The organism is Cytobacillus pseudoceanisediminis (genome assembly GCF_023516215.1).
GTDB lineage: Bacteria > Bacillota > Bacilli > Bacillales > Cytobacillaceae > Cytobacillus > Cytobacillus pseudoceanisediminis.
Window position 1 is genome coordinate 1,210,334 of the sequence record NZ_CP097349.1, and the last position, 57,671, is coordinate 1,268,004.

Annotated in this window: 57 protein-coding genes and 10 pseudogenes (2 of these 67 running past the window's edge); 50 read left to right on the forward strand and 17 right to left on the reverse strand. The window is 41.2% G+C overall.

What is annotated here, in order from left to right:
- Positions 1–243 carry the end of a class D beta-lactamase gene (blaOXA, locus tag M5V91_RS06430; RefSeq protein ID WP_439649974.1) on the forward strand. It extends 555 nt beyond the left edge of the window, so 243 of the gene's 798 nt are visible here — the last part of the coding sequence; its start codon lies off the left edge, out of view; it ends in the stop codon at positions 241–243.
- Between the two features lie 41 nt (positions 244–284).
- Here the strand turns inward: blaOXA and M5V91_RS06435 are convergent, their stop codons facing one another.
- Positions 285–749, reverse strand: coding sequence for a hypothetical protein (locus M5V91_RS06435; protein WP_009334184.1), 465 nt, complete (start codon positions 747–749; stop codon positions 285–287).
- 111 nt (positions 750–860) lie between these two features.
- On the opposite strand from M5V91_RS06435, the gene M5V91_RS06440 reads away from it, so the two are divergent.
- On the forward strand, positions 861–1,268 hold the full coding sequence (locus tag M5V91_RS06440) for a RidA family protein (RefSeq protein WP_009334185.1): 408 nt from the start codon (positions 861–863) through the stop codon (positions 1,266–1,268).
- Between the two features lie 39 nt (positions 1,269–1,307).
- Here M5V91_RS06440 and M5V91_RS06445 read toward each other — a convergent pair whose 3' ends face one another.
- The 4 genes from M5V91_RS06445 to M5V91_RS30335 all read right to left on the reverse strand — a co-directional run bounded on the left by M5V91_RS06445 (position 1,308) and on the right by M5V91_RS30335 (position 5,158).
- Positions 1,308–2,309 carry a DUF3231 family protein gene (locus M5V91_RS06445; protein WP_019383419.1) on the reverse strand — a complete coding sequence of 334 codons (1,002 nt, stop codon included), beginning with the start codon at positions 2,307–2,309 and terminating at the stop codon, positions 1,308–1,310.
- Positions 2,310–2,442: 133 nt separating this feature from the next.
- A complete protein-coding gene (locus M5V91_RS06450) occupies positions 2,443–3,912 on the reverse strand; it encodes an Msr family ABC-F type ribosomal protection protein (RefSeq protein WP_019383420.1) in 1,470 nt (489 codons plus the stop codon).
- 16 nt (positions 3,913–3,928) lie between these two features.
- Positions 3,929–4,798, reverse strand: a complete 870-nt coding sequence (locus tag M5V91_RS06455) for a putative RNA methyltransferase (protein WP_251267305.1) — start codon at positions 4,796–4,798, stop codon at positions 3,929–3,931.
- Positions 4,799–5,113: 315 nt separating this feature from the next.
- Entirely contained in the window at positions 5,114–5,158 is a 45-nt protein-coding gene (locus M5V91_RS30335; RefSeq protein ID WP_108721263.1) for an erythromycin resistance leader peptide, read from the reverse strand.
- Positions 5,159–5,286: 128 nt separating this feature from the next.
- Here M5V91_RS30335 and M5V91_RS06460 point away from each other — a divergent pair, with 128 nt between their 5' ends.
- Together M5V91_RS06460 and M5V91_RS06465 are read left to right on the forward strand one after the other, a co-directional pair.
- Positions 5,287–5,778 (forward strand): YoqH family protein, encoded by a 492-nt coding sequence (locus M5V91_RS06460; RefSeq protein ID WP_009334189.1) that lies wholly within the window; start codon positions 5,287–5,289, stop codon positions 5,776–5,778.
- 71 nt (positions 5,779–5,849) lie between these two features.
- On the forward strand, positions 5,850–6,701 hold the full coding sequence (locus M5V91_RS06465; protein WP_251264935.1) for a GNAT family N-acetyltransferase: 852 nt from the start codon (positions 5,850–5,852) through the stop codon (positions 6,699–6,701).
- 252 nt (positions 6,702–6,953) lie between these two features.
- Here the strand turns inward: M5V91_RS06465 and M5V91_RS06470 are convergent, their stop codons facing one another.
- Both M5V91_RS06470 and M5V91_RS06475 read right to left on the reverse strand, forming a co-directional pair.
- Positions 6,954–7,346 carry an EamA family transporter gene (locus M5V91_RS06470; protein WP_284521917.1) on the reverse strand — a complete coding sequence of 131 codons (393 nt, stop codon included), beginning with the start codon at positions 7,344–7,346 and terminating at the stop codon, positions 6,954–6,956.
- 71 nt (positions 7,347–7,417) lie between these two features.
- Entirely contained in the window at positions 7,418–7,822 is a 405-nt protein-coding gene (locus M5V91_RS06475) for an EamA family transporter (RefSeq protein ID WP_284521918.1), read from the reverse strand.
- 158 nt (positions 7,823–7,980) lie between these two features.
- On the opposite strand from M5V91_RS06475, the pseudogene M5V91_RS06480 reads away from it, so the two are divergent.
- Positions 7,981–8,210 (forward strand): annotated as a pseudogene (locus M5V91_RS06480) (hypothetical protein).
- Positions 8,211–8,275: 65 nt separating this feature from the next.
- Here M5V91_RS06480 and M5V91_RS06485 read toward each other — a convergent pair.
- Together M5V91_RS06485 and M5V91_RS06490 are read right to left on the reverse strand one after the other, a co-directional pair.
- Positions 8,276–8,647, reverse strand: a complete 372-nt coding sequence (locus tag M5V91_RS06485; protein WP_217026706.1) for a VOC family protein — start codon at positions 8,645–8,647, stop codon at positions 8,276–8,278.
- Positions 8,648–8,760: 113 nt separating this feature from the next.
- A complete protein-coding gene (locus tag M5V91_RS06490) occupies positions 8,761–9,054 on the reverse strand; it encodes a phospholipase A2 family protein (protein WP_034296979.1) in 294 nt (97 codons plus the stop codon).
- A gap of 230 nt (positions 9,055–9,284) precedes the next feature.
- On the opposite strand from M5V91_RS06490, the pseudogene ymaG reads away from it, so the two are divergent.
- The 4 genes and pseudogenes from ymaG to M5V91_RS06510 all read left to right on the forward strand — a co-directional run bounded on the left by ymaG (position 9,285) and on the right by M5V91_RS06510 (position 12,090).
- Positions 9,285–9,508, forward strand: a pseudogene (ymaG, locus tag M5V91_RS06495) (inner spore coat protein YmaG).
- 94 nt (positions 9,509–9,602) lie between these two features.
- Positions 9,603–9,983, forward strand: a complete 381-nt coding sequence (locus M5V91_RS06500; protein ID WP_009334195.1) for a VOC family protein — start codon at positions 9,603–9,605, stop codon at positions 9,981–9,983.
- A gap of 42 nt (positions 9,984–10,025) precedes the next feature.
- Positions 10,026–10,720: pseudogene (locus M5V91_RS06505) on the forward strand (Type 1 glutamine amidotransferase-like domain-containing protein).
- A gap of 254 nt (positions 10,721–10,974) precedes the next feature.
- Complete coding sequence (locus M5V91_RS06510) at positions 10,975–12,090, forward strand: cysteine desulfurase family protein (protein WP_284521919.1); 1,116 nt, start codon at positions 10,975–10,977, stop codon at positions 12,088–12,090.
- Between the two features lies 1 nt (position 12,091).
- On the opposite strand, the gene M5V91_RS06515 is transcribed toward M5V91_RS06510, so the two are convergent.
- A complete protein-coding gene (locus tag M5V91_RS06515; protein WP_284521920.1) occupies positions 12,092–12,310 on the reverse strand; it encodes a hypothetical protein in 219 nt (72 codons plus the stop codon).
- Positions 12,267–12,692: a hypothetical protein gene (locus M5V91_RS06520; protein WP_284521921.1), complete on the reverse strand. Its 426-nt coding sequence runs from the start codon at positions 12,690–12,692 to the stop codon at positions 12,267–12,269. Before M5V91_RS06520 ends, M5V91_RS06515 begins: the two co-directional genes overlap by 44 nt.
- 80 nt (positions 12,693–12,772) lie before the next feature.
- On the opposite strand from M5V91_RS06520, the gene M5V91_RS06525 reads away from it, so the two are divergent.
- The 24 genes and pseudogenes from M5V91_RS06525 to M5V91_RS30905 all read left to right on the forward strand — a co-directional run bounded on the left by M5V91_RS06525 (position 12,773) and on the right by M5V91_RS30905 (position 37,532).
- On the forward strand, positions 12,773–13,207 hold the full coding sequence (locus tag M5V91_RS06525; RefSeq protein WP_284521922.1) for a DUF3231 family protein: 435 nt from the start codon (positions 12,773–12,775) through the stop codon (positions 13,205–13,207).
- 14 nt (positions 13,208–13,221) lie between these two features.
- Positions 13,222–13,779, forward strand: a complete 558-nt coding sequence (locus M5V91_RS06530; RefSeq protein WP_284521923.1) for a DUF3231 family protein — start codon at positions 13,222–13,224, stop codon at positions 13,777–13,779.
- 744 nt (positions 13,780–14,523) lie between these two features.
- Positions 14,524–15,132 carry a DsbA family oxidoreductase gene (locus M5V91_RS06535; RefSeq protein ID WP_236888068.1) on the forward strand — a complete coding sequence of 203 codons (609 nt, stop codon included), beginning with the start codon at positions 14,524–14,526 and terminating at the stop codon, positions 15,130–15,132.
- Between the two features lie 126 nt (positions 15,133–15,258).
- Positions 15,259–16,592 (forward strand): IS3 family transposase gene (locus tag M5V91_RS06540; RefSeq protein WP_284521924.1). Its coding sequence is split into 2 segments (ribosomal slippage): positions 15,259–15,631 and positions 15,631–16,592, totalling 1,335 coding nucleotides; the frame shifts between segments, so codons are not numbered across the junction.
- A 637-nt stretch (positions 16,593–17,229) separates the two neighbouring features.
- A pseudogene (locus M5V91_RS30340) lies at positions 17,230–17,651 on the forward strand (cupin domain-containing protein); the annotation flags it as partial.
- A gap of 137 nt (positions 17,652–17,788) precedes the next feature.
- Complete coding sequence (locus M5V91_RS06550; protein WP_009334204.1) at positions 17,789–18,922, forward strand: endospore germination permease; 1,134 nt, start codon at positions 17,789–17,791, stop codon at positions 18,920–18,922.
- Positions 18,882–20,456: a spore germination protein gene (locus M5V91_RS06555; protein WP_284521925.1), complete on the forward strand. Its 1,575-nt coding sequence runs from the start codon at positions 18,882–18,884 to the stop codon at positions 20,454–20,456. Before M5V91_RS06550 ends, M5V91_RS06555 begins: the two co-directional genes overlap by 41 nt.
- Positions 20,341–21,483 (forward strand): Ger(x)C family spore germination protein, encoded by a 1,143-nt coding sequence (locus M5V91_RS06560; RefSeq protein ID WP_019383434.1) that lies wholly within the window; start codon positions 20,341–20,343, stop codon positions 21,481–21,483. The genes M5V91_RS06555 and M5V91_RS06560 overlap by 116 nt, the downstream gene beginning before the upstream one ends.
- Before the next feature lie 309 nt (positions 21,484–21,792).
- On the forward strand, positions 21,793–23,706 hold the full coding sequence (locus tag M5V91_RS06565) for a PTS mannitol transporter subunit IICBA (RefSeq protein WP_251174456.1): 1,914 nt from the start codon (positions 21,793–21,795) through the stop codon (positions 23,704–23,706).
- Between the two features lie 88 nt (positions 23,707–23,794).
- Positions 23,795–25,883: pseudogene (locus M5V91_RS06570) on the forward strand (BglG family transcription antiterminator).
- A 12-nt stretch (positions 25,884–25,895) separates the two neighbouring features.
- Positions 25,896–27,029: a mannitol-1-phosphate 5-dehydrogenase gene (locus M5V91_RS06575; protein WP_251174458.1), complete on the forward strand. Its 1,134-nt coding sequence runs from the start codon at positions 25,896–25,898 to the stop codon at positions 27,027–27,029.
- A 1,072-nt stretch (positions 27,030–28,101) separates the two neighbouring features.
- A complete protein-coding gene (locus M5V91_RS06580) occupies positions 28,102–28,818 on the forward strand; it encodes a GntR family transcriptional regulator (protein ID WP_009334210.1) in 717 nt (238 codons plus the stop codon).
- Positions 28,819–29,019: 201 nt separating this feature from the next.
- A complete protein-coding gene (locus M5V91_RS06585; RefSeq protein ID WP_009334211.1) occupies positions 29,020–30,105 on the forward strand; it encodes an ABC transporter substrate-binding protein in 1,086 nt (361 codons plus the stop codon).
- 16 nt (positions 30,106–30,121) lie between these two features.
- A complete protein-coding gene (locus M5V91_RS06590) occupies positions 30,122–31,198 on the forward strand; it encodes an ABC transporter ATP-binding protein (protein WP_019383438.1) in 1,077 nt (358 codons plus the stop codon).
- 5 nt (positions 31,199–31,203) lie between these two features.
- Positions 31,204–32,121 (forward strand): ABC transporter permease, encoded by a 918-nt coding sequence (locus M5V91_RS06595; RefSeq protein ID WP_009334213.1) that lies wholly within the window; start codon positions 31,204–31,206, stop codon positions 32,119–32,121.
- Positions 32,118–32,918, forward strand: a complete 801-nt coding sequence (locus tag M5V91_RS06600) for an ABC transporter permease (RefSeq protein ID WP_192908697.1) — start codon at positions 32,118–32,120, stop codon at positions 32,916–32,918. Before M5V91_RS06595 ends, M5V91_RS06600 begins: the two co-directional genes overlap by 4 nt.
- 15 nt (positions 32,919–32,933) lie before the next feature.
- A complete protein-coding gene (locus M5V91_RS06605) occupies positions 32,934–33,143 on the forward strand; it encodes a 2Fe-2S iron-sulfur cluster-binding protein (RefSeq protein WP_284521926.1) in 210 nt (69 codons plus the stop codon).
- A complete protein-coding gene (locus M5V91_RS06610; protein WP_284521927.1) occupies positions 33,140–33,256 on the forward strand; it encodes a 2Fe-2S iron-sulfur cluster-binding protein in 117 nt (38 codons plus the stop codon). Before M5V91_RS06605 ends, M5V91_RS06610 begins: the two co-directional genes overlap by 4 nt.
- Positions 33,246–34,325, forward strand: coding sequence for an NAD(P)/FAD-dependent oxidoreductase (locus M5V91_RS06615; RefSeq protein WP_251174459.1), 1,080 nt, complete (start codon positions 33,246–33,248; stop codon positions 34,323–34,325). Before M5V91_RS06610 ends, M5V91_RS06615 begins: the two co-directional genes overlap by 11 nt.
- Before the next feature lie 29 nt (positions 34,326–34,354).
- The gene (locus M5V91_RS06620) at positions 34,355–34,684 is read left to right on the forward strand and encodes a (2Fe-2S)-binding protein (RefSeq protein WP_019383443.1); all 330 of its coding nucleotides are present in this window, start codon (positions 34,355–34,357) and stop codon (positions 34,682–34,684) included.
- Entirely contained in the window at positions 34,685–35,758 is a 1,074-nt protein-coding gene (locus M5V91_RS06625; protein WP_192908696.1) for an NAD(P)/FAD-dependent oxidoreductase, read from the forward strand.
- A gap of 87 nt (positions 35,759–35,845) precedes the next feature.
- Complete coding sequence (locus M5V91_RS06630) at positions 35,846–36,178, forward strand: DUF1904 family protein (protein ID WP_217026683.1); 333 nt, start codon at positions 35,846–35,848, stop codon at positions 36,176–36,178.
- A 16-nt stretch (positions 36,179–36,194) separates the two neighbouring features.
- Positions 36,195–37,320, forward strand: a pseudogene (locus M5V91_RS06635) (NAD(P)/FAD-dependent oxidoreductase).
- Positions 37,317–37,532, forward strand: a complete 216-nt coding sequence (locus M5V91_RS30905; protein ID WP_439649961.1) for a hypothetical protein — start codon at positions 37,317–37,319, stop codon at positions 37,530–37,532. Before M5V91_RS06635 ends, M5V91_RS30905 begins: the two are co-directional and overlap by 4 nt.
- A gap of 56 nt (positions 37,533–37,588) precedes the next feature.
- On the opposite strand, the gene M5V91_RS06645 is transcribed toward M5V91_RS30905, so the two are convergent.
- From M5V91_RS06645 to M5V91_RS06660, 4 genes are all read right to left on the reverse strand, one after another.
- A complete protein-coding gene (locus M5V91_RS06645) occupies positions 37,589–37,807 on the reverse strand; it encodes a DUF2922 domain-containing protein (protein WP_009334227.1) in 219 nt (72 codons plus the stop codon).
- Positions 37,808–37,850: 43 nt separating this feature from the next.
- Positions 37,851–38,069: a DUF1659 domain-containing protein gene (locus M5V91_RS06650; protein WP_009334228.1), complete on the reverse strand. Its 219-nt coding sequence runs from the start codon at positions 38,067–38,069 to the stop codon at positions 37,851–37,853.
- A gap of 65 nt (positions 38,070–38,134) precedes the next feature.
- Entirely contained in the window at positions 38,135–38,638 is a 504-nt protein-coding gene (locus M5V91_RS06655; RefSeq protein ID WP_019383448.1) for a sigma-70 family RNA polymerase sigma factor, read from the reverse strand.
- 165 nt (positions 38,639–38,803) lie between these two features.
- Positions 38,804–39,643: a hypothetical protein gene (locus M5V91_RS06660; RefSeq protein ID WP_284521928.1), complete on the reverse strand. Its 840-nt coding sequence runs from the start codon at positions 39,641–39,643 to the stop codon at positions 38,804–38,806.
- A gap of 655 nt (positions 39,644–40,298) precedes the next feature.
- Between M5V91_RS06660 and M5V91_RS06665 the strand changes: the two genes are divergently transcribed.
- On the forward strand, positions 40,299–40,694 hold the full coding sequence (locus M5V91_RS06665) for a hypothetical protein (RefSeq protein ID WP_217026677.1): 396 nt from the start codon (positions 40,299–40,301) through the stop codon (positions 40,692–40,694).
- Between the two features lie 799 nt (positions 40,695–41,493).
- Here M5V91_RS06665 and M5V91_RS06675 read toward each other — a convergent pair.
- Positions 41,494–42,138, reverse strand: coding sequence for a YwaF family protein (locus M5V91_RS06675; protein ID WP_284521929.1), 645 nt, complete (start codon positions 42,136–42,138; stop codon positions 41,494–41,496).
- Positions 42,139–42,494: 356 nt separating this feature from the next.
- Between M5V91_RS06675 and M5V91_RS06680 the strand changes: the two are divergent.
- The 9 genes and pseudogenes from M5V91_RS06680 to M5V91_RS06720 all read left to right on the forward strand — a co-directional run bounded on the left by M5V91_RS06680 (position 42,495) and on the right by M5V91_RS06720 (position 50,013).
- Positions 42,495–42,961, forward strand: a pseudogene (locus M5V91_RS06680) (flavodoxin).
- Complete coding sequence (locus M5V91_RS06685) at positions 42,954–43,841, forward strand: hypothetical protein (protein ID WP_251174461.1); 888 nt, start codon at positions 42,954–42,956, stop codon at positions 43,839–43,841. Before M5V91_RS06680 ends, M5V91_RS06685 begins: the two are co-directional and overlap by 8 nt.
- Before the next feature lie 15 nt (positions 43,842–43,856).
- Positions 43,857–44,306, forward strand: a complete 450-nt coding sequence (locus M5V91_RS06690; protein ID WP_019381255.1) for a flavodoxin — start codon at positions 43,857–43,859, stop codon at positions 44,304–44,306.
- 32 nt (positions 44,307–44,338) lie between these two features.
- Positions 44,339–44,479, forward strand: coding sequence for an FbpB family small basic protein (locus tag M5V91_RS06695; protein ID WP_157380234.1), 141 nt, complete (start codon positions 44,339–44,341; stop codon positions 44,477–44,479).
- Positions 44,480–45,009: 530 nt separating this feature from the next.
- The gene (locus M5V91_RS06700; protein WP_009334237.1) at positions 45,010–45,486 is read left to right on the forward strand and encodes a small multi-drug export protein; all 477 of its coding nucleotides are present in this window, start codon (positions 45,010–45,012) and stop codon (positions 45,484–45,486) included.
- 127 nt (positions 45,487–45,613) lie between these two features.
- Positions 45,614–46,411 (forward strand): GNAT family N-acetyltransferase, encoded by a 798-nt coding sequence (locus M5V91_RS06705; RefSeq protein WP_251174462.1) that lies wholly within the window; start codon positions 45,614–45,616, stop codon positions 46,409–46,411.
- A 169-nt stretch (positions 46,412–46,580) separates the two neighbouring features.
- Positions 46,581–48,819 (forward strand): annotated as a pseudogene (locus M5V91_RS06710) (ATP-binding cassette domain-containing protein).
- Positions 48,820–48,900: 81 nt separating this feature from the next.
- Entirely contained in the window at positions 48,901–49,623 is a 723-nt protein-coding gene (locus M5V91_RS06715) for a GNAT family N-acetyltransferase (protein ID WP_251174464.1), read from the forward strand.
- 6 nt (positions 49,624–49,629) lie between these two features.
- Positions 49,630–50,013: a DUF3221 domain-containing protein gene (locus tag M5V91_RS06720; RefSeq protein ID WP_236887885.1), complete on the forward strand. Its 384-nt coding sequence runs from the start codon at positions 49,630–49,632 to the stop codon at positions 50,011–50,013.
- A gap of 444 nt (positions 50,014–50,457) precedes the next feature.
- Here M5V91_RS06720 and M5V91_RS06725 read toward each other — a convergent pair whose 3' ends face one another.
- On the reverse strand, positions 50,458–50,661 hold the full coding sequence (locus M5V91_RS06725) for a hypothetical protein (protein ID WP_157888542.1): 204 nt from the start codon (positions 50,659–50,661) through the stop codon (positions 50,458–50,460).
- Positions 50,662–50,894: 233 nt separating this feature from the next.
- Here M5V91_RS06725 and M5V91_RS06730 point away from each other — a divergent pair, with 233 nt between their 5' ends.
- The 7 genes and pseudogenes from M5V91_RS06730 to M5V91_RS06760 form a co-directional block, all read left to right on the forward strand.
- Positions 50,895–52,070 (forward strand): LL-diaminopimelate aminotransferase, encoded by a 1,176-nt coding sequence (locus M5V91_RS06730; protein ID WP_251174465.1) that lies wholly within the window; start codon positions 50,895–50,897, stop codon positions 52,068–52,070.
- 25 nt (positions 52,071–52,095) lie between these two features.
- Positions 52,096–53,577, forward strand: coding sequence for an aldehyde dehydrogenase family protein (locus tag M5V91_RS06735; RefSeq protein WP_251174466.1), 1,482 nt, complete (start codon positions 52,096–52,098; stop codon positions 53,575–53,577).
- A 114-nt stretch (positions 53,578–53,691) separates the two neighbouring features.
- Positions 53,692–54,540, forward strand: a complete 849-nt coding sequence (locus tag M5V91_RS06740) for a 3-hydroxyacyl-CoA dehydrogenase (RefSeq protein WP_019381265.1) — start codon at positions 53,692–53,694, stop codon at positions 54,538–54,540.
- A 27-nt stretch (positions 54,541–54,567) separates the two neighbouring features.
- Entirely contained in the window at positions 54,568–55,299 is a 732-nt protein-coding gene (locus M5V91_RS06745) for a CoA transferase subunit A (RefSeq protein WP_019381266.1), read from the forward strand.
- Positions 55,265–55,941: pseudogene (locus M5V91_RS06750) on the forward strand (3-oxoacid CoA-transferase subunit B). The gene M5V91_RS06745 and the pseudogene M5V91_RS06750 overlap by 35 nt, the downstream one beginning before the upstream one ends.
- Positions 55,942–55,957: 16 nt before the next feature.
- On the forward strand, positions 55,958–56,734 hold the full coding sequence (locus tag M5V91_RS06755; RefSeq protein WP_019381268.1) for an enoyl-CoA hydratase/isomerase family protein: 777 nt from the start codon (positions 55,958–55,960) through the stop codon (positions 56,732–56,734).
- Positions 56,735–56,762: 28 nt separating this feature from the next.
- Positions 56,763–57,671 (forward strand): annotated as a pseudogene (locus M5V91_RS06760) (acyl-CoA dehydrogenase family protein) (it continues 263 nt past the right edge of the window).

Genomic DNA, 57,671 nt, shown 5'->3' on the forward strand with positions numbered 1-57,671 from the left:
CCTTTTTCACAAAAGAACCAAAAGACAGTTAAACGAATGATGATTCAGGACGAGCAGGATCAGTTCATCCTGCATGGTAAAACAGGGTCAAGGCTGTCTGACATGGGACTGGGCTGGTACGTTGGTTTTATTGAAACAGAGAAGGAGACATGGGTGTTTTCGGTGAATATTGATGGAACAGGTACGGAGGCTAAGAATATTGCTGTGGAGGTGCTGAAAGAGAAAAGAATCATGAAAGACTAAGGTCAGCAGATCAGTGAAGGAAGCCATAATAATGGTTTCCCTCACTGGACTTCTGCTGAAAATGTATAAGAGACTTTTCCATTCGGCCATTCTGCTAAGACTTCATAAATATAGCTGCCTTTACTTGAAGGTACAGTAATTTGATGATTCTCAAGCTTTATTTCTTTTTCTTTTCCTGTTTCATTCCATAAGTACACTTTAATAACTGGTTGATCTTCAATCTTAATCCTAACTTTTTGGTCTGGTTTCATCATAATAGGTGTTAGATGATCTGCCATTTGATTCGGTGATGCGTGATCTGTTGTCATAGTTTCCGTCTCTAGCCCTTTTTTTCTAACCCACTGTTCATTTCCTTTTTCCATTTGATAATCTGTCCCGTTCACTTCGGCAACTGCATTCATCGATGGAGGGAATTCAGCTTCTTCCCCAGCGTTAGTTGAGCATCCAATCATTATTATAAAAAGAGAATAGGCTAAAATCATTTTTAACAACCGTTTTAAACCCACATTGCCACCCGCCTTTTTAGAGAAACTATTAAAAACAGTTTAACTGAAAGAGGAAAAAATTGCATAAATGCGGAATTAAAATAGGTACCGTCAATAGAAAGGAATACTGAAATGACTAAAAATATCTCCTTAATCCGTTCATCGAAATTACCGTCAGTTGATTATGCATATGCATCTCATGTTCCTTCCGGAATGGACCTATTTTTTATGGCGGGAGCCTGCCCGCTTGATGCCACTGGAAAAGTGCCTGAGCAAAGCGGATATGAAGAACAGGCCAAGCTTTGTGTCGAGAACTTGAAGTCAGCATTAAAGGAATGCGGGGCAGAATTAAAGAATGTGGCTTATACAAGAGTTCTCGTCGCATCCTCAGACCAGGCAGATTTGGTGACAGCCTGGCAGGCAGTTAGAGAAGAATTCGGCTCACATGATGTTCCAAGTACATTGTCCGGTGTAACCGTTTTAGGTTATAGCGGCCAATTAGTTGAGATAGAAGCGGTTGCAGCTTTATCCAAAGAATAAAAAATTTTTTTGGTGAAAGTTTTTCGAATTGAAGATCGTTTAGGCGTTTCTATTCACGGATTGCGGCTGTTGTTCAAGCCATCTATGCTTAACCAAAATTTTATAGCAAAGGGCACCTGCCTGAGCAGCATGAAGTGATACTTTTTGATAGGTTACATTGAGATCCGATCTAAGGCTTGAACCTGCACCAGCTCCATAATACGAGAGAGCTGTATTTACTAAAAACGCCGCATGAAACATCATCAATTTGTCAGAAAATGGACTAACTGTTGATTCTGTGATTTCTGCATCCCATTTAAAAGGTACAGGCAGATAATCCTGCCGCAAAATGGTGTCAAGACTATCAGCATCTTTTCCTGCTAATTCAGCGTTTTTTGCCATGAACTTGCGTACGTCATCATACTCTGCCACTTGTGCAAAAGCTAAGCTTAGTGTCCTGACTAATCCTGTTTTCATTGAATTATAGAAAACGCTGCTGATTTCCGAAATGTTAAGTGGTCTTTTTTCACCTGCTAAATTCGAAAGCATGCCTGTTGTATCAGTAAATTCTATCTTCTTTGATGGAGGAACAGCCGGTACGGTTGTGAAGTTTGGGTAGGTCTTGGATAATCCAGTGATTCTCTGATATAACTCTTTGGCACTGACGATACATTCTAAGAAATAGTCCTGCAGGTCTTTTCGGTCAATATTTGTCAGTGCTAAGCTATAAGCTGTTAAGCCATGAGCCGTCATCAATTTAGAGTAAAATAGCAGGCATTGATCTGAAAATAGACGCGGGGCTTCAAGGTTCACATCATTTTCTGTAAAGCCAATGGGGTGTTGAAAATTTGAATTTCTTAAATAAGCTGTGATCTGGCTGGTATGGTTTTCTGATCTTAGCAGTGAGTCCTCCAAAATGGATTTGATTTTTTTATCCGTAACAACATTAATGAAATATTTGTAAACACAAATAGCCATACTATCGCCCATATACTGATGCCAAAGTGCTGAAAGTTCAGCGCTATTTAAGCTCCCGTCCAATTTTTTTCCGAAAATGCCCATTCTGGAAACCCCCGCGTCTAATCGCTTTTTCCTTAGTTTGTCTTATTTTTTGACAATTATTATATATTGGAGCCCGAAGGTTGTGAAAATGGACAATGGACCCATCCGCCATAGGCTGATAGGGTCCATTTTTTTATTCGTAATGCTTTAAAACCAGCTGCTGTTCTTCAATGGCATATACACAGTCAGCGACCCGATCCATAAATACTTTATCATGAGATACCAGGAGGACGGTACCCTCATATGCTTTTAAAAATCGTTCAAGGGCTTCAATGCAATAAACGTCCAGAAAATTCGTCGGTTCATCTAATATCAGGACATTATATCTGCCGAGGAACAGCTGGCAAAGCACGAGACGGATCGCTTCCCCGCCGCTTAAGCGGCAGACATCCTTTTTCAGATCATTACCTGTAAAGCTCATAGAATGGAGGACAGAACGAATCTTGCTTTCATCGTAATCGCTTGTTTCTTTCATAAATTCAAAAACAGGCTTACTTTTCTCAAATTGGTAATCCATTTGTTCATAAGCGCCTATAACTGCTTTCGGAGAAAGAATCGTTCCCTCGCCGCGATCGAAGATAGCTTTTAGCAGTGTTGTTTTTCCGGAGCCATTTTTCCCAGTAATTGCGATGATTTTTCCAAGCGGAAATTGGAAGTTCGCTTCCTTAATAAGTGTTCGGTCTCCTGCTTTCAGCGTAATCCTCTCACCCATAATGGGATACTTATTATGCATTTCAAGAGCGGGGTGCTGATGAAAGTGGATGGTCGGATCTTCTTTGGGCGCTTCAACAGCTTCAAGCTTCTGCACCCGCTGCTCAATAGCTTTGGCTGCCCGCTGGACGGCTTTTTGGCTTGTTTCTTTTGACTTCGTCATAAACATTTTGTTTGCTTTCGCCTTTGTTTCTTTTTTTGAGATATGTCCGCTGGCTTGCGTTATTTTGTCTGCCTTTTTCATTTTTTCTTCTGCCGCTTTTAATAGCCGAGACTTCTCTTTCAGATATTTTTCATGCTGTTCCAGCTGCTGTGTTCGCTTAAGCTCTTTTTGAGCCTTGTAGTCCGAATAATTTCCGGTATACTCTGTCACGCATCCATGTTCAATTTCCCAAATCTTTGTGACAAGCTTATCCAATATATATCGGTCATGACTGACAATGACCAGTGCTCCATAATAATAGGTCAATTCTTCAATGAAAAACTTGATCCCTTCTCTGTCGAGATGGGTAGTAGGTTCATCAATCAATAATCCTTCATAGTAGTTTGAAAAGATTCCAGCAAGCTTCAGCTTTGTTTGTTCACCGCCGCTCAGATGATTCATATCGATCTTAGGTATCGATAATTTCCCTGCGAGACCAGGGTCAATATCACTTGCCTCTGGAGCGGCGAGCTGATCGAAATAAGCAAAATCGGCCAAGCGGTTCACAATTCCCTGGTCAGGGTGTATCTGACCGGACATCAGCTTTAGGAGAGTGCTTTTTCCTGCCCCGTTTTTTCCTACAATGCCAATGCGGTCGAATTGATGAATGGCCAGCCGAGGAATATTCAATACCAATCTATCTAAATAAGAGACTTCTATATTTTCTAATTCAAAACATACTTTTTCCATCATAAAACCTCATTTCTTATTTGTTTATACCGATCAGGATATCTGCATCTAACGTTACATGACCGCTGTTCCTGCCAATAAAAGAATGAATGGCAGCCTGATTGGAATCCCAGGAAAGGGGAGACATCCTGACTAAATACGGAAGTTTGCTTTCGTCCATTTTTCTTACATCCGTCACATGAATCGTGTCAGTTAGAGTAAAATGCTTTCTAAAAAGGGAAACGACCTCATCATTTTTATATAAATTATTTTCATTGCTTCCATAAAAGGAATTCCGCATTTCCTTTAAATGCCCACTCCGCGGGACCGCCTTTATGATGATCCCTTTTGAGGTCAAAATTCTCTTGAATTCCCTGTAATTTGAAGGAGAGAAGAGATTCAGAATCATATTGAAGGACTGATCTGCTAAAGGAGGTTTAGCCAGATCCCCTACAAGCCATAGTTCATTTTTGTAATTTTTCGCAGCCTGTTCAATCCCGGCTTTCGAGATATCCACACCAACACCTGTCATCGTTCCAATCCCGGATTTCTCTAATATCTTTTTCAGGTGTGAACCTTCACCGCACCCTGCATCAAGCATTAAGGATGGAGTGCTGGAATGTGCGAAATAGTCATGAATGACGGCTGAAATTTTGTCATGAAGAGGATCAAACAGTTCACTTTCCATGATGATTTTCTCTCTTGCTTTATATAAAGTTTTGCTGTACCTGCTCTTGGCAGAATGATTCAGCATGTTCACATATCCATGCTTTGAAATATCATAGGTATGCCTGTTCGGACATAAGAGGCTTTTATATTGAACAAGATCTAATGATTCCTGACAGAGCGGGCATTTTAGAGAAGTACTGAAAGTCTTAAACTTTGCAGCGATTTTTTGATTTACCATGTTTTCTCTTCCTTTCAACAAAAAAAATCACAGGCATCTGCCTGTGATTCAGAGTAAAGGGAAGAAGACCCATCCTAATTTGGTTTGGGCTGATCAGAGCCGTCAGCAAATAAACCTTCCTGTTTTTTGGAAGAGTTTAACAGATAAAAAAAGAGAAAGGCAGTAAAATCATGCCTTTCTCAAATTGCCAATTTCGTTTGGCAGAATATGAAATAACAAATTGACGCTATTCCATATAAATTGAAGATTATTAAAAAAGGACAGACTGATCCCATTTACTCTGCATACACAAGCAGAGCCTTTGAACGTATTCAATTACTGGTTCAAAGCTGGGAATCGAAGTCTCATTGCGTGTGTCATTTTTTAATAATCCTCCTTAAAGATAAAATACAGTTGTATTATAAATGCTATTATTAGATAAGTAAAGGTTCGTGCGGAATTTTATAAAAGAGGGGAGGGAAGACTTAGTTTGAAATGGAGGGAATAATATGAAAAATAAAATTTTCCTGATTTTATTCATCGCACTTTTTGTATCTTATAGTTCGGCATATGCCCAATCCCTGACTTATCCCTGTAGCATAGTACTTGAGCCGGTAAATGAAGTCCCCAATATTAGCGGCACAGCTTTAATTGCAAAGGTAAAGAAACCATATACGGATCAGCCAGGAAGTCCTGTAAGAGAACGAACCGCTGTCGGTATATACGCTGATTGGATGCCTCAGCCTTCAGCATTTGGGGATTATGATCAATATGAAGGATTTGCTCAAATTCCTGGTGTAATAAGCTGGAGATTTAAAATGTATCCCATTAAGGAAGATCAGCCAAGCTGGTTTGGCGGTTCGCCTTGGGTGGGGAAATTTGATGAAATCTCAGCAGAATTATCTGCTGAAACGATCGTAAGCTTGAGGCTGTCCAATTCCAGGACCAATCGTCTGGGACCGGCCGTTTTACAAAGTACATTAAAGGGATGTGTACAGTAAGAAGGATTTTGTATAAAGGGTATTTAATACTAATTAGGGTGAAAAAACAAAAGACTAAGAGGGAGAAGCGAATGATAGCAGAGTTAGGAGAACTAAATCAATATGATATTCCCGGTCTAATAGATTTATCGGCATCGGTTGGATGGGATTATGATGAAAATGAAGTTAGAACACTTTTGGAATCTGGGAGAGTTTTCGGACATAAGAATTCTGCAGGGAGAATTGTTTCAAGCTCAGCAATAATCCCCTATGATACTAAACTGGCGTCGATTGGCATGGTTATTGTCCATGAAGAATTCAGGGGATTAGGGCTGGCTATGGAAGCAGTCCGGAAATGTGCTGAAAGTATTACTGCGGATAGGACGGTAATGCTGATTGCAACGAAGGAAGGACAGCCCCTTTATGAAAAAATGGGCTTTACAACAGTGGATTATATAAGCAAATTTCTTTGTGATAAATTTGTCCCTGAAAATTTACTGGATCATGATGGAGTTTTCATAGAAGACTTCAATCAGTCTGATTTAACCAAACTTGTTGATTTGGACGGGGCTGCCTTTGGGGATAAGCGAAGTGTTTTTCTCCGCAATCGAATCAGCCAGTCCAAACAATGTCTGGTTGTTAAGAATAATAATGGAGAAATCATTGGATATGGACTATCCATACAGGGGCCAGTCAATTTAATACTCGGACCTATTGCGGCTCCGGATTCAGAAACTGCTGCTCTAATCGTAGAAAAATTGGCTTTACATCATAAAGGGAAGCTGCGAATTGATGTTCCAGAGGGAAGAACTGATTTTATGTCCTATTTGGAGCGAAGCGGTTTTGTTAAATCAAATACTCCACCAGTCATGATAAAAAATTCAGCAGCTATGCCGCAGAGGAACAAATCCTTATATGCTATTGCTTCGCAGGCTTTTGGATAGGAGAATGATGAAATTGGCTATGCGCAAATAAATCGTTTTATCCATAAGTAAAATAGGGTTATGTGCAAATAAAATATTTTATCCGAAAGTAAATTTGGTCTATCCGCACGTAAATTTCACTAGGACGTCAATAATGCTTATATAGCTCTGAAAAACGGCTGCGGAAAGCCCAATCTCCATGCAAAATCATAAAAAAACGGCTTAATCTCAGGATTAAAGCCGTTTTTTTATGTATTTAACTTTAATTATCGCCTAGATAATAAGCAGTGCCGTCCCGATCGTAATCAGAATTGCGCCTGCAATTGTATTTAACGTCGGTTTTTCTTTTAAAATGATGAAACTTAATATCATTGTAAGCACAACACTGAACTTATCAATGGGGTTAACCACACTAACCTTGCCGATGGCCAGAGCGCCGAAATAGCACAGCCAGGATAATCCGGTTGCGGCTCCTGAGAGGAAAAGAAATAGATAAGACTTTTTGGAGATTTTTTTAAGATCCTTAAAGGTCCGCTGAAAAAACACAATCCCCCAGGCGAAAATAATGATGACCACTGTCCGGATGAAAGTAGCCACATTGGAGTCGACGTCTTCAATTCCTATCTTTGCTAAAATATTGGTGGCTGCAGCAAATACCGCAGACATTATCGCCAGGAAAATATACGATTTTGTATTGAATACTTTCTTTTTTGAAGTCTTTTTTCTGTCTTTTCCGATTAAAACAAAGGTTCCAATGGAGATAATGACTCCCCTGAAACAACTAATGCTGTGGCGGGTTCCCTTAGAATAATAAATGATAACAGGATGGTTAAGACGACACTCGACTTATCAATGGGAACTACTTTTGACACATCGCCGATCTGAATGGCTTTAAAGAAACAAATCCATGATAGGCCGGTTGTCAGGCCTGAAAGAATGAGAAATATGTACGATTTTACAGAAATAGTCAAGATGCTTTCCGTTTCTCCCGTAATAACAACCATAAGATAAGCCATGATGACCACTACAATCGTCCGGACTGCAGTAGCCAGGTTGGAATCTACTTTTTCAATGCCAATTTTTGCGAGGATGGCTGTGAAAGATGCAAATACTGCGGCAAGCAGAGCTAAAATGATGCTCATAGACATGATCTCCATTTCTTCAATGGGTTTATTATATACATTTTATTTTACTGAAGTGCATATAGAATATTCTCTAATCCCTTTAGTGTAAATTTATAAAATTCTGTTTTCCTGTTGAGTATTCTATATTATAGTTTGGTTAAGCAAGGAGGCAGAAAATGGATCAAATTGATAAAAGAAATCGTTTGAATGATGAACCATTTCGTTTTCGGCAAAATAAGAATAACACAGTATTTCTTGATTATAATGGAAAACAAGTGAAAATTCTAAAAGGAAAAGATGCAGAGAAGTTTCTAAAAAAATGAATGATGCTGAAGATGAAAAGAGCAGGCAGTTAATCATGGCGAAGATAACGGGGAACTTTAAACGGGGAAATGAACGGTTGTAATGGTTCTGAGCTAAAACAGCAGTGTCAATTGACACTGCTGTTTCTATCTTTATGTAAGCAGAATTCTACCTGTGCTGGTCGAAAAGAATAGCGTTGCCATCCGGATCTTCGAGTGTGAAACTTGCAGGGCCGGCGCCTGACTCATCTGCTTCGTTAATAATTTGAATCCCTTGTTCCTTCAGCTGCTTTTGTAGCTCCCGAATGTCAGTGAATCCCTCTAAATTTTCTGCGTTTTGGTTCCAGCCAGGGTTAAATGTAAGGATGTTTTTTTCGAACATGCCTTGGAATAGACCTATCACACAGTTTTCATTCTTTAAGATCAGCCAATTTTGCGCAATATCCCCGCCTAATGCCTCAAAACCAAGTTTTTCGTAAAATTCTTTTGACTTATTAATGTCTTTAACAGTTAAACTTACTGAAAATGCTCCTAGTTTCATAGTTCCTCCATGGTTTTAGTTTTTATATAATTCAGATAACACAACTTGAGTTTAATCGAAGCCATTTTATAAAGCAATAAAGTGGCCATTAAAAAAGCGGCTAACGCCGCTTTTTAATAAAGTCTTCTTCTCCGAAACCGGCTGCAGGTAAAATCGGTTTGGATTTTCATATAAATATAAATGATCGTTGCAATTGTTCCTTCTTCGCCGGGCCAGTTTGTCTTTGGCTTAAGGCACTTAAGGAATTCCTGGTCACAGCAGCATTTAGATCTCCCGCTTGCCCAGCATTTATCATGGACCCTGCAGCAGGCATCCACGCCATTAATAGGGCCGTCTGGTCCGCTGCAGCCGGGACCGCACCATCTGTAGCCGGGAAATAGACAAGGAATTTGTTTTCTTCTAGTCAATAGTATCCCTCTTTTTATATCAATTTAATTATTGATATGGCAGATCATTCATAGAGGTGTGGTTACTTAACTACTAAATGAAGATTGTTTACGCATTAAGGGCAGGGGCCCATACCCCATAGGCATCTGACGCATATCCTTTACTGTAGACAAATACAGAGGAGGAGTTCTGTTTGGATTATCAATATCAGCACATGCCTGCGACACAGGAGTATGTTCCGCAAAATAGCATGTATTTCCCTGAATACCGTATTCGGCCGGGTTTTGGATTCGGGAGACCAGGCTTTGGGTTTGGCCGGCCTGGATTCGGCTTTGGAGGACCAGGATTTGGACTGGGGCTTGGATTTTTAGGGGGCTGGCGACAGGAGCATTGCTGGCACCTGGACCAGGATTTGGATATCCTTACTATCCATACCCGCCATACCCGTATCCGCCATATCCTTACTATTACTAAAGGAGGAGAGCTTTGTCCTGGGGCAGAGCTCTTTTTTTAATTGATTTAATTTTCAGAATTGTATAATATGAAATAACGATAGGAGGATGAGAACATGATTAAACAAGTCGGACAAATAATGCTATACGTAAACAATCAGGATGATGCAGTGAATTTTTGGACTGAAAAAGCCGGGTTTCAGGTAATAGCCGAAGAAGATAATGGCCAGGGAATGAGATGGATTGAAGTGGCGCCATCAAAGGAGGCGGAAACGAGCATCATTCTCCACAATAAGGAGTGGGTAGAGAAGATGTCTCCGGGATTAAACCTGGGCACCCCTTCACTGATGTTCTTCACGGAAAATATTGAACAACTGTATAGTGACTTTTCAAACAAGAATATTACCGTTGGAGAAATGGTAGACATGCCTGCCGGCCGGGTTTTTAACTTTGCGGATGGAGAAGAAAATTACTTTGCTGTGATGGAGAAAAAGTGATAAAGGGGTTGAAAGCGCTGATAAATTAAGAGGTGTAGAAAGATGAAACAAATTATTGCTCTCGGAGGCGGAGGGTTTTCTATGGAGCCCGACAATCCATTATTAGATGCGTATATACTTAAACAATCTGGCAAACCAGTTCCCAGTATCTGTTTTGTCCCTACTGCAAGCGGTGATTCCGACCAATATACAAACAGATTCTATCATTTTTTTGAAAAAATGCCCTGTCAGCCATCCCATTTATCTTTATTTAAACCGCCAGCCAGAGATATAGAAGGATTTATAATGGAAAAAGATATTATTTATGTTGGCGGAGGCTGCACGAAAAATCTCGTTGCTTTGTGGAAGGAATGGGGATTAGATGCTTTGCTTAAAAAAGCATGGAATCAAGGGATTATTCTGGCTGGCATAAGCGCCGGCTCTTTATGCTGGTTTGAAGAAGGCGTTACAGATTCCTTTGGCGATGAAAAGCTGGATCCCTTAAAATGTTTAGGATTTTAAAAGGCAGCAATTGTCCTCATTATGATGGTGAATTAAATAGAAGGCCTTCCTATCATCGATTAATGTCTGAAAACAAAATCAAAGCTGGTATCGCAGCAGATGATGGAGCCGCCATTCACTAAATAGACCAGGATATTCTGAGGATTGTCAGTTCAAGACCTGATGCAAGGGCGTATAGAGTATATTTTGATGGAGAGGTAAAAGAAGAAGTGCTTGAAGCTGAATTTTTAGGATAACAACTTACGGGAACAGCGTACAAAAAATCGTCAGGACCACTAATCTGAACAGTTTCTCAAGCATTCCGCCAGCTCCTTTCGATTGGTAAGCATAGTTTTATTCTACGTGTCCTTTATTAATAGAATATAATTGGCCTGTAAAGTTTTTGTTAAGTGTATTTAGGGGTTCGCCGGCATCCCTTTTCCCATGTCTGAAACAGCTCTATTTCCTCTATTTTATGATTTTGATATTCTTAAGGAGAGGGGGAGAGGGAATGAACAAAGTCTATCTCGATTACAATGCAAGCACACCTTTGGCACCGGAGGTTTTAGATGTTATGAATCCGCTTCTGACGGGCTATTACGGGAATCCTTCCGCCCATCATTGGGCTGGGCATCCGGTAAAAGAGAAGCTGGTGATTGCCAGGAAACAGGTAGCTGGCTTGTTGTCATGTTTGCCGGAAGAGGTTATTTTTACAAGCGGCGGAAGTGAAGCGAATAATTTGGCATTAAAGGGTTATTATTTCAAGCATCAATATAAAGGCAAACACATCATTACGTCAAAAATCGAGCATCCTGCCATTGTAGAGCCCCTGAAATTTCTGGAGCGCCTGGGTGCTGAAATCACCATGGTGGATGTAGATGCATATGGGATGGTTTCTCCTGAGGCAATTGAAGATGCCATTCGGGAAGATACAATCCTGATCACCGTCATGCATTCAAACAATGAAGTGGGGACCCTTCAGCCGATCGATGAAATAGGGGAAATTGCCAGAAGACACAGGATCGCTTTTCATACCGATGCATCTCAATCCGCAGGCAAGGTACCTATTGATGTCAATCACCTGAATGTGGATATGCTCACTATAGCGGGCCATAAATTGTATGCCCCTAAAGGAATTGGCGCCTTATATATCAGAAAAGGCTTAGAGCTTGAGCCGCTGATTCATGGAGCCGGACACGAGTTTGGATTGCGAGCAGGAACAGAGAACACGATGCTTGCAGCCGGGCTCGGAAAAGCCTGTGAGCTGGCTCAGGAGCAGGCCTGGGACCGGAAGCTCGCTGACTTAACGAATTATTTTTGGGTTCAATTGCAGGAGGCATTTGGTGATGAGGTTGTCCTTAACGGCCACGAAGAAAAACGGCTGCCGAATACCCTGAATGTAAGTTTTGTCAATCGGGTTGGACAGGACATTTTATCCGCCATTCCACAGCTCGCTGCCTCTACAGGGTCAGCCTGCCATTCAGGCATAGTGGAATTGTCCCCTGTTTTGAGGGAAATGAAGGTTCCTGAATATGTTGGAATGGGTGCTGTCAGATTCAGCCTTGGAAGATATACGGCAAAGGAGGAACTTGATCAGGTGATTTCCTGGCTGAAAGAAACATTCTAAATTATTCCACTGAAAAGACATCGGCAATCTGCAGAAGATCATCCGAAAAAATGCAATACATATCCGTATCACCGGCTTCAATGGCCATTTTTGGTACGGCAATTCCATCGTAGCCTTGCTTCGCAAGACTTTTGCGAAATTCTGAATTGGCTTCATCTTTATTCAGTAAGATCGCCTTATCTTTCCAGGTAAGGTGTCTTTTTTGCGCTTGCATAGTCACAAAAGGGGTCCCGTTCATCCATAAAATGTTCAAAGGAATCGAAGTCCTTTAATATTGGTTCATCTATATACACTTTATAAACAAATCCCAGCACCTGTTTGTCATATTCAACCACTTTCGGCAAACCATCTTCCCAGAACTCAGTGTCCGATTTTTCGATAACCGTTTCTGTTCCAATGGCAAAGGACTTCGCAGATTCAAAGTCTGATGAAAGCCATATGCCAAGCGTATCGATCTCTTTCATTGCTTTTTGCATAGTCTGCTCTTTATGAAAGTGGTCAAATTTCCTTATGGAACCGTGATAAACGATCAAAAGATACACCTCCCATTCATAGGATGCCCCATCATTTAATCCGTTATGAATGATGAAAAGATCCAGCATGATGATCCCTATTTTATAAAAAATTCATTTTTATTTCAGCACTTTGGAAATAATAAAATAAAAAGAGGGACGTGCAGCCAATGAGTGATAAACAAAACACGGAATTAACTGCAGCTGAAATAGCGCAATTATGGTCGGCTTATTTGAACAGCAGCATGTGTAATTGTATTTTCACATACTTTTTAAATGCGATTGAAGATCAGGAACTACAGTCCATGCTTCAGGATAGTATTCAATTGACTGAAACACATTTACAGAAACTGACCGGTTTTTTTGAAAACGAAGGGTTATCCGTGCCACATGGATTTAAAGCTGAAGAGGATGTAAGAGAAGATGCTCCACAGCTGTTTTCGGAAAATTTTTCCCTGCATTTCTTCTACAATATTGCCATGTTTGCTGTTAATTTTTATGCGCTGTCCAAAACACTATCCGTCCGGTCTGATATTCAGGAATACTTTAACAATTGTTTGATGGAAATTAATGAATATGAAACAAAGCTAAAAAAATGTTGCTGAACAGAGGCTTGTATATGAGATCCCCTCTTGTCATTCCAGTGAAAGAAACCAGCTTTGTTGAAAGCAAAAAATTCATGGGTGGTATGTTTGGAGATAAAAGGCCGCCGAACGTTATTGAAATTACAAATATCTATATGAATTTGAAAAGGAATGCCATGGGAAAAACGATTATGGTGGGATTTAGCCAGGTCGCCCAATCGAAGGAAGTTGGCCAATTCATGGTAAGGGGCAGGGACATAGCTGCCAAACATACAAAAGTATTTGCCGGGATGCTCGAAGAAAGTTATTTGCCTGTTAGTATGTCTTGGGATATGGAAGTAACGGATTCCACTGTCCCGCCCTTTTCAGATAAGCTAATGATGTTTATGACGACATCCCTCATTGCTCTTAGTGCAGGGATTTATGCCACAAGTGCAGCTGCAACTGCACGAAAAGATATTTCGATTAATTACATTCGCTTGTCTGGTGAAATCGCTAATTTTGCTGAAGATGGTGCAAACATCCTGATAAAAAACGGCTGGTTCGAGGAGCCGCCGCATCCGGCAGACCATGATGAACTGGCAAATAGATAATCGCTGAAGGTTGGGGGAGGAGCGTATTCTTTTCTAGCCTTTTTTGATTTATTGTATTCCACTTGCATGAAGAATTTGAAAAGGGTGGAGAACAGCGAGAACTAGCAATTTGAATTTTTTTCGATGGAGACAAAAACAATTACGCTGGCAGAACTAGTTGCGCTTATGGTGATAAACGCGAAGTTATTGAGAACCTAAACTGACCCGAAGAGACATACGGAATTAATGAAGAAATTCTACGCAGACGTACGGATCATCCAAAATGAGAATCGCTGCTGATTACGCCTGGGGATGGGCTGGCGATCTCATGAGTGGAAGGTGAATAACGACGAAAAGGGCAGTGCTCCAAAAGAAATGGTAGTTAATCGTAATGAATAACGACGAAAAAGGCTGTGCCCCATAAGGAATGGTAGTTAATCGTAATGAATAACGACGAAAAAAGCTGTGCTCCAAAAGAAATGGTAGTTAATCGTAATGAATAACGACGAAAAGGGCGTTCTGGAAGTTATTCAGAATCAATAACGGGCAAAATGACAATGTACAACTTAATACCGGTGTCAATCCCAAATCGTCCCCTTAAGCTTTTTCCGTGTAAAATAAAATGGCACCTACTATACTAAAGAGGAATATACAGTATTGGAGGAATACAATATGCATATTGAAATGTGGACTGACTTCGCTTGACCGTTTTGCTATATTGGCAAAAGGCATCTGGAGGATGCCATTAAACAGATTAATCATCCAATTGAAGTGACTTATCGCTGCTTTGAACTGGACCCGACTGCTGAACGGGATATAAAGGATAATATGTACGAAAAGTTATCCAAGAAATATGGGATGACGATTGAACAGGCGAAAGCCAACACGCAAAACATGGTGCAGATGGCGAGAAATGCCGGGCTTGAATTCAACATTGATACCGTCGTTCTCACTAACACGTTTGATGCTCACCGTCTGACGATGTTTGCGAAAGCGAAAGGACTAATGAAAGAAATGACTGACAGGCTGCTCCGGGCTTATTTTACAGATTCCATTCATATAGGGGATCATGCTGCTTTAGCAGAATTAGCCGAAGAAGTTGGCCTGAACCGAGAGGAAGCTGAAAAAATGCTTGCTGGCAATGAGTTTGCAAAAGAAGTCCGTGCAGATGAGCAGCTGGCACAGCAATACCGCATCACCGGGGTTCCATTCTTCCTTATTAATAAAAAGTATGCACTTAACGGAGCACAGCCAACTGAGATGTTTGTTCAGGCTCTGCAGAAGATTATTGCAGAGGATGAGATTACTGTTTTAAATGATCATGACGGTATGATCTGTGATGATGACGGTTGTGAAATTCCTAAAAAACAATAAAATCAAAAAGAACCAGTCTCTCCTTATATGAACTATACCCTAGATAGTGGACACTGATAAAAAAGTGCCCCTTTCTGGGGTTTTTTGTGTTTCAATAGTTTTAATGAATAAGGCGGAGGATTTTTTATGAGTAAGAATATCTATAATGAATTCCAAATGAAAGAGCTTGAAAAGAATCCTAATGTTTTGAGGGCTTCTGAGAGGTCAATCTCCTATAGTTCTGAATTTAAGATAAAAGCAGTGGCGGAGTACAAAAGTGGGAAAACACCATCGCAAATCTTTATTGAACAAGGCTTTGATCTCGAAATGATTGGCAAGGAACAGCCAAAACGTTGTCTTAAGCGTTGGAGAGAAACATTCGAAAGGTTCGGGGAGGAAGGTTTCCTTACGGAACGTCGAGGTAAAGGGAGCACTGGACGTCCTTCTTCTAAACAACTTTCCATTGAGGAGAAACTAAGGAAGGCTGAGGCAAGGATTAAATTCCTTGAGGCAGAGAATGACTTCTTAAAAAAGCTGGAAGAACTAGAAAGGCAGGCGTTGATGAAGAAACGATTCTAACGGCAGCTGAGAAGTTTTCTTTAATTGAGAAAACCATCAGAACATATCAGTTGAAAAAATCTGTTTCCTACCTGTGTGAACTGGCAGGCGTAAGTCGAAGTGGCTACTATGATTGGCTGAAGGCAGCACAATTACGGGCACAACGTGACGAGAAGGATCAATTGGATATAGAGTTAATTCGAGAAATATTCATAAGTAAAAAAGAAAAAGTAGGTGTCCTCAAGATCAAAATGATTATGGAGAATGATTATTCATCGGTAATGAACCACAAAAAGATTAGGCGTCTGATGGCAAAATATAATCTTGTAACAAAAGTAAGGAAAGCCAATCCTTATCGTAAAATGGCTAAGGCAACCCATGAGCATCGATCTTGTCCCAACCTCCTTAACCGAGAATTTAATCAAGAAGAACCAGGAAAAGTCCTGCTTACTGACATTACTTATCTCTATTTCGGAAAGGGACAAAAAGCATACTTATCCTGCGTAAAAGATGGAGCTACCAAAGAAATTGTCGCTTATCATCTATCCACTTCGTTAGAAATGGATATTGTATATAAGACGCTTAAAAAGTTAAAACAAGCTGTTGGCGATCATTTTCATCCAGAAGCCATACTGCACTCTGACCAAGGTTTCCACTATACCCATCCCCAATTCCAAAGCAAAGTAAAAGAACTTGGCTTAATACAATCGATGTCCCGAAAGGGAAACTGTTGGGATAACGCACCAATGGAAAGTTTCTTTGGGCACTTTAAGGATTTAGCAGAGTATAAATCATTAGATAATTTAGGAGATGTTAGAAAAGAAGTGGATCGAGTGATTGAGGAATATAACCAGCATCGTTATCAATGGGGCTTAAATAAAATGACCCCGGAGCAAAACCGGGGCCATTTACTAGCCGCATAGGCGCTTTTTAAACTGTCCGTAAATCGGGGCACAGTTCAATAAGGAAAAGGCTGGTTCTTTTTAATTAGCCGCCCAACTTGAAAAATCAACGTACCTTCTTTTCTTATGGGCATATGATGTGTTGATAAATCTGTGAAGGGAATGACATGTATTGTATCATCCTAATGCGTATTCCTATCCATATTACCCTTTAGTAAATGCACCTGTATTCCATACTGACAACATGTTAAGAAGCAATCAGGATCATTTTCAGCAGCTTTGTGAAACGGTCCTTGAAGGGGTCAAAAGGGAAGCTTCGGTACTTGAGCTATACACGCAGCTTGCAGAACAAGCCCCTAATGAAGAGCATAAACAAAATATTATTCAGGCTATTGAAGGAAAGAAAGTCCATTTAACCCATTTTTGCAATCTTTATTACAATTTAACAGGAACACAGCCGGAGTATCAAATTGGCGAAGTAACCATTGATCATTATCGGGATGGCCTGCAGAGGGCTTATCAATTGGAAATGGAGGGCTTCCAGGAGAATCAGCGCGGTTCCGCACTTTCTCAGCTTCCTCAGGTTCAAAATGTGTTCATTTGGGCTATGACAGGGGAACAGGAAAATGCAGCACGCCTTGTTACACTAAATGACCGGATTACCGATTATGGCCCTCAGTCATTTGTCGTTGATATTGAGGAAGCGACAAAACAAAATAACACTTTCCGGACGGCGATTTGGACAGGACAGCATTTGCAGCTGACATTGATGAGCATAAATGCAGGAGAGGATATCGGACTGGAAATTCATCCTGAACTTGATCAATTCTTAAGAATTGAAGAGGGGAGGGAATCGTCCAGATGGGAGATAGCAAGGATCAATTAGATTTCCAGCGTAAAGTAGCAGACGATTTTGCCATCATCATCCCTGCAGGAAAATACCATAACGTCATCAATACAGGCAGCAAACCTCTTAAGCTATACTCTATCTATTCCCCGCCGCAGCATCCGTTTGGGACGGTGCATCAGACGAAAGCAGATGCCATGGCTGCTGAGGAAGAGCATCAGCAAGGAAATTAAAAGAAAAGGGATAAAACAAAAGCGGTCAGGGCACATTCGCTTTCGTTTCATCCCTCTTTAATTTGGATTAGAATCTCATTACATAAATTACTCTTGTCTGGTAAGTATATTTAATAAATATAAAGCTGGAGAATTTTATGAAGAATTTAGTAAAGGTTCTAATACCCAAACAACTATATTTATTAATCATCCTGTCAACAGGCTTGCTAAACCATGTAATATTGATTCCTAATTTATTGACAGCTGCCGGAAGAGATAGCTGGCTGAGTGTTATTGCAGCCTATCCGATTTCACTGTTTTTCATATGGCTTATTTACTACATACTAAAAAACTCATCTGATGAAGGCTTCTTTTTCATGGTGAGAAAGCGTCTCGGACGGACATTTTCCGTGCTCTTATCGGTTCCTGTGATTCTTTTTTTAATTACGGGCTCCTATATAACATTCAGGGATTTAATGATTTGGCTGAATGCGTATTTTCTGGCAGATGCTTCTGTCCTTATGATTAATATAATTTTAATACTGGTATGCATGATTATGACACTTTCCGGTGTGAAATATATGGCTATATCAAGCGGCATACTGCTTCCGCTTGTTATGCTTTACGGCGTATTCATTTCCGTTACAAATACTAGATTGAAGGACCCCGGCCTATTGTTCCCGTTGCTTGCAGACGGAGCAGAGCCGCTCATGTATGGTATTCTCTATACTCTTTCGGGATTGTTTGAGGTTTATATCATCATATTACTGCAGCCGTATTCACAACAAGCCTTTAAGTTTAAGCATCTTGTTATTCTTTTGACGCTTCTGGCAGGATTAATTTTAGGGCCGCTCACAGCCTCGATCATGGAATTTGGACCTGAAGAAGCGACTAAATTTCTTTACCCTGCCCATGAACAATGGAGGGTATTAAGCATTGGAGAGTATATCTCTCATCTGGACTTTCTCGCTTTATATCAGTGGCTAAGCGGGGCATTAATCAGAATCGGATTATTTATGTATTTAGCAGGCGCATTTTTTCCAGCTAAAAAGAAACATTATCGATTAAATCCGAAGTTGGTCTTTTCTTTATACCTCATCTTGTTTGGGCTAATGAGTATAAAGATTGAAACTTATACCTTTTATCAGGTTATCTATAAGTATTATCTGCCGGTCAGCATGGTGTTTTTTCTGTTGTATATCCTTTTGTCAGCTTTGATTATATTAGTTTTGAAGAAAAGGGATGAAAACCATGGCAAGAACAAGAATTCCAAAGTCCAATCCTCAACATAAAGAGAATGGCTGCATAAAAGCAGAGAAGTTAAAACAGCAGTTTTCCAAAAGCGGGGATTTTGTAAGCAATGTCCATGCTGCTGAAAAAGATGAGTTGGAAATTTTCTATTTCGATACTTTGGCCGATACCAAATATTTGGATCAATATATCTTGCCAAAGCTTGCTGCTGAAAAGGACGGAACTGCAAAAGATAAGCTCAGGACTTTATTCCAAGCTGACCTGGTAACGGAAAAATCAATTGATGACTTGTCTTTATTGCTTTTTGAGGGGAATTTCCTGTTCCTGGCTGATCAGCACTTGTTGAGTATAAAAGCAGCAAACCTTCCAAAACGGCAGCCTGAAGAGTCTGCACTTGAGACTTCCATTAGAGGCCCAAAGGATGGGTTTGTTGAAGATCTGCAAACAAACATATCTTTAATACGCAGAAGGCTCAATACCAGCACTTTATGTGTTGAAAAATATACCATTGGAAAACGGAGCAAAACGAAAGTGGCACTCATGTATATAGAAGATATTATTGATCAGCGTGTTCTGCAGGAAATCCACAAACGAATGGGGAAGGTTGAGCTCGATATCTTGACCAGTATCCATGAACTCGACTCCTTAATAAGGGACCGCCCTTTTTCGATATTCCCCAGTCTTGATTATACAGGCCGTCCGGATTTTATCGTTCAGGCACTGAATCAGGGCCGGTTTGCCATTCTGGTGGAAGGAAACCCCACCGTTACCTTTGCCCCGGTCAGTTTATTGTTGCAGACTAAATCACCTGAAGACCATTACATCAATTATGCGTTTGTAAGTCTGGAAAGAATCATCAGGATGATTGGGATAACGGTATCCGGTTTCCTTCCAGGGGTATGGATTGCATTTTCCGCCTTTAATATTGAACAGATTCCTTACCTGATGGTTGCCACTATCTCCGTGTCCCGATTTGGCCTGCCTTTGAGTGCGCCGATTGAAATGTTTATCATACTTCTTTTGTTTGAGCTTTTTAATGAAGCTGGAATCAGGCTGCCTAGAGCCATTGGACAGACAGTGGCAGTATTGGGCGGTTTAATTGTCGGTGATGCCGCCATAAGGGCCGGATTAACCTCTCCAACCATGCTCGTGGTTTCGGCCATTACGTATATTTCGTCTTTTACCCTAGTGAATCAGTCCCTTAGTTCCGCCATTACCATTGTTAGATTTATCGTTATCATCGTGAGTACTTTTTTAGGCTTGTTCGGTGTTATCGTATGCTATATTCTCACTGTTTTATATTTATCGACACTATCTTCGTTTGGCGTTCCTTATCTTTCATCCATAGCCCCAATAAGCTGGAGGGAAAGTGTAAAGGCATTTCTGATGCTGCCTGTGCAATTTTATAAATCCCGTGCCTCGGCAACTAGCCCTGAAGATCCAACGAGGGGGATAAATAATGGCAAGGAACGTAATACTGATGATTGCCGCATCCTGTATTTTGCTTTCAGGTTGTGCCGGCATCAAAAATATACAGGATTTAACCTATATTGTATCAATCGGGATGGATTATGATGAAGAAAAAGATGAATATACAGTCTATCTCCAAGGGCTGAATTTTTTAAATGTCGCTAAGCAGGAAGGCGGAAAGACAGCTGAGCCAGTCCCTATATTTGTGGCTTCGGCGAAAGGGGAAACGTTAAATTTAGCTGTAAGGAAGCTGTACAAATTATCCGAACCTCCCTTATTCTTTGGCCATGTAAAGACTCTAGTCATCTCCAAACGGATCGTTCAGCACAAATTTAAGGAGGTGGTGGAGGAGGTTGGGAGGAATCGTTCTATTCGTCCTACACTTCATATCGTGACAACAGACGAATCCATTGAAGAGGTTTTTAATATTAATGCTCTGTTTAATTATCCAGCTATATATACTGTTTTATTTAAAAAGGATTTTTACGAGGTTGCCCAAAATGAAATTCGGCCCGTACCTTTAATGAAGTTTCTGCGGGAATATTATGAACCGATGAATGCAGCGAAACTGCCCTCCGTTAAAATTAATAAATCAGGCTGGAAAGCAGAAAAGGATTACCCGGTATTATATTTTGATGGTTATACCGTTTTTCAAAACAAGAAATATATAAAGGAACTTGCATTTGAGGATTCTTTATTTCTTAACTGGATAATGGAAAATTATATAGCTTTAGATGAAAGAGTCGAAGAAGATGGTAAATTGGCTGCAGCCGTAAAGCTGGAAAGTCCGGAGCTGAAATTTAAGTATGAGGAAAATGCCCCTTCCCCGAAATTCTCCATTGTTTTATCCATACGTGCTGATTTACTGGAAAGAGTAGAGGACATTTCTCCTGATCGATTGAGAAGCTTGGTGGAAGAGAAAATAAAAACAAAACTGCGATCCCTTTATTTGGATGGGGTAGAAAGAAAAATTGACTATCTTAATGCCGGTGAGAAATGGTTTCGTATGCGTCCAGAGAAATTTGCGGAATTAAAAAAACATGGTAATTTTTATTTGGATGAAAACTCTCTTACTGACATTCAGGTGAATGTTCAGATTTTAAATTTCAACAGCTATAAGTTTAATGAATGAAAAATTTCTTCTGGGAAGACGCTGAATACCTCTTCTTTTTTAGCAAATTTTACTCTAAAAAAGATAAATAATCCTGGACTTTTTTGGCACTAGTCGAAGTATCAGCGGCAAACCCGTTATGGCCAGTACGACTATAGATGTGGACCAGTAAGCGAAGGGACTGGAATCAGGAACAGTCAGCTGCTAAATGAGAAACCGCAGTTTTGTCACCCATGGCGCGACAAAGTTAGGTTTCTCCTTTGTTGAGTATAGCCCATTTGTACTTTACCATTAATAATAAAGTACTATATTGTGAAAGGATGAGTGTACATGGCTCAATCTAATCTTAAAGTAGCTGTACAGAAGTTCGGTAATTTTCTGAGCTCTATGGTTATGCCGAATATCTCTGCTTTTATAGCATGGGGTCTTATTACAGCTTTATTTATACCTACTGGCTTCTTCCCAAATGAAAGCCTTGCCAAAATGGTCGATCCAATGGTTAAGTACTTGCTTCCGCTTCTAATTGGTTATACCGGAGGGAAGCTTGTACATGATCAGCGCGGTGCCGTTGTTGGTGCCATCGCGACTATGGGGGTCATCGCAGGCGCGGAAATTCCTATGTTCCTAGGCGCCATGGTTATTGGTCCTCTTGGCGGCTATGTGATTAAGAAGTTCGACCAGATGATCGAAGGCAGGGTGCGTGCAGGCTTCGAAATGCTCGTGAACAACTTCTCTGCAGGAATTCTTGGTGCAATTGTTGCCATCCTTGCATTCCTGGGAGTGGGTCCTGCTGTTGATGTATTTACCGGCTGGCTTGTAGCTGGAGTTGACTGGCTGATTGGCACAGGACTTCTGCCGCTGACAAGCATCTTAATTGAACCGGCAAAAGTATTATTCTTGAACAATGCCATCAACCATGGTGTTCTTTCGCCAATCGGCGTTGAACAGGTAAAAGAAACAGGACAATCCATCCTGTTCCTGCTTGAAGCAAACCCTGGACCTGGTATTGGTGTCCTGCTTGCTTATATGTTCTTTGGAAAAGGCAATGCAAAGAAATCTGCTCCTGGTGCCGGAATCATTCACTTCTTCGGCGGGATTCATGAAATTTATTTCCCGTACATCTTAATGCGTCCTATGCTCATTATTGCTGTCATCCTGGGCGGAATGAGCGGTGTGTTCACACTGGTTCTTTTAGGCGGCGGATTATTCGCTCCTTCTTCACCGGGCAGCATTATCGCCATCACGGCTGTGACGCCTCATCATGCAAGTGCGTATATTGCAAACTTCGCAGGTGTTCTTGTGGCTGCTGCTGTTTCATTCATCGTGTCTGCATTTATTATGAAAACAGGCAAGCAGGGTGAAGAAGATATTGAAGAAGCTGCGAAAAAGATGCAGGAAATGAAAGGCAAGAAAAGCTCTGTATCCAACGTGTTTGAAGGCGGTCAGGCTGCAATGCCCGATAATGTATCCAAAATCTATTTTGCCTGTGATGCAGGAATGGGCTCAAGTGCCATGGGTGCATCACTTCTCCGCAAAAAGGTGAAGGAGGCGGGCATGGACATTGCTGTTACGAATACAGCGATTTCCAATCTCCCATCAGATGCTGAAATCGTCATTACACAGGAAGAACTGACACCAAGGGCACGCCAGAAAGTGCCGAATGCATTCCATGTATCGGTTGATAACTTCCTGTCAAGCCCGGAGTATGATAAGCTGATCAGCGCGCTTCAGTTCCCGGCTAACTCGGAACTGCACGAAATCGTTGAAGATGCTGAAGAAAATGTTCCTGACATCGTGGATGAAGAAATGGCTCATGATGACGATTTATTGCGTCCGGAAAATATTTTCCTGAACAAGGAGTTTGCTGATAAGGAAGAAGCTATCCGCTTTGCAGGAAGAGTGCTTGTCGATGCAGGCTATGTGGAAGAAAGCTATATTGAAGCGATGATTGAACGTGATAATATCACTTCCACATACATGGGAAATGATGTAGCGATCCCGCATGGAACCGAAGAAGCCAAAAAAGCTGTGATCAAATCCGGCTTTACAGTTATCCAGGTGCCAAATGGTGTTGATTTCGATGGCGAAAAGGTCCGTCTGATCTTCGGAATTGCAGGCAAAGACGGCACACATCTTGAAATCCTGTCAGGAATCGCGGTAACATGTTCTGACATGGATAATATCGAAAAATTGGCAGCGGCTGAATCTGTCCAGACCATTATGGATATTATCGGCAAAAAATAAAACTAAAGCTATTTCCGAATAGAAAAGCGTCATTCTGCGCTTTTCTATTCAGTGTTTTTGTCACTAATTTTAGAAATGAGCTGATCTCATGTATATTACATCGAGGGAAAAAGCCATTATTGAATTGATTATAAAAACATCGGGTAAACACACGGCATTGTCGATTGCCTCTTCGTTAAATGTCAGTGCGAGGACGATTCAGAGGGATTTAAAGGCAGTGGAGAAAATCGTCAGTGAGTTCGAATTAAAGTTAACCCGCAATTTAAACCAGGGCCTTGCGATTGAAGGGAAAAATGAGCAGATTTTCCGGCTGATCCAGCATTTGACCAGCAGTGAACCGATCGACCAGCCTCCTCAGGAAAAGAAGCTGCGCCTTCTTATAGCCATTCTTGAAGAAGACTTATACAAGACTCAGGTTCTGGCAAGCTACCTTGGCATCAGCACGGCAACCCTATCAGCCTATCTGGATGAACTTGCTGAATGGCTATCTGTATTCCAGGTGCAGCTGACGAGAAAACGGGGAGTCGGTGTAGAGCTTCACGGATCAGAAGCCAACAAACGAAGAGCACTTGCGCATTTTTTCCTTCAATATTTTCATGAAGAATTAATTGAGAAACTATTTTTGCTGGAAAAAGGAAAGCTTGGTGAAGAAAGGATTCTTCATTACTTTGAACCGGATAATTTTTTCCAAGTGAACAGCATTGTTCAGACTGTTTTTTCTGGTGCACCTGCCCGGTTTGCTGATAGCGGATACCTGGAGGTTGTGCTGCATGTAAGCATTTCTCTGCAGAGGACCCTAAAACAGCTTTTTGTGGATCAGAATGATACCCTTCCTGAAAAGGAAGTTATTGTTGAATACGGTTTGATGCAGCAGATAACAAGCAAGCTGGAACAAAAATTTGACTGCAGTTTTTCAGAAGAGGATATCCTATACCTCGCACGAATACTTAAAGGGACCAAATTAAGCGGAGCCGAGGCTTTTCCATATGACAGCATTCTGCTCGCCCAAATGATCAAGAACGTGATTAAATCTGTTTCGGAACAGCTGCATGTGGATTTGACCAGGGATTTTTCCTTATTTCAGGGACTGCTGGCCCACATGGAGCCATCCATATTCCGCATGAAACAGAATATGGAATCCTATAACCCGCTTAAAGAAGAAATTATGCGTAAATATCCGGTTCTGTTCATGGCTGTAAAAAAAGTCTTGAAGAGGAATTTACTGATATTGATCAATTTTCCGATGACGAGATCGCGTTCATCGTCCTTCATTTTGGCTCAGCCCTGGTCATGCAGGAAGAGAATCTTTCCATTAAGGCGCTTGTCATTTGTCCGACAGGCATCGGAACATCCAAGATGCTAAAGAGCAGGCTGAAAAAGAAGCAGCTGAAATTGATGTGATCGAAATCAAGTCGATGAAAGAAATTTCAGAGGGTGCTGATCTGAAAGAATATGATTTAATCCTTTCTACAGTCAGACTTCCTTTTATAAATGCTGAGTACATATTGGTGAATCCGCTCTTAAGCGATGAAAATATTCTTACCATAAAAAACTACTTGCAAAACAATATTGAAAGCCTGACAAAAGGAAAAGAATATCAGCCGGAGGAAGGGTTTAAACAGGCTGAACAGAGAAACCTTTCATTATCCGCAATGCTTGAGGAAGTAAGAGATATCCAGGAGAGCATCGAGTCTCTTGTTCATAACTTTCGTTTTTACCGGATGGATGGAGGAGAAAGCCAGGAGCAGATTCTTAAGAAAATGCTTGGGAATGCCGAAGGAGATAATTTGCTGACGAATGCTGAGGATGTCCTGCAATCATTAAGGGAGCGGGAACAAAAAGGCGGGCTTGGCATACCTGAAACCAATATGGCACTCTTTCATGCCCGCAGTAAAAATGTCCATAAACTTATTTTTCAGATTGCCCACCTCCCTGAGCCATGCATGGTAAAGGGGATGGACGGGAGAGATGTTATTCTAAAAAACCTTCTGCTCATGCTGGCACCGTTCGAGCTAAGCAGAAGAGAGCAGGAGATATTAAGCTTAATCAGCACAAATATCATTGAGACAGAGGAAGCGATTCTAATTTTTTCTTCAGCCAATGAAGACATGATTTACAAGAAGCTGGAATCGATTTTTACAGAATACCTGCAGTCCCATTTTAAAATAAATCAGTAAAGGAATGATTTGATGAAACAAGCAGTGCATTTTGGAGCAGGGAACATAGGAAGAGGTTTTATCGGAGCCCTATTTTCACAGTCAGGCTACCATGTAACTTTTGTTGATATTGCCGACGAAATCATTAATCAGCTGAACGAAGAAAAGCATTATCAAGTGCTGCTGGCTGCAGATGAACAGGAATCCATGACAATTGAAAATGTTTCAGGATTGAATAATCTGAAACAGGAGAAAGAAGTGATAGAGGCCATTAAGCAGGCTGACTTCTTAACAACAGCGATTGGCCCTAATATCCTTCCGCGGATTGCCCCATTAATTGCAAAAGGCCTGGCTGCAAGAGCAGCTGCAGGAATTAACGAAAAGCTTTATGTCATTGCATGTGAAAACCAGATCTCTGCGACTGACCTATTAAAAGGCTACATTATGGAGCATCTTGACAGAGATGTAAATCTGGCGTTTGTATCTTTCTTAAACTCCGCCGTAGACCGAATTGTCCCAATCCAGAACAATCAGGGATCACTGGATGTTCTTGTTGAACCGTACCATGAATGGGTGGTGGAGGTGACTGAAGATATTCCGCATATCGAAGGAATGAAAATTGTTCCGGAGCTTGCTCCATTTATCGAAAGAAAGCTGTTCACGGTTAACACAGGACATGCCGTTATTGCTTATTTCGGATACCTGGGCGGAAAAGAAACCATCGACCAGACACTTGCAGATGAAGAAATTTATAAGCAGGTTCAGGCAACACTCCGAGAAACAGGTGCCTATTTGATTAATCGATATAATCTGAATCCGGAGGACCATCAGAAGTATATTGATAAAATTATCGGCCGGTTCCAAAATGCCCACCTGAATGACGGTGTTACACGAGTAGGACGCTCGCCGATTAGGAAGCTTGGCCCTGAAGACAGACTGGTTCGTCCGGCCCTGCAGGCACAAAAAGCAGGCTTATCTTACACAAACCTGGCTAAAGCCATTGCTGCGGCACTAATGTTTGATAACAGGGAAGACGAGGAAGCAGTAAAGCTACAGGAGATGATTCAAGAAAACGGAGTGCCAAACGTGCTGAAAGAAGTATGCGGACTTGAAGATTCAAGCGAGCTTGCTATAGAAGTACTGAAACAGTATGAAGCATTGAAATAATAAATTGGATTAGAGGCTGCTGAAATGATTCGGCAGCCTTATTTTTTGGAGTTCTTCGGTGGGGTGGGGTGCGGCAATGAAATTTTACTAAGATTTTACTGGGGTAAAGGTAGCCAGTTTTGGTTGTGCATGACGGGCAAAGTTGGTGGACAGTCAGGAAAATAGGTTTCATGGAGGGCTTATGAAGCCCAAAATGGATGGAGTGATGAGGAAATGGTAGCCATGTAGTGCTCATGAAGCCCGAAATGATTGGAGAGTGGAGGAAAAGGTCACCATGGCGAGCTTATGAAGCCCAAAACGGATGAGGTGCCGAGGAAATGGTAGCCATGTAGTGCTCATGAAGCCCAAAATAGGTGGAGTGATAAGAAAATGGTCGTCATGTAGTGCTCATGAAGCCCAAAATGGATGAGGTGCCGAGGAAATGGTCGCCATAGAGAGCTTATGAAGCCCAAAATTCATAAAGTCCATAAATTCAGTCTTCATCAGGTGGCAAAGGTGAAGTGATCTTCTATAATAAAGCCGAAATCCCAGAACCAGCCGACGAAATGGGAGTTAACCAAAGGGAATAACGACGAAATCCCAGAACCAACCATCAAAATGGGAGTTAATCAAAGGGAATAAAGCCGAAATCCCGGAGCCAGCCAACAAACTGGGAGTTAATCATAGGGAATAACGACGAAAACTCGAAGCCAGCCACAAACTGGGAGTTAATCAAACGGAATAAAGGCGAAATCCCAGAGGCAGCCAACAAACTGGGAGTTAACCAAAGGGAATAACGACGAATTCCCATAGCAAGCCAACAAACTGGGAGTTAATCACAGGGAATAAAGCCGAAACCCCGGAGCCAGCCATCAGAAGGGGCGTTAATCATAAGGAAGAGCGTCGAAACAAGGAAATTTTTAAAACTGGATTAATCAGATTCCAGTAAGATTGAACTGAACAATGCTGTTTAAATTAAATACTCGTTCTAAATATTTAATTTTCAAAAAATATTGACAACTATCTAAAAAACAGATAAATTATAAAATAATATAAAGTTATAACATTATATTCTTTCAAGGGAGATACATAAATGCAGATAGATAAGAGTCTACATATACCTCTTTATAGACAAGTAGAGCAGATTCTGGAAGAGAAGATCATTTCAGGCCAATGGGAGGTGGGGAGCCAGCTGCCGACTGAGCAGGAGCTGTCCGATCGATTCGATGTCAGCACCATTACTGTTAAAAGAGCTGTGATTGAGCTTGTGAATAAAGGTTATCTCTTCAGACAGCGAGGCAAGGGAACCTTTGTATCCGGATCTGCAAAAGAGCAGGACCTTAATTCCATCATTTCGCTTTCCGGTGCGGAACAGGAACATCCACATGAAATGCTCAGCTTTAAATATGAAACAGCGGGTTCTGAAATTGCCCAGAAGTTAAGGATTGATCCTGAGGATGAGGTGATCAAAATTGAGAGATTAAAAGTGGAAAACAATGATCCTCTTGCATTGGAATATACCTATCTTCCGGCGGATAAATGTCAGGGGCTTACACCTGAAATGATCAATAACGACTTAATTTTTAACATCTTAAAAAATAGATTCCATATAGCACTAAAACGAGCCAGGGTATTTATCCGGCCATATATTCTTCCTGATCATCAGGCTAAGCTGCTTCATGTGGAACCGGGGACCCCAGTATTTGAGTGGGAGCGTACTACATACACAAAGCAAGAAGACATCATTGAGTTCTCCAAATTCTATATCCGCAGTGATAAAGAGGTTTATTATACAGAGGTTCAATTGTAAAAAAATGCTGAAATACAAAAGGACATTTTATAAATATAAAAGATATAAAGTTATAATATTATATCTTTATATTTTATATATAAATCAATCTCTTTAAATAGATTGATCCAAATTTAAAAGGGGGTATCGCTTTTATCAAGTCTTCATCTTAGAACAGCTCCTTAAGTTCACAAAAGCAAAAATAAACGAGGGGGAAATGAGTTGAAAAAGAAAGCTTATTTAATTGTATTGCTTTGTTTATTGCTTGTCACGGCTGCAGGATGCAGCGGCCAAACTGGAAGCTCTGCAGATGAAGGATCAGGAAAAAGTGATGAAAAGACACTTGTATTAGCGGCTTATGGAGGAAGCTATGAGCAAAAAATGAAGGAGGACTTGATCCCAAAGTTTGAGAAAGAGCATGGCGTAAAGGTGAAATATATTACGGGAAGCTCTGTTGATACCTTATCTAAGCTTCAGGCTCAAAAGGATAATCCTCAGATTGATGTAGCTTTCCTTGATGATGGTCCTCAAGCTCAGGCAAAGGCGTTTGGATTGCTGGCGCCATTGGATGAGAGTGTTGTTACGAATCTGGCAAATGTCTATGATATTGCAAAAGACAAGGATAATGTCGGCGTTGGATTCGGAATCATCTCAACCGGCTTGGCTTATAACAAGGATGTCTTCGAACAGAATGGCTGGGAACCGCCGACTTCCTGGAATGATTTGGCCGACCCGAAGTTTAAAGGAAAACTCGTACTCCCTTCCATTGCCAATACGTATGGGGTTCATTTCCTGCTCATGACGGCGATTGCCAATGGCGGAGATGAAGAAAACATTGAACCAGGCTTTGAAAAGATGAAGGAAATTGCCAAAAACGCGATCACTTTTGATAAAACAGCTGACGTTTCAAATTACTTCCTTCAAGGGCAGACAGTCGCAAGTGCATGGGGAAGCAGCCGGGTATTTACCCTTCAGGATAGCGGATTCCCGATTGAGTATGTCATTCCGGAAGAAGGGGCTCCAGCGTTGATGGCAACCGTCAGTGTGGTGAAGGATGCTCCAAACGGGGATCTTGCACAGGAATTTGTCAATTTTGTTCTGGATGAAGAAGCTCAGCTTCTATTTGCGAACTCCTTGTTTGACGGCCCTGTTAATAAGAATGTAAAGCTTGAAGGTGACATTGTCGATAAAGTGGCTTATGGGGAAGAGGAGATTGCCAAATTGATCAAAGTCGACTGGGAAGCTGTAAATGCAAAACGAGCAGAGTGGACAGAACGGGCCAATAAAGAAATCGAAGTAGCCCATTAAAAGAGAGGGGAAACGAATGAGTTACTTAAGCCTGGAAAACGTGGTCAAGACATTTAATAAAACAGAAGTGGTTAAAAAGCTCAGCCTTGGCATCCAAAAAGGGGAACTGGTCTCCTTTTTGGGACCTTCGGGCTGCGGAAAAACGACAACACTGAATATGATCGCCGGATTTCTGGAGGTGGATGGCGGGAAGATTGAGGTGGACGGCAAACCCGTTCACCTGCTTCCTCCCAATAAAAGAGAAATGGGCATGGTGTTCCAAAATTATGCTTTGTTTCCGCACATGACGGTTTTTGATAATGTCGCCTATGGACTTAAGCTGCGTAAAGTGCCAAAAAATGAAATAAACAAAAGGGTTCTGGAAGCATTGGAAATGGTACGTCTGGCTGGCTATGAAAAACGCTATCCAAAGGAATTATCCGGGGGACAGCAGCAGCGTGTTTCATTGGCAAGGGCCCTGGTCATTAAACCGAAGGTGCTACTCCTTGATGAACCACTCAGCAATCTTGATGCAAAGCTGCGCCAGGAAATGCGTGAAGAAATAGTGGATATCCAAAAGCAGGTGGGGATTACAACGATATTTGTCACACATGACCAGGAGGAAGCATTGGCCATATCGGACCGAATCGCGGTCATGTATGAGGGCCGGATTGAACAGGTAGATGATCCGGCATCTATATATAACCATCCAAAGACTGATTTCGTGTCTCAGTTCATAGGGGAAGTCAACCACATTCAGGGGAAAGTCCTGGAAACCTATGAAAATAAGAAATGCAAAATGCACTTTTTTGGGAATGAACAGATCGTTTCAGTTCCATCTGTAAAGAATTCCGAAGTTCACTTTTTCATACGGCCGGAAAAAATCCAAATCGCCTTAGCACAATCAAATGATAGAAATGAGGCTTTTCAAACCAAGGTGGAAAGGAAAATGTTCCTCGGAGCCAAGACACGGTACATTCTGAAGGTACATGACCGGCATCTGATTGCAGATATTTCCAATACCGTTTTAAATCCCACCGAAATTAAAGAAGGAAACAGTGTCTACACGTATTGGAACCCTGAAGACCTGCTGCCTTCCAGAATGGCGAGGTGACTCACATGCAAGCCGGAATCGGAACGGAACATGACTTATTGCTTCAGCAAAAGAAAAAGAATTTGAATAAAAAACGGCTTGATACGTGGCTGCTTTTACTTCCGACGCTGGGGATCTTCATTTTCTTCTTTTTGCTGCCATTGTTTTTCTTATTTATTACAAGCTTTAAAAATTTTGATGCAAGCACCGGAGTGGGAAATGAGTGGACACTTCAGAACTACATCAAGTTCATGTCAGATCCTTTTTACCTTGGAGTGGTCTGGCGCACTGTGAAAATTGCTCTTTTAACGACTTTGATTACCATCATCATTTCTTATCCCGTAGCTTTTCAGATTTCCAGAGCAAAAGGAAGAACCAGGAATTATTTAACCCTTCTTGTGCTTTCCCCGCTTCTGATCAGCATGGTTATACGCTGCTACGGCTGGGTGATTCTTTTATCCAACAATGGTGTTGTTAATAATACTCTATTAAAGCTGGGCTGGATTGATCAGCCTTTAACCCTCTTATATACCGAACTGAGTGTGGTCATCGGGATGGTGCATGTTCTTTTCCCGTACATGGTGCTGAGCATCATGGGATCTCTTGAAAAAATAGACCCTTCTGTCATCAGAGCCTCGCAGAATCTTGGGGCCAGCTCCTTCAGAACTTTCTTTTCCATTTTGCTGCCGTTAACCTTGCCAGGCGTTTTCGCCGGTTCTGTTATGGTGTTCAGCTTAAGTGTCAGCTCATTTGTTACACCGGCTATTCTTGGCGGCCCGCAGGTGAAGGTTATGTCCTATTTAACGTATGAACAGGTAGCTGTCATGCTGAACTGGCCGTATGGAGGCGCAATTGGCTTCCTGCTAATCCTGATTGCCACCATTACCATCATCGCATACAGCAAAATCCTTGCCAGGTCTGAGAAAGGAGTGGCCATACAATGAGCAGGAAGCTGCCCAAGTATTTCTTTAACTTTGCTTGTTTACTGGTGTATATTTTCCTTCTGGCGCCAATCTTGGTTGTATTGCTTTCTTCCTTAACAACTACCGAATACATTGTATTCCCTCCAGAAGGCCTGACCCTCAGATGGTACACAGAATTAATTGAACATCCGGAATTTATGCAGTCCTTTACACTGAGCATTATTGTGGCGTTCGGAACCGCAATTATTTCCACCGCCATTGGCACTTTGGCTTCACTTGCGGTCGTCCGGCGCCAATTTAAAGGGAAGACAGCGATTGTTCAATTAGTGGGTTCGCCTCTCTTGATTCCATCTGTTGTGTTTGGTGTGGCTCTCTTGCAGTTTTACTCATGGATTGGCTTAGCTGCGAGCCCGCTTGCATTGATTTTGGGTCACATCATCTTAACGGTTCCATTTGTGATGCGCCTGGTTGTTGCAAGCCTTGTAGGCTTTGACCGTTCTATCGAACAAGCGGCCCTGAACCTTGGTGCAGGACCGATGAAAGTCTTCTTTCAAATCACACTGCCAATCATTAAATCAGGCGTGATAGCAGGCGCCATTTTTGCCTTTATTACTTCATTTGATGATTTAACAGTTGCTTTATTCATTGTCAGCACCGACGTTGTGACACTGCCAGTGCGGATCTACACATACATGCAATATCAATATGATCCGATTATTACATCCGTATCAAGCATTATGATTCTATTCACTGTTGTATTAATGCTTGTAATTGAAAGAGTGCTTGGTGTAGGGAAAGTGTTTTCCTCGAAAAATTAGATAGGAGAGGTCTTTATGCACATTGAGAAACATCCCGTTCTAAGCAGGCAGCTTCTCAAGCCTGTAACCATTTATTTCAATGATCAGCCATATCAGGCCTATACGCAGCAATCGGTCGCTGCCGCCTTAATGGCAAATGGAATTAAAAATTGGGTGTCAGCAGAAAGCTGGTCCAATCCAGAGGATTATTCTGCTCGCGCGGGAGATGCTGCAGCTGCTATATGACGATTGATGGTGAGGATCATGTACGGAGCTGCATGACAGAAGTTGAAGAAGGCATGCGAATATACCCGAATATGGATGACCCCGAGGTAAGGAGGGAGTTTGATGAAGACTGATGTACTGATCATTGGAGGCGGTCCTGCAGGTCTATCAGCAGCAATTGAGACGGCATCAAGGGGACTGGATGTAACAATAGTTGACGAAACTTCCAAACTCGGCGGGCAGCTAAACCAGCAGACTCAAGAGATGCGTCCGCTTCCTTCTGTATATGAACCCATGCGTGGCTTTGAATTGGCAAATAAACTAATCGAGCAGATTAAGGATTTTAATGTGAGGCCGCTCCTGAAACACCGTGTGGTTGGATTTTACGCAGATGGAAGTGCCGGAATTACCGATGAAGAAAATGTATTCCCTATAAAAGCAAAAAAGATTATTGTGGCTTCCGGAGCGGCTGAAAAGGCTGTGGCATTTCCAAAATGGACAATGCCGGGGATTATGACAATCGGTGCTGCACAGACATTGATCAATCGTGATTTTGTGTTGCCTGGGAGAGAAGCTGTTATTGTGGGCTCAAGTGATTTTGCCATGGAAACGGCAATGCAGCTAATGGCTGTCGGCACTCGGGTGAAAGCGATCATAGAAAAACAAAGTGAAGCTTCAGCAAAAGAGCAGGAAAAAGTAAGTGAACTGTTACGGAATGGAATTCCTTTTTATTTTAATAGTTTTATAAAAGAAGCAAGAGGAAATGGGCAGGTGGAACAGATTGATATTGAGATGCCAGACGAAGTCATTACCCTGAATGTGGACCTCATTTGCATGGATGGAGGCAGGATGCCCATACTGGATGTTTTTTACCAGCTGGGGTGTTCCTTTGGCTTTCAAGAGGAGCTGGGCGGCTGGGTCCCGCAATATAGTAATACATTCCAAACCGACAGGGAGGATGTATTCATAGCTGGGAATGCGGCTGGCATTAGCACTCAGGGTGCGTTGCTTTTAACAGGAATGATTGCCGGCATCAGTGTAAGTGAAGAACTGCAAACAATCAGCCCGGCAGAGGCAAATGAGATGAGAGAGGCACTTTGGAAAGAACTCGGATTATTGGAGTACAAAGAAGTGTACAGCGGAAGAGTTAAACATCTCGAGAACTTTACAAGCCCGGTACTGAAAGATCAATTTATCTCCTAGATAGGAAAAGAGAGAAGAAGGTGAATTAGTTGGATAAAACGACGATCATCTGCAGATGTGAAGAAATCAGCTGTGAGGAAGTGGAAGAGGTTATCAGCAATGGAGGAAGGACCTTTGATGATGTTAAGAGGATTACCCGCTGCGGAATGGGTCCTTGCCAGGCTAAAATCTGCACCAGCATGGTGGCAGAAATTATTCACCAGCAGACTGGGCTGTCACCTTCAGAGATTCCCCTGCCGAGGATGAGAATGCCGCTTTCCCCTATTAAGCTTGAAACACTGGGAACGAACAGTACATCCTTTAGTGCCGTCAAGTCTGTTCTGGATGAGGTGGAAATTGAAGAAGGGAAGGTGAGGTAATTGGAAACAAATTATGAAACGATTGTTATTGGAGGGGGTGTAGTGGGCAGCGGAATTGCTTACCACCTTTCTGAGCGATACAAAGAAGGCGTGCTTGTGCTTGATAAAAAATACCCCATGTCAGGCACCTCCGGATCCACCCAGGCCTGGGTATGGGTACATAATAAAACTCCTTCCTGGTATGCGGAATTTAGTATGTACAGTGCGGAACTCTATCCTTATCTGTCTAAAAAGATTGGAGACGTAGAATACAAACGGACAGGCGGACTTTCGCCTTTTTTCAATGAAAGTGATCGTGAAAAAGCACAGAAGCTCGCGGAATCTTATCGAAAAATCGGCATCAAAATCAAAGTCTTATCCAGGGAAGAAGTTCTCGAAAAAGAACCCTATATGAATCCGGAAGTAGCCGGGGCTACCTACAGCTCTATTGATGGCAATGTCAATCCATTCCGCCTTATTGATATGTATATGAGAGCAGCTAAAAGAAATGGCGTCCGCTATTCTGCTTATAATAAGGTAACTGAGATTAAAAAGCAGGATGGAACATATTTAGTAGTCTCAGATAAGGGTGCGTTTAAATGTAAAAACCTTATTCTGGCTGGCGGAACCTGGTCGAGAGAAATCGGTGACATGATTGGAGTTAAGATTCCTGTTAATCAATTAAGGGGGCAGATCCTGGTGTCTGAACCATTGAAGCCTTTCTTAAATTTTACAATCAGCGGATTAAGGCAGGCAAACAATGGGGAAGTTCTGATGGGCTATTCAATGGAAGAAGCAGGCTTTAATCGGGCAACAACGCTTGATGTGATTCAGGAAACAGCCAATATGGCAGTCCGATATGTACCCGGATTAAGAAAAGCTAAAATTGTCCGCGCCTTTTCCGGAATTCGGGCAATGCCTGAAGACGGCTTTCCGATTCTTGGTAAAGTACCAGGCCATGAAAGCCTTTATGTAGCCGCCACCCATAGCGGAGTAACACTATCTCCTTTAATTGGTACTCTTATAACAGAGTTAATCACAGAAGGGGAAACTTCGATTCCGATCGAAAGGTATTCTTTAAGCAGATTTGGTTAAAGAAAATAGTATTAAGTTATAATATTATAACTTTTTTAATAAGGTTGTCAGGAAAAACATTATGTAAACAAGATTGGAGGAAATAGGATGCCGCATTTGTATATAAGAGGAATTTCAGTGGATCAGACGAAGGAAATCAGTACCCAGCTGGTGAAAGACCTGGCTCGGCTTTGTGAGTGTGGAGAAGATAACTTTACATTGGAAGTTTTGAATTCAACTTTTGTGTTTGATAAAAATGAAGTTCCAGCATATCCATTTATAGAAGTTAAGTGGTTTGACAGGGGCAAAGCAATTCAAAACCAATTTGCCGGGATTATTTCGAAATATGTTCGGTCGCTTGGAGTGCCGGAGGTAGAAGTTGCATTTTCAGCCTTTTTAGAGGCGGATTATTATTTGAATGGGAAAAGTTTTGCGGATTAAAAGGGGGAGTTCAACCATGAAAATAGCAGTCATAGGCTCAGGAATTACAGGTGCAAGTGCAGCCTATCACCTCACAAGGGAAGGTGCAGAGGTAGTTATTATTGATAAGGCACATCAGGGACAGGCAACTGCAGCAGGCGCAGGAATCATTTGCCCGTGGATTTCCCGAGCAGATCACAAAGACTGGTACACCATTGCAAAACGAGGCGCTCTTTATTATCCATCTTTAATAGCGAACCTTAAACAAGATGGCGAAGAGGATTTTGGATATGGAATGGTAGGAGCTCTGGCAGTCAGCAGCAGTTCTGATGAACTGGATGCGATCGAGCAAAGTGTTCGGCAAAAAAGCTGAAACCCCTGAGGTTGGAGAGATTACGAGATTAACAGCAGAGGAAGCCCGGGAACTTTATCCGCCGCTCCGTGAGGATCTGCAGGCTATCCATGTTACAGGAGCAGCCAGGCTCGATGGGAGGCTGTTAAGAGACGCCATGCTAAATGGTGCAAAAAAACATGGTGCAGCAATAATTGAAGGTGAAGGTGATCTTGTATTTCAAAATAATAAGGTTACAGGAGTAATAGTGAACGGGGAAGTCATTGCTGCCGATGCAGTTATCGTTACTGCCGGTGCATGGGCTAAAGACTTACTTAACCCGTTAGGCATTGATCTTAAAGTCGAGCCTCAGCGTGGGCAAATTGCCCATCTGGAAATAGGCAGTATGGACACCTCCAGCTGGCCGGTTGTCCTTCCGCAAAGCTCACACTACTTAGTGGCTTTCGATCATTCCAAAGTGGTGGTTGGAGCTACCAGGGAAACGGGATCCGGGTTCGACTATCGACTTACAGCGGCAGGTGTGAAAGAAGTTCTGGATGAAGCATTAACAGTGGCACCAGGATTAGCTGAAAGCACACTAAAAGAGGTAAGAATTGGCTTCCGTCCGGCTGGACCTGATATTTTGCCGCTGCTGGGTACGGTTCCAGCTGCAGAGGGGCTGGTTATCGCAACAGGATTAGGGGCATCAGGGCTTACAATGGGACCTTATGTGGGCACCTTGGCTGCAGATCTTGCTTTGAAAAGGGAGATGGAAATAGATCTAACACCTTATGATCCATTAAGAAAAGGCTTGGAAGCAGGAGTAAAGTGAAATTAATAAGCAGAAGCTGCCATACTGTTTTTGTGGCAGCTTATCTCTTTTTCCTATTCCTTCAATCGATCCGGCAATCCCTGAATGGAAGAAACCACAACATCAAGTTTCGCTTCGATCCGGTTCAGCAAAAAAACGTGACAACGATCGGGAAGCCGAGTTCGCTGATCAATGTAATCATCTGTTCCATGGCAGCTGCTCCTTTCTTGTGAATTTACAATAAGCATTTTAAAAATGGCCGGGTTCCAAAGAATCCGGCCACTGCACCTTAAATTAATTCATAATCAGTTACATTACGCTCAACCAGCCTGACACTATCCGCTGTAATCAAGTCACCGCCATTGCCGTCAAAAGCGTTGGCAGCAATGATTTGTTCCATAGCTGCCTTCACAGCTGCAGGATCAATCGGCTCGATGGGGTTATCGACGGATAATTTCGTTGGCTTGCCCAGTTCTGACAAAAAGGTCATTTCTAATGTTTTAGCCATTATAATTCCCTCCTTTAATTTTTTTGTATTTTAATAGAATGAATTAGCCCAGGATTTCGAAGCTGTCATTTCTGTTCATTTCAGCCAATGGATAGCTGCATAGTCCAGAAATCGCTTGTCCCACTGAGAAAAGCTGGTCTGCTGTTGCCGATTGTTTTACGCTGCTGTAGGTTTTGGATTTGTGAATTGGCTTGCCCTGCTCGTTAAGTCCTGTTTCAAACACTAGACGAAGTTTAGAATCAGTGATAATTGCTTGTGCCATCTTTGTTCACCTCCTTTCACCCTCTATATACGTATTGCGGGGTGATAAGGACAGGGTAAAATAAATTAATCTTCAAAAAAGCGATTATTTTCCATTATAATTCTTAGCTTCTCACGGGCACCATGCCGCCAGTTTTTGACTGCTGACGGGGTGACTTGTTCTTTTTCAGCTATTTCCTTGACAGACATTTGATCACATAAGGTATACTGCAGCCATTTCAGTTGATTGGCAGATAGGAGTCTGCATCTTTTAAGCATCTCGTGTGTATGATCTATGGCGGGGAATGGGGAGGGGTCTTCAATAAGTTCCCAGAATTCATCTTTCGGATAGAAATATTGCTGGCTTTGTTTATTTTGATTGGTTAATTCGTTCATGATTTTTCCTTTTATCATACTGTAAGCATAGGAAAGCAAGGTCCCTTTTTCAGGGTCATGATTTTTCCACGCCTCCCAGAGTGTAATTAATCCCAGCTGGTAGAATTCCTCTTTGTTTTTATAGATGTTCAGGCTATGCATAATTTTATGAATCATCGTCTCATATTGGGCTGCTAACTGTTCAAAACTCTCCATGAATACGGTCCCTTCAAGGAAAGCGCGCTCTCTAAGTATTCCCGGGTAGCTCAAACATAGCGTGTAAACATTATTTTGGCGAATCTAGAAAAAGTGCCAGATGAGTCAGTTAACCCCTCTAACTCTGGAGTTAAGGGGTCTAAGTCCGTAGTTAAGGGGTCTAACTCACGAAAAACCGGGAGTTAGCTGTTTTTTATTATTTGTAAAAAAATTCATGAAGAAGTCATTTTCTTCAGCTGAAAATCCCATTTTAAACAAATCCTCAAAGTACATTTCTTCAAATTTCTTAGTCAAGATTCCATAGAAATAAGCGACAGGATTAGTAATTGCGCGGGTTTTCATCTTCCCGATCAGCTGCTTAAACGAATGGATGGCTGTAGCCAAAACAGCGTTCAAATTTTGGTCACAATTGTTTTTATATGCTGCAGTGGATGCCATTCTCCAAAACTCCTCAATTTGCTTTGCTTCCGGAAAAAAGTATTTTACAGTGCTGGTGAATGATTCTGGTACACGATCATTTGTATAGGTGTGATCGAGGACGGTATCGTTACGTTTATTTATCTTTTGATTTTTATTAGCTTTAGAAAGATTAATAGTTTTATTAGGGTGGTTCAATTTTTCTTTTTTAGGTGGTTCACTCTTGGGAAAACGATTAAAAACATACAAATTACTCGACTGGGACCCGTTTTTTCTCTCAGTTTCAAGGACAGTGATAATCCCTAACTCTAAAGCTTTGGCAATCATCCTTTTAAAAGTGGATCGGGAAATGCCACTGCCGTTATATTCGTCGTGAATGGCTTTTAAAACGGTCCCGATCTTAGCATTGGAGACTCCAGGAATTTTCGCAGCAAAACGAACCAGCCTCTTTAAACCAACTAGCTCACCCTTTGAGAACTCTTCCTTATGCACCGAAAGCCACATCTCCACATGAGCATTAAACTCCTTAAGATTTTTAAACTGGGAATATCCTTCAAAATGCTCAATTCTGCCTGATTTTATATTCATATAAATGCACCACCCTTTCACCTTCTAAATACAAATGAAGGGTGGGGAAGGACAGGGGGTTTTTTGAGGGATTGTGACGGAATCGTGAACGGGGGTGTTTTTTTGAAATGCATGTGGAAAGCATGGAGGCGAAAGAACAAATATTCATAGCGCAAAGTCGCCATATAAGATTATGACGACGCTGCTTTGTTGGTTCAAAGAAAAATGTACGTCATTTGAGATTCATGTCTAAGAAACCTCGGAGGTCCAAGTGAAAACGGTAGACATAATAAGTCTATGACGACCAAAATACGGAGGTTCAAGTGAAAACGGTCGCCATAAGAAGTCTATGGCTACCAAAATACGGAGGTTCAAGTAAAAACGGTCGCCAAAAAAACCATAAAACTAAATTATCATAACTTCTCCGATTTCCTTGACAATGATAATCATTTTCACTTAAAATAAATTTTATTAATGATAATCATTATCACTCAATTGGTTTACATAATAAGAATCTACTCTGAGGGAGGGATATAAGTCGATTAAACATCACATTTGCGGCTGGTGCGGTTATATGGCGGATACTGAATCTGATGATAATAACGAAGCCCAATGCCCTTGCTGCGGTTTGGATATTAACGAGGCAGCTGAATATGACATGTAGGAGGGTTGAGAAATGAGTGAGTTTTATATCGCAATAGATCATTTTGATCATCAAATCGATTGCTTTTGTCCGGATGCTGATCATGTGAATATACTGCATTTTCAAAAAGGAGATCTAATTGAGGTCACTCCTGAGCGTAAATCTACAATGCTGGGATGGTATGCGCTTGTGGTGATTAATGGACAGCAGGCGTTTTACATGGCTATAGAGGATATTGAGAGATATTTCATGAGTGAATGCATATCATCACAGTTAGATATAGACCTGAAAATCAATTATCTGCAATATAAAATTGATCAGGATCTTGAAGCGGGGGACAAGGACTCTTTTGCGGAGAATAGCAGAAAGCTGAGCGAAACCTGCAGCCTGAAAGAGGAATTGGAATATTACATAGCCAAGGCCATCTAAAATGAGTAAAACAGGAATAAAGCTAACGTATCTGAGCGTTAGCTTTATTTATCTTTATTCCGTTTCTATATCCCAATATGCATATAGAAAATTTCCACGCACGAAAACTGGCCGTTTGTTAATTGCCTTTTCTTTTTGATGCAAGGATATGTTCCTTCTACCAAACCTTATCATCCTCCCCTGACCTGTTACTGGTATTGAAGCAAAGCCATAAGTGGCAGCCAAATTAATACCACCCACCAGTTTTTATATAGTAGGGACGAAGATAAGATAAGGATTGGAGTGAATTAGTTGACTTCAAACTCTGAATTGCAGAATTTAGATCTGATAAATTTAATCAGTGAGCGGCATAGTTTAATCCGAAAAATAGCTGAGAAAGCATGGAATGATCAGAGCGATATATATATTTCAAATTCTGAATGGTATGGCCCGGATATACAAAAAAGCCAACCATCTCGTATGTGACAAGGAATGTTGAGATTTCCAGACAGGCGATACATAAGTTTATAAAGAATCTTGCTGCAAAAGGCCTGTCGACGTTCATAATGTCGAGAATAACAAAAAAGAGAAGTGTATTGAGCTTACTGCTTTAGGAGAAGAATGCTATGAGAAAAATGAAGCTCTGAAGGCTCGTCTTGAGCATAAAATTGCGGAGAAAATGGAGCCGGGCAAGTGAATAACTTAAAGGCTATTTTAAAGCTGGATTGGGGAATAGAAGAATAATTCCGCACGAGGTTTTGTAAAGAAAAGCAGCCATCTGCTGGCAGCTTTTCTTATTGGCTAAAATCAGCCCAGTTTATTAAAAATGAGAACGTCCTTTATGACTATTTTCCCGTTTTCGTAAGATAAACCATGCGATTAAGCTCAGAATCAGCAGTAAGCTCTCCAAAGAGAAGATATACCATGGATAGGGACCCAATACGTCAAAGAAACTTGGGGTTTCAGGTTTATGACGCAAAAACCAATAATTTCCTTTCGTTTGGTTGTTAATCAGGAGGATCACCGGCAAGAGCAAATTGATAAATACAATTAGCTTTATGACCGATTGAAATGATGGATAGTAATTTCTAGCCCACAAAAAATATAAGGCTGCCCATACAACCATCATGTGTGCATAGAAAAAGTGAAAAAAGCGAAAGTGAGGAAAGTCGTATGTTAAAGCTGGAGTAAGTATAGCTTGAGTAGCACCCAATATCGCAATAAAAAATAATAGTTCAAAAATAATCTTTTTCCTGGTCATGAGTAAAAGGATACATAAAATAAGTCCAATATTACACAATTCCAATGGCATGGATCGTCCAAATTTCCAGACTCCATTCTCTAACATCCATACGTGATTCGATATCTCGACCATTATTAAGGAAATGGCTGATCCAACTTCAAACCTTCTCCATCCAGCACCATTCAGCTTTTTCCGGTATAGAAAAATGGCGGATGAAACCAAAAAAAGATTGCCAATGTAACAAGATGACTGGCTGAAAACATTTCAAAATTGTAATACTTATGACTTTTGCCAAACCACTCCATCCATGCACACCTCATGTCTTTTTAATGAATCAGGCATAAGTTGTGCATCTATTCTATTTTTTATACAGCTTTTCTGCTCCTTCGAAGATCAAGCTTATTTACAACTGCTAAGTTAACTCATTATGCAGTACATATTTTTTCCCTTTGCTTTTTTTATCACATTAATCAGGAAAAAGGTCACAAAATTAAAATATTCATTGACATTGATAATCATTATCACTTATGATCAATTTAATAATAATTGAAAATCATTATCAATTAGGAGGCTGTGAAATGAAGGCTTTCATTGGATATTTAAGTATGTCAGGAAATACAGAAGATATGGCATCCATTCTGAAAAAGTTCTTGAATCTAAAGGATGTGAAGTGTATATGGATAGCCTGGATTTGACAGATATTCATAGTATCCTTGCCTATGACTGTATTTTCATTGGTGCTTATACATGGGGGGATGGCGATCTTCCTTATGAAGCTGAGGATTTTTTTGAAGAATTGAATGATCACGATTTAACAGGAATACATGCTGCATGCTTTGGTTCTGGTGATCATGCTTATCCAAAATTTTGTGCAGCAGTGGATACGCTTGCTGACAAATTGAGTGAAAGAGGAGCCAATGTTTTTCAGCAAGGGTTAAAAATAGAACTTAACCCTGAAACAGATGAGCAGATTCTTGAGTGTCAGCAATTTGCCGAATCTGCCTATGAATGGATAGTGAAAAATGAGGAGATGGAACATGTTTGATAAGGGCTCCACAGCAGTGCTATCAACCCCAAATCTTCCTTTCATAGTAGCAGTAAAGCAGGCGGGCATTTATTCCTTTGAGGATGGAGACTGGTTCCTTCAGTATGGGTTAACACAAAATATATACAAACTTGTGCAATTAGGTCATTTCATATTCGGAATCGGTGACAATGGCACAATTATCCGATACGATCTGCAGCGAAAAAAATGGAATCAGACCTCATTCCCAACCGCCCGGCGGCTGTGGGATATTACAGGAAACCAGATGGGATATATCGTAACTCATGGCGGCAGCAGCTTATACATATCAACTAATTTTGGTTCTGATTGGTCTGTCTTAAGTCCATTTCAAAATATGTCCCAAAAGCCCCTTATCCGATCTCTGCTATATCATCAGGGGAGCATTTATATTGGAACACAAATCAACTCCCAGAATGGAGGGGTATGGAGATATTATGTTGGAAGCGGGGAATTACAGCTCATAAAAAAAGAAAAGCATTCAATGATTTCCTCCATTTATAGAAATGAAAATGACCTTCTCATCATTGCAAAGGGAAACGCTAGGTCCGGTATGGGAACGATTGAGATTCTGAATCCATTTACAAATAGGTGGAGTGTATGCCAGCAGCCTATCTCAGAAAGAGCTTTCCTGGATATTTTTGAGGCGAATGAAAAAGTATATGCCACGACAAGTCAGGATGAAGACGGTTTTTCAAGAATCTACGAAGTCCATAAGAAAAGCATGTACCTGATTCCCATTGAAACCGTAGCTGGACATGGATTCAGGGGTGCGGGCTTTAAAGACCAGCTTTTTATCTGTTCACATAGAGAAAGTAAATGGATCACCCACAGATATAACCCAACAGCATTAATTCATTGATAGGAGTGAAGAGGAATGAAAATTGGCGTATTTTATGCAAGTATGTCGGGGAACACAGAAGCCATTGCGGACATAATCGCAGGGGAGCTGAAGGATCAAAATCATGATGTGGATTTAGAAGATTTTATGAGTGTTCAAAGTGCTGCTGAACTACTAAACTATGATCTTACTTTTATTGGATTGTATACATGGGGAGATGGGGACTATCCTGATGAATGTCTCGATGTCATTGAAGAAATCGAACAGCTGGATCTCGAAAATCATCCCTTTGCCATCTTTGGATCAGGAGATACCTCCTACCCTGAATTTTGCGGCGCCCTTGATCACCTTCAAAAACTTATAGAAGAACAAGGGGGAACAGTTGTCGGCAGTCCCCTGAGGATAGAGTTCAATCCGGAACCGGAAGACGAAGAGGAAATAAAAAAGTTTGTCTCTGAAGCTTTGATGTTAAAGGAAACCTGCTGAGTATGGCGGCAAGCTTAGAAAGGATGGCATTAATGAAAAAGAAAACATTTCATAAACTAGTAGAAGAAAACATGAAAAATATCCTAAAAGATAAAGATCAATTGGAAGAAATATATCGAAGGGTTGATGAAAATATTTTGATGGAGACAGAAAAAACAAGAGTTAATCACTAGGAATATTCAGGCTGGAAAAGGAAAGAATTATGCGTTTCTGCAATGCAGGGACGCATATTTTAATGTCGGCAGTCCGTTGTTTATCATTTGGGGAAAACTGTATCTGTGTTATATTTCAAAAAAATCCCCCCATGGGGAATGAAAGAGTAACTCATTATTTTGATTTTTTCTCATTCGACTTTTCCTTTTGAAGCTTTTCTTTTTCCAGACGTTCAGCATCCTTCTTAAACGCCTCCATCGCTTTGTAAAAAAGGAGAGTCATCGTTTTTTCACCTCCTTACCTGTTTACTTCGTTATCTGAATTCTTTATACCTCCTTCTATTTTTGGTGAAATCAAAATTTTGACAACGGGCGTCACTTTTAAGTACTAACAGCATCCTTTGAGTAAAAGGAATACTTCGATAAAGTCAGGTGGAATAAAGTGACAAAATTGTCACATCCAAGGGGGATTGTAAGGTATTGCGATGGTGATTGTATGCTTTTTTTCATAATGTAAGAGTAAGCTGGATTTTTCATGGGAGGGAAGAGATATGCTGGAATGGGCACAAGATGCACCTATATACATGCAATATACAGTATTATTTTTGCTTGCGGCAGCACCCTGGATGGATGTATCAATTATTGTCCCTCTTGGGATTCTTTGGGGACTATCGCCTATCGGAGTCAGTCTCACTGCATTTACGGGAAATCTTCTGTTAATCCTTTTGCTCGGTGCCTTCTTTAAACAGGTTGAAAGCTTGCGGCAGGCAAGGAAATTAAAAAAGGGCATTACAGAACCAACAAGAAAAGAAAGGCGGTCAAAGGAGATTTGGCAAAAATACGGGATCCCGGGATTAGCATTATTAGCTCCAATCATTGTTGGAACCGATATTGCGGCCATTATTGCTCTGGCATTTGGGGCATCAAAATCGGGAGTGATAAGGTGGATGACCATAAGTTTGGCACTCTGGACTATCATTTTTGCTGTGGGTGCAGTGTATGGATTCAGCTTTTTAAATCTTTTATAAATAAAGTGGCAGGAATTTTTTATTTTGGGTTGAATATGAAGTGGTGTCCGGAAGCTGAAAAAGGGTTTTAAAAGGGGTGATTGTTCTGAGAAGTACAGCAAACTTTACGGATAGGATGAAAATAATCATGAAAAATGCCGAACGGGAAGCCAGCTTTTCAGAACAAAAAGTGCTCCATCCAGTTCATCTGTTTATCGCATGCCTGGAAGAAAAGACAGGAGCACTGGGTGAAATTTCTTTGAAAATCAATTTGAATAAACTTTCTTTAAGTGATTTGACTGGGAATATAAATGGCAAAACGCAAAGCGAATTTTTTAGCATGACTGTTACAAAAGAAGTAGTGCAGGTTTTTGAATCTGCCTTTAAGTATATGAAAAGGTATAATCAGGTTTATGTTAACGAAGGTCATCTTCTTAAAGCTTTATTAACAGACTCCTCCATAAAACACCATTTATCTGAAGAAGATAAGCATACCATTTTAACCCTTGGTACAACCTCCAGGGACATGATCGCTCACCTTGGCAGATATACCTTCCCCAGGTTAAACTTCCAGACTATTCGTAAAGCAAAAAAAGATGATCAAATTATACTGGGAAACTTTGTTGAAGAGCATTTCTCCAAGGAATGGTCTTATACGATCCGCAGCGGATTCCAGCAAGAGAAGCCTTCCATTTATATTGCGCTTAATCAAAATGATGAAATAATTGGATTCGTAGCATTTGATGTCTACCGGAACAAAAAGGGATATTTCGGCCCTATGGGTGTAGTAAAAACCAGCAGGGTTAAAGGCGTAGGAAATGCATTGCTTCATCACTGCTTAAGAGATATGAAAGAAATAGGATATGAATATGCAATTATTGGTGGAGCAGGGCCAATTGAGTTTTATGAGAAAGCTTGCAGGGCTGTTGTCATTCCTTCTATATAATCTATCAATTACCGGCAGCAGTGGCCTGAGTTTATGGAAAGGACCGTTTTCCCCAAAAACTTTAAATGAATTAGAGAATATTGTTGCAATTTGATTTTCATTATTGGTATGATTGTTCTCCGCGCATATTTCATACATAAGAAAATTGATTTCAAAAGGAGCTGATTGTGTGAAGCAGGAATTCATCGAAATTTTCAATGCCAGAGTTAACAACCTGAAAAATATTGATCTGAAGATTCCAAAAGGAAAGATCACAATATTTACAGGTGTCTCCGGTTCAGGCAAATCATCTATCGTGTTTGATACGATTGCCCAGGAGGCAGGCCGCCAGTTAAATGAGACGTACAGCAGTTTTCAGCGGCTTTTTCTTCCGAAATATAGCCGTCCGGAAGCAGATGAAATCAACAATCTTTCTACTGCCGTTGTAGTCGATCAAAAACGGCTCGGCGGAAATGCCCGATCCACACTTGGAACCGCTACAGATATTAATCCTCTTCTTCGCCTGTTATTCTCCCGGTTTGCAGAACCTCATTTAGGTTACAGCAACGCATATTCATTTAATGATCCCAGCGGCATGTGCCCGAAATGTGAAGGGATTGGGAGAATTATTACGCTAAATCTTGATGCTGCTCTTGATAAGGAAAAAGCTTAAATGAAGGAGCTATTCTGCTTCCGGGGTTTGGACCTGGAACATGGCAATGGAAAGCGTATGCGGAATCCGGATTCTTCGATATTGATAAGAAAATTAATGATTATACAGAAGAAGAATTTAATAAGCTTGTCTATGCAGAGCCGCAAAAAGTAACAGTCAGTTATATGAATAATGATATGAATGCAACCTATGAGGGCCTGGCAGTCAAATTTATGCGGCAGCATGTGAAGAGGGACAAAGAGACTTCAAAATCAGGCGAGAAGCTCCTGAAGAACTTCAGCACCATGACGGAATGCCCTTCCTGCGGAGGAAAACGCTACAATGAGAAGGTGCTTTCATCCACAATCAAAGGCTATTCCATTTTTGACTTGACGTCCATGCAATTGGATCAGCTAATCGAAACCCTTCCACAGGTTACATCACCGGAAGCTAAGCCAATCGCTGACGGGATCATGGAACGATTGGAAAACCTTTGTGACATTGGGCTCGGCTATATGGATTTGACAAGGGAAACGCCAACACTATCGGGCGGTGAATCCCAAAGGGTGAAAATGGTCAAATATTTATCCAGTAACTTAACCGGTCTTATGTACATATTTGATGAACCCAGCACCGGCCTGCATCCGCGGGATGTCCACCGGTTAAATGAATTGCTGGTTCGGCTGCGTGACAGGGGCAATACAGTACTAGTTGTGGAGCATGATCCTGATGTCATCCAAATAGCCGATCATATTGTTGATGTTGGGCCTCAAGCCGGAACACACGGGGGAGAGATTATGTATACCGGCAGTTATCAGGATTTCTTATCTTCTGACACATTGACTGCCAATTATTTAAACCGAAGTGCAGAGATCAACGCCAATCCGAGACCGGTTTCCGAGTTTATGGAAAGCAGGAAAAGCACCCTTCACAATTTGAAGAATGTGAGTCTTTCAGTTCCAAAAGGGATTTTTACTGTTATTACAGGTGTAGCTGGTTCCGGAAAAGCACACTTGTGAACGAAGTGTTTGCGAAAGATTTTCCGGAGGCAATCCGTATTGATCAAAGCCCGGTCCACGCGAACATACGGTCCAATCCGGCAACTTTCACTGGCATTATGAATTCGATTCGCAAGTCTTTTTCAGATGCCAATGGAGTGGAGAGCGGATTATTCAGCTATAATTCGACCGGGGGCTGTCCGTCATGCGGAGGCACTGGAACGGTTGAAATCAATTTATCCTTTATGGATACAATGGAAGTCGAATGCAGCGAATGTTATGGAAGCCGTTTTAGGCAGGACGTGCTCCAATACCTATATAAGGGAAAAAATATTGTTGAAATCATGGAGATGTCTGTAGCGGATGCTGTAGAGTTCTTTGATGCAAAAGATATTCAGAAAAAACTCAAAGCACTGGAAACTGTCGGTCTTGGCTATTTGACATTGGGACAGCCTCTGACCACCTTGTCAGGTGGCGAATGTCAAAGGCTTAAGCTTGCAAAGGAACTGAATACTAAAGGAAACATTTATATACTTGATGAACCAACTACTGGATTGCATATGTCCGATGTCGCTAATATTCTGGAAATCATTAATAAATTGGTGGAAAAGGGCAATACCGTTATAGTCATTGAACATAATCTGGATGTTATCCGCAAAAGTGATTGGATCGTTGACTTGGGTCCGGATGGAGGTGCTGGAGGCGGTGAAGTCCTGTATGAAGGACCGCCAGGAGGAATTTTGGAATGTGAACGTTCGGTTACTGCTCGGCATCTGTAATGGAATAAGGATAAGACACCAAATGGCCTTGGAATTTATTCAATGGCCATTTTCTTTATCTCTTAAGTGGAGGTGATTACTATGGAGGAACTATTAAAAGACCTGAAAGCAGAAGGTGTACACAGTATAAAAAGTGATTCCGAAATTATTTTGGAAATCTTTCAAGATGAACTAAGAAGTCCTAATAAAGTAGATTATTTAATAAATAGGCTTCTTACCCTGGATAAGAGCAGAATTGAAAAAGTAAAGATTGAGTGCCCTCAAGGAATTTTGGATAAATTAGTTGTCACTCGAGGAAAAATGAAAGTGATTGGTGAAAGACTTATTTTTAAAAAGCAGTTTGCAGAATGTGAGAATAAAAAGGTCCCTCCTTATGAAGTTTGGCCGCGCCTTAACAAAAGTTCCATTACTTTCTTATCTGAGGTTATGAATTTTACTTATGAACAAACTGAGAAATTTTTAAAGAGCATGAAAACAGAGCTCCCTGAACAAGCAGATAAAATGTTTACGGTTTATACGGTTCATTCTGAACCGGCAGGAGTCGTTTTTCCTCATTTGGAACCTGGCCGGGATCGGGAAGGAAGGATGTTTTGGATCGGCATCCACCCTGATTTTAAGGGTAAAGGGTATGGTAAGAACCTGCATTTAATTGGACTCCATAGATTGCAGCATGATTTTAAAGCTGAAACATATCTCGGGGTAACCCGGGCCAATAATGGTGCCATGAGAAAAGTAATGGAAGCAAATGGATGTCTTCAGGAGAGTAATTCTGTCTTTTCCTTAGAGTATTCTTTTTCTGGATAATCAAGAATGATGTATGAAAACACGGTTGGAGAGAATAGAACAATGAAAAGAGCAGCAGCCATTTTTATCTTAATAATAGTATTGTTATTGCTTTGGCTGATAGGGATATTAAGTCAGCAGGCTCAGGTTAATGAGGGAGCGGCAACTTTGGAAGGAACAATCGTTATGAAAGAAAATATCATACTGCTTATTGAAGATAAAGGATTTACGTTGGCAGATGCAGAAACACAATCCGTCAATGAATTAATAGGAAATTATAAATCTGTGTATAAATTGAATAATGCTGTTTTGAGTGGAATAAAGAGTGGAGATATGGTGAAAATCTGGTACACAGAAATACTGGAATCCTTCCCGGCACAAATAAATGTGTTAAAAATAGAGAAATTATAAATAGAAAGATCGTTTTTGGGGGCTTTTCTAAATGGAACCATACACAGGCTTTTTCATTACACTGCTTCTGATTTTTATTATACTGGTGGGTAAAAAGAGTCATTGTTGCCTACTATATATGGGATGCCTATTATTTTATTACTGTAAAAAACAGTATTGAGAAGGAATTCGAAGGAGTATCACCTGTGCCTGATGCTTATTGGGATCAAAATCAGGATGGGTTGACACAATCACAAATTTCTGTTCCTGCCGCTTGCAACGACCCTGATTTACATTTATTTCAAGTAGTTTACCAAGGTCCAAAGTAAAAAGGCTTTATTTTCTTTTGCTTATGGCTACAAGAGGCAGGATGCTTTACTATCGATATTCATCTTCATAAGCATTTACTTAACGCCTGTTTTAGGAATTATCTTCTGCCTTAATCATAGCGGTTATCAAGAAGGTCTAAAATGAGCGGCTAGCCGTGATGAACACGTTTTTGCAGGCGGTTTCTTTTGCACTAATTGTATGGGGTATACAGCCTCGATTGGCGTTTAAATCGGGGAATCGACGGAAAGATAAAGTTCGAAAATCTTCAGAAGATGAAAGAATGTCCCAGACATTCTTTTTCTTTTTTTCATTTATTTCTTCCACCACTTCAATAATCACAGGAAACTTCCATGTGTGTTTAAAGGTTGAAAGTAAAAAATCCCTTTTATTATAAGATTTTTATTCTTTTAAAAAAGCATAATTTTGTAAAAAACGTACGGAATCTATTGGAAAATAGGATATTTTTTTGTACAAATCAACCATAGTGATTTGTTAATAAATCCTTTAAATTAATAGTATGAATATTTAATTTTCAGAATTTACGAAAATTTATTGGTCAGGATGGTGAGCATTTGAATTTTTCATCAGATAGAATAGGGCAAATACCTCCCTATTTATTTGCAGAGATTAATACAAAGAAAGAAGCTATGAAAAGAGCGGGTATCGATATCATTGATTTGGGGATAGGAGATCCGGATTTGCCAACTCCAAATCATATTCTTGAGAAATTTATACAAGAGTCACAGGATCCCGCCAATTTAAAGTATCCCAGTTTTGTAGGATGTATGGAGTTCAAGCAGGCGGTAGCTGATTTCTATTGGAGGCAGTATCAAGTAAGGCTGGATCCTGAAACAGAAGTTCTTGCCTTAATCGGATCTAAAGAGGGGATAGCCCATCTGGTCCCAACTCTTGTGGATCCCGGTGAATATGTGCTTATCCCGGATCCAAGTTATCCCGTTTACCGAATGGCCACACTGCTGGCAAATGGACGGTATCATAACATGCCAATGTCCAGGGAAAATAATTTTAAGCCAGATCTGAATGCCATACCTGATGAAATTTTGAAGCAGGCAAGGTTAATGTTTTTGAATTATCCGGGAAACCCGACTTCAGCTACAGTGGATATTGAATTCTTTGAAGAAGCGGTTGAATTTGCGCATAGCCATCAAATTCCGATTGCGCATGATTCTGCCTATAATATGGTCACTTTTGATTCCTATAAAGCACCTAGCATTCTTCAAGCGCAAGGAGCCAGAAACATTGCTGTAGAGTTTGGCTCTTTATCTAAAACCTATAACATGACAGGATTTAGAATAGGCTATGTGGTTGGAAACAAAAACATAATTAAAGCGCTTTCGGTGTATAAAAGCAATACGGATACAGGTCAGCTAACTTCCATCCAAAAGGCAGCAGCCTTTGCTTTAAACAGTGATCAAACGTGTATTGCAAAGCATAACGCTATATATAAAGAGCGGATGAATGCGATGCTCGACGGTCTGAGCCAGATTGGGATTGAAGTAGATCCGCCAAAAGGAAGCTTCTTCATATGGGCTCCAGTGCCTAAGGGATACACTTCTGCCGAATTTGTTTCCAGCGTTATGGAACAGACGGGTGTCATTCTTACTCCTGGCAATGCTTTCGGGCCCTCTGGAGAAGGGTATTTCCGAGTCTCTCTGTCTGTGCCCAATGATCGATTATATGAAGCAGTTAATCGAATTAAAGAGAAATTAAAAATTGTAATAGGATAATTACTAACTAATGGAGGTCTTTTAAATGAAGAAAGTATTAAATTTTATTAATGGTGAATGGTGTGAATCGTCAACTGGGAAAGTTGCTCCTGTATTAAACCCAGCAACAGGTGAAGTTCTTGCTGAAGTAACACAGTCTGCAAAAGAAGATGTTGATAGAGCTGTTGCAGCAGCGAAAACCGCGCAGAAATCCTGGCGATTAGTGCCAGCCCCTGAACGTGCTGAAATTCTCTATCATGTTGCTTTTTTATTGAAAGAAAGAAAGGAAGCCTTGGCCCAAATCCTTACCAGTGAAATGGGAAAAGTGATTGACGAAGGACGAGGAGAAGTACAGGAAGCTATTGATATGGCGTACTACATGGCAGGAGAAGGACGCAGAATGTTTGGAGATACAGTTCCGTCCGAGCTTCGCAATAAATTTGCCATGAGTGTCAGGGTTCCTGTTGGAGTGGCAGGATTGATCACTCCTTGGAATTTCCCGATTGCAATTGCTTCATGGAAGTCGCTTCCTGCTCTTGTAACAGGAAATGCTCTAGTATGGAAGCCGGCAACTGAAACTCCAATCCTTGCAGCTGAATTTGTGAAAATTTATGAAGAGGCAGGTCTTCCGAAAGGCTTAATTAACCTTGTGCATGGGTCGGGAAGTGTTGTTGGAAATGCAATGGTTGAACATCCGGACATCGATTTAATTTCTTTTACAGGATCGAATGAAGTCGGCAGAGATATTAATGGAAAAGCAGGAGCTTTATTAAAGCGAACTTCTCTTGAAATGGGCGGAAAGAATGCCATCACCGTGCTGGAGGATGCAGATCTTGATCTTGCTGTAGAAGGAATTCTTTGGGGGGCTTTTGGTACCAGCGGCCAAAGATGTACCGCTACAAGCCGTGTCCTTGTGCACAACGATGTAAAAGAAAAACTTGAAGGAAAGCTGCTGGATCGCATTGGAGAATTGAAGCTTGGCAATGGGCTGGATGAAACAGTTAAAGTTGGACCGGTCATAAATCGTTCTTCCCTTGAAAGAATAGACGAGTATGTAAAAATAGGCCAGGAAGAGGGAGCAAAGCTGCTTGCGGGCGGAAAAATTGCTGATGATGAGGATCTGAAAGAAGGCAACTACTACCTGCCGACTATTTTTACAGATGTAATGCCAAATATGAGAATCGCCATGGAAGAAATTTTTGGGCCAGTCGTTTCCATAATTCCAATTCAAAGTATGGAAGAAGCCATTGAAATTAATAATATGGTAGAATTCGGTCTTTCCAGCGCTATTTATACACAAAATGTCAATCAGGCTTTTGAAGCTATGAGAGATTTGGATACTGGTATTGTTTACGTGAATGCAGGAACTACCGGAGCAGAAATTCACCTTCCATTTGGAGGAACGAAAGGAACGGGCAATGGCCATCGAGATTCTGGGGTAGCATCACTGGATGTTTATACGGAATGGAAATCGATTTACGTGGATTACAGCGGTAAGCTCCAGAGAGCGCAGATAGATAACTATTAATTTGGTATTAGGAGAGAAGAGGAGTTTAAGAAGTTTTTAAACTCCTTTTTTTAATATAAAACAAAAAGAATAATGAGAGAAACCACCATAATCTTGCAAAAGGAGCAATTTAGTATGGAAACTTTAACAGTTGTCGGTTCCGGTGTTATGGGCAGAGGAATCGCTTATGCAGCAGCTCTTGGAGGATTTCACGTCTTTTTACATGACGTGAGCGAAGAGAATCTGGATAAGGCTAAAAAATATATTGAATCTGAAATGAGTAAAAGTGCTGAAAAAGGCTACTTGAACCATGATCAGGTAACAGCTGCTCTCAGCAGCTTAGAATTTACAACAGATTTAAAATCGGCTGCTGAAAATGCAGATGTAGTTATAGAAGCTGTTTTCGAAATGATGGAGTTAAAGATCGATATTTTTAAACAGCTTGATCAATATTGTCCGGAACGTACGATTCTCGCAACCAACACTTCCACCATGAGCCCAACAGAAATTGCCGCACAAACATCCAGATCGGAAAAATGTATTGCCATGCACTTTTTTAACCCTGTTCACAAAATGAAGCTTATTGAAATTATTAGAGGTCTGCAGACATCGGATGAGACCGTAGAAAAAGCAAAAGAAATAGGCAGGAAGCTTAACAAGGAGACAGTCGAGATAAACGAGTTTCCTGGATTTGTTACCAGCCGGATGAACTGTCTGATCGGCAATGAGGCTATGAATCTTCTGATGGAGGGTGTAGCCTCTGCAGAGGATATTGATAAAGCAATGAAGCTTGGCCTGAATCATCCCATGGGTCCCTTGGCGCTGGCAGATTTGGTTGGATTGGATACGAGACTGAGAAACATGGAGTATTTGCATAAGACATTAGGTGAAAAATATCGTCCATGTCCGCTCCTTATTAAATATGTTAAAGCCGGAAGACTCGGGCGCAAATCAGGACGCGGATTTTACAAATATGAAGTCTAGCGTTGTGCAAGATTGGAGGCCGGTATCATGAACAACACTAAAAACTGTGAAAAACTTGTCACAGCCGAAGAAGCCGTTCAGTTTATTCAGCGGGGAGACAGTGTACTAGTAGGCGGTTTCGGTCTTTGTGGAACTCCGTTTACGCTGATAGACACAATTACCGAAACAGATCACGCCCGTGAATTAACGATCATCAGCAATAACTTAGGAGAAGCAGGAAGAGGCTTAGGAAAACTATTAATCTCTAAGCATATTAAAAAGGCAGTCGGGTCTTATTTTACATCGAATCGCGATGCTGTAAAAGCCTGGAAAAACGGCGAGCTGGAGATTGAACTCATTCCTCAGGGAACTCTTGCTGAAGCAATTCGTGCAGGCGGGGCGGGTATTGCCGGCTTTTATACTAAAACGGCTGTCGGAACCAAGCTGGCAGAGGGGAAAGAAGAACGGACCTTTGATGGGGAAAGATATATCTTCATAAGAGGTTTAAAAGCAAATGCAGCTCTTATTAAAGCTGAAAAAGCGGATACACTTGGAAACCTCATTTATTCAAAAACAGCCCGGAATTTTAACCCAATGATGGCAACAGCTGCCAAGCTTGTAATTGCCGAAGTGGATGAAATAGTCGAAGCAGGTACGCTTGATCCTGAAAAGATAGTTACCCCGCATTCCTTTGTTGATATGGTCGTGCTGAATGATCGCTATGAAAAAATAGGGGGTGAATTTGTTGAGCGTGGCAGGCAAGAAACTGGATACAGATAAAGTGAGGATTGCAAAAAGAATTGCCATGGAGCTCCCGGAAGGCTCTGTTGTCAATCTCGGTGTAGGAATCCCCACCTTAATACAGAACTATTTAAGGCCTGAAAGCAAGGTGTATCTGCAATCAGAAAACGGGTTACTGGGAATGGGGCCTACTCCGCCTAAGGAAGAAATAGATATGGACCTGATCAGTGCCAGCAAACACCCGATCTCATTGGGAATAGGCGCCTCTATCTTTTCAAGTTCCGACTCTTTTGTCATGATTCGCGGCGGGCATATTGATGTTGCAGTTTTAGGTGCACTCCAAGTGAACGGATCGGGAGAAATCGCGAACTGGGCAGTCCCAGGTCAGGATATTCTGGGAGTAGGCGGTGCCATGGATTTAGTGGCGAGTGCAAAAAAATTATTGTCGCTATTACCCATTTAACCAAAGATCATCTTCCGAAAATTGTTAATACCCTAACTTATCCAACCAGCGGAATTCGTAAAGCGGAAATGATTGTGACAGAAAAAGCTGTATTCAAAGTGAACAATGGAGAACTGTATCTCGAGGAATTATCTGAAAACAGCACTATTGATGAAATAAGAAGAATGACAGATGCAGCTTTCATCATATCAGAAAATCTAAAGAAAATGCCTGTTTAATAGAAAGGTGCTAAATATGGATTTTAATAATATTTTGGTTCGTGAAGAAGAAGGTATTGGTTTTATTATTATTAATCGTCCTGAATTGAGGAATGCCTTAAATACAGATACCCTGCTGGAAATAGAATCAGCACTGGATGTATTTAGAGACGATAAAAACATCCGTGTCATCATTTTTACAGGTGCTGGTGAAAAATCTTTTGCAGCTGGTGCAGACATAAGCCAGTTAAACAAAAGGACCATGATTGATGCTCTCAAGCCTAATATGACAGCAACTTACCGGAAAATTGAGGACTATGAAAAGCCGACTATTGCAGCAATAAATGGTTTTGCTCTGGGAGGTGGAATGGAGCTTGCGCTTGCCTGTGATATTCGTGTAGCTTCTTTAAATGCTAAGCTTGGGCTGCCCGAGGTGGGATTAGGAATTATGCCAGGTGCCGGCGGTACGCAGCGACTGTCCAGAATTATTGGAAGAGGCAAAGCTATGGAATTGATCTTAACTGGTGATGTTATCACTGCAGCAGAAGCTGAAAGATTCAATTTGATCAGCAAAGCCGTTCCGCTAGAGGAACTTATGGATACAGCAAAGGAATATGCCAGAAGAATAAGTTTAAAAGGGCCTCTCGCAGTAAGAATGGCAAAGGCAGCCGTTAATCGCGGGGCAGACATGGAAATGGAAACTGCGCTTTATTTGGAAAAGCTTGCCCAGACCATATTAATCGGATCGGAAGATAAACTGGAAGGAACACAAGCCTTTTTGGAGAAAAGAACACCACAATTTAAAGGTAAATAACCAAGAATGCAATTAGGGGGAAAGAGTGATGGATTTTTCATTTTCAGAGGACATTCAGCTTCTAAAAAAAGCAGTTGGAGACTATGTACAAGGAGAAGTAGAGCGGGTAGCGATGGAAATAGAGGAGAATGATGAAATCCCAAACCATATCGTTGAGAGTTCCAAGGAAATGGGACTATTTGGATTAAGTATTCCTGAGGAATATGGCGGATTAGGGCTAAACTGGGTTGGGAAATGCGCCATTTATGAAGAACTGGGTAAAACCCATAATGGATACACCACGTTAATCGGCGCCCATACAGGCATCGGTACGGCGGGAATTGTCGAGCTGGGGACGAAAGAACAAAAGGTAAAATATCTTCCTAAAATGGCAAGCGGTGAATGGATTGGTGCATTTGCGCTAACTGAGCCGAGTGCAGGTTCAAATGCGTCGAATTTGAAGACGAAGGGAGAAAAAAGGGAGATAAATATATATTAAACGGTTCTAAACATTATATTACCAATGCTGTCTGCGGAAATGTTTTTACTGTGATGGCTGTCACCGATCCGAGCAAAGGGGCAAAAGGAATCACTTCATTTATTGTGGAAAAAGACTTTCCCGGATTTATTGTTGGTGCAGTGGAACGGAAGATGGGCCTTCGCGGTTCCCATTCAGCTGAACTGTTCTTTGAAAATTGTGAGGTGCCTGAAGAAAATGTTCTTGGAGAAGAAGGCAGAGGATATGTGAACGCACTTAAAATTCTCGCAAATGGCAGAGCTGGGCTTGCAGCAAGAAACCTTGGCTCATGTGAAAAGCTGCTTGAACTCAGCATGAGCTATGCCATGCAGCGAGAACAGTTCGGCAAACCGATCTTTGAACAGCAAGCTGTTCAGCATATGCTTTCAGACATGGCTTTGGAAATTGAAGTGCTCCGTTCCATGACTTATCGGGTCGCCT

What these genes read in the sequence shown, in the direction of transcription:
- M5V91_RS06440 (WP_009334185.1), top strand. Translation starts at nt 861, where the DNA reads ATGACTAAAAATATCTCCTTAATCCGTTCATCGAAATTACCGTCAGTT.
- M5V91_RS06445 (WP_019383419.1), bottom strand. Translation starts at nt 2,309, where the DNA reads ATGGGCATTTTCGGAAAAAAATTGGACGGGAGCTTAAATAGCGCTGAA.
- M5V91_RS06450 (WP_019383420.1), bottom strand. Translation starts at nt 3,912, where the DNA reads ATGGAAAAAGTATGTTTTGAATTAGAAAATATAGAAGTCTCTTATTTA.
- M5V91_RS06455 (WP_251267305.1), bottom strand. Translation starts at nt 4,798, where the DNA reads ATGGTAAATCAAAAAATCGCTGCAAAGTTTAAGACTTTCAGTACTTCT.
- M5V91_RS06460 (WP_009334189.1), top strand. Translation starts at nt 5,287, where the DNA reads ATGAAAAATAAAATTTTCCTGATTTTATTCATCGCACTTTTTGTATCT.
- M5V91_RS06465 (WP_251264935.1), top strand. Translation starts at nt 5,850, where the DNA reads ATGATAGCAGAGTTAGGAGAACTAAATCAATATGATATTCCCGGTCTA.
- M5V91_RS06470 (WP_284521917.1), bottom strand. Translation starts at nt 7,346, where the DNA reads ATGTCTGCGGTATTTGCTGCAGCCACCAATATTTTAGCAAAGATAGGA.
- M5V91_RS06475 (WP_284521918.1), bottom strand. Translation starts at nt 7,822, where the DNA reads ATGAGCATCATTTTAGCTCTGCTTGCCGCAGTATTTGCATCTTTCACA.
- M5V91_RS06485 (WP_217026706.1), bottom strand. Translation starts at nt 8,647, where the DNA reads ATGAAACTAGGAGCATTTTCAGTAAGTTTAACTGTTAAAGACATTAAT.
- M5V91_RS06500 (WP_009334195.1), top strand. Translation starts at nt 9,603, where the DNA reads ATGATTAAACAAGTCGGACAAATAATGCTATACGTAAACAATCAGGAT.
- M5V91_RS06510 (WP_284521919.1), top strand. Translation starts at nt 10,975, where the DNA reads ATGAACAAAGTCTATCTCGATTACAATGCAAGCACACCTTTGGCACCG.
- M5V91_RS06520 (WP_284521921.1), bottom strand. Translation starts at nt 12,692, where the DNA reads ATGCTGGATCTTTTCATCATTCATAACGGATTAAATGATGGGGCATCC.
- M5V91_RS06525 (WP_284521922.1), top strand. Translation starts at nt 12,773, where the DNA reads ATGAGTGATAAACAAAACACGGAATTAACTGCAGCTGAAATAGCGCAA.
- M5V91_RS06530 (WP_284521923.1), top strand. Translation starts at nt 13,222, where the DNA reads ATGAGATCCCCTCTTGTCATTCCAGTGAAAGAAACCAGCTTTGTTGAA.
- M5V91_RS06550 (WP_009334204.1), top strand. Translation starts at nt 17,789, where the DNA reads ATGAAGAATTTAGTAAAGGTTCTAATACCCAAACAACTATATTTATTA.
- M5V91_RS06555 (WP_284521925.1), top strand. Translation starts at nt 18,882, where the DNA reads ATGGCAAGAACAAGAATTCCAAAGTCCAATCCTCAACATAAAGAGAAT.
- M5V91_RS06560 (WP_019383434.1), top strand. Translation starts at nt 20,341, where the DNA reads ATGGCAAGGAACGTAATACTGATGATTGCCGCATCCTGTATTTTGCTT.
- M5V91_RS06565 (WP_251174456.1), top strand. Translation starts at nt 21,793, where the DNA reads ATGGCTCAATCTAATCTTAAAGTAGCTGTACAGAAGTTCGGTAATTTT.
- M5V91_RS06575 (WP_251174458.1), top strand. Translation starts at nt 25,896, where the DNA reads ATGAAACAAGCAGTGCATTTTGGAGCAGGGAACATAGGAAGAGGTTTT.
- M5V91_RS06580 (WP_009334210.1), top strand. Translation starts at nt 28,102, where the DNA reads ATGCAGATAGATAAGAGTCTACATATACCTCTTTATAGACAAGTAGAG.
- M5V91_RS06590 (WP_019383438.1), top strand. Translation starts at nt 30,122, where the DNA reads ATGAGTTACTTAAGCCTGGAAAACGTGGTCAAGACATTTAATAAAACA.
- M5V91_RS06595 (WP_009334213.1), top strand. Translation starts at nt 31,204, where the DNA reads ATGCAAGCCGGAATCGGAACGGAACATGACTTATTGCTTCAGCAAAAG.
- M5V91_RS06600 (WP_192908697.1), top strand. Translation starts at nt 32,118, where the DNA reads ATGAGCAGGAAGCTGCCCAAGTATTTCTTTAACTTTGCTTGTTTACTG.
- M5V91_RS06605 (WP_284521926.1), top strand. Translation starts at nt 32,934, where the DNA reads ATGCACATTGAGAAACATCCCGTTCTAAGCAGGCAGCTTCTCAAGCCT.
- M5V91_RS06610 (WP_284521927.1), top strand. Translation starts at nt 33,140, where the DNA reads ATGACGATTGATGGTGAGGATCATGTACGGAGCTGCATGACAGAAGTT.
- M5V91_RS06615 (WP_251174459.1), top strand. Translation starts at nt 33,246, where the DNA reads ATGAAGACTGATGTACTGATCATTGGAGGCGGTCCTGCAGGTCTATCA.
- M5V91_RS06630 (WP_217026683.1), top strand. Translation starts at nt 35,846, where the DNA reads ATGCCGCATTTGTATATAAGAGGAATTTCAGTGGATCAGACGAAGGAA.
- M5V91_RS06645 (WP_009334227.1), bottom strand. Translation starts at nt 37,807, where the DNA reads ATGGCTAAAACATTAGAAATGACCTTTTTGTCAGAACTGGGCAAGCCA.
- M5V91_RS06650 (WP_009334228.1), bottom strand. Translation starts at nt 38,069, where the DNA reads ATGGCACAAGCAATTATCACTGATTCTAAACTTCGTCTAGTGTTTGAA.
- M5V91_RS06655 (WP_019383448.1), bottom strand. Translation starts at nt 38,638, where the DNA reads ATGGAGAGTTTTGAACAGTTAGCAGCCCAATATGAGACGATGATTCAT.
- M5V91_RS06660 (WP_284521928.1), bottom strand. Translation starts at nt 39,643, where the DNA reads ATGAATATAAAATCAGGCAGAATTGAGCATTTTGAAGGATATTCCCAG.
- M5V91_RS06665 (WP_217026677.1), top strand. Translation starts at nt 40,299, where the DNA reads ATGAGTGAGTTTTATATCGCAATAGATCATTTTGATCATCAAATCGAT.
- M5V91_RS06685 (WP_251174461.1), top strand. Translation starts at nt 42,954, where the DNA reads ATGTTTGATAAGGGCTCCACAGCAGTGCTATCAACCCCAAATCTTCCT.
- M5V91_RS06690 (WP_019381255.1), top strand. Translation starts at nt 43,857, where the DNA reads ATGAAAATTGGCGTATTTTATGCAAGTATGTCGGGGAACACAGAAGCC.
- M5V91_RS06695 (WP_157380234.1), top strand. Translation starts at nt 44,339, where the DNA reads ATGAAAAAGAAAACATTTCATAAACTAGTAGAAGAAAACATGAAAAAT.
- M5V91_RS06700 (WP_009334237.1), top strand. Translation starts at nt 45,010, where the DNA reads ATGCTGGAATGGGCACAAGATGCACCTATATACATGCAATATACAGTA.
- M5V91_RS06705 (WP_251174462.1), top strand. Translation starts at nt 45,614, where the DNA reads ATGAAAAATGCCGAACGGGAAGCCAGCTTTTCAGAACAAAAAGTGCTC.
- M5V91_RS06715 (WP_251174464.1), top strand. Translation starts at nt 48,901, where the DNA reads ATGGAGGAACTATTAAAAGACCTGAAAGCAGAAGGTGTACACAGTATA.
- M5V91_RS06720 (WP_236887885.1), top strand. Translation starts at nt 49,630, where the DNA reads ATGATGTATGAAAACACGGTTGGAGAGAATAGAACAATGAAAAGAGCA.
- M5V91_RS06735 (WP_251174466.1), top strand. Translation starts at nt 52,096, where the DNA reads ATGAAGAAAGTATTAAATTTTATTAATGGTGAATGGTGTGAATCGTCA.
- M5V91_RS06740 (WP_019381265.1), top strand. Translation starts at nt 53,692, where the DNA reads ATGGAAACTTTAACAGTTGTCGGTTCCGGTGTTATGGGCAGAGGAATC.
- M5V91_RS06745 (WP_019381266.1), top strand. Translation starts at nt 54,568, where the DNA reads ATGAACAACACTAAAAACTGTGAAAAACTTGTCACAGCCGAAGAAGCC.
- M5V91_RS06755 (WP_019381268.1), top strand. Translation starts at nt 55,958, where the DNA reads ATGGATTTTAATAATATTTTGGTTCGTGAAGAAGAAGGTATTGGTTTT.